This is a genomic window from Gordonia lacunae, from assembly GCF_002149015.1.
GTDB lineage: Bacteria > Actinomycetota > Actinomycetes > Mycobacteriales > Mycobacteriaceae > Gordonia > Gordonia lacunae.
In genome coordinates, this window is sequence record NZ_NGFO01000002.1 from 57,170 (window position 1) to 114,840 (window position 57,671).

Below are 57,671 nucleotides of genomic sequence, written 5' to 3' on the forward strand. Positions count from 1 at the left end.
GTCGCCGGAGTCGTGGCCATGCTGGCCTCCGACGACGGGGCCTTCATCAGCGGCACCGAGGTCCGCGTCGACGGCGGCAGCCATCTCTGAGACCAGTCCGCCCGGCGACCTGAGCCGGACATGAAGCCGGGCCGCGGTGCGCATCGTGCAGCACCACGGCCCGGAGTCTTGGTGGGCCCGGAATTCCGGTGGCCCTGGTCTCGCGGCTGTCGTCAGGCGGGTTCGGCTGCCGCATCCATCCCGGCGAGTTGCGCAGCCATGTCCGCGACGGCCCGGTACGCCATCACCATCCCGGAGCCGAGCGGTGTGCCCGGACCCGGGTACACCTCGCCCGACACCGAGGCCGTCGAGTTGCCCGCCGCATACAGTCCGGCCACCACGCCGGTCCCGCCGGATCGCAGCACCGCACCGTCGCCGGTGATCACCGCACCACCCTTCGTTCCGAGGTCACCGAGGACCATGCGGACCGCGTGGAAGCGCGATCCGTCGAGGGCGGCCAGGCACTGGGCGGCAGTCTGCGCCCCGAGGAAGAACCGACCGTACGGATCCTCGCCGCGCCGGAAGTCGTCGTCGCTGCCCTGTGCGGCCAGCTGGTTGAACCGATCCACGGTCGCAGTGAGCGCCGCCGGGTCGATCCCGATGGCGTCCGCGAGATCAGCGATCGACGATGCGGTGTGCCACAGCCCGGCCTCGGCCATCGCGGCACGGTCCGGCATCGGGGCGCAGATGGCCGGCAGGAAGTCACCTGCTCGGTCATCGAAGATGTACCAGAACCCCTCGCCTTTTCCGGCCAGCATGCGTTCGCGCATCGCGCGACCCATCTGGTCGTACGGGAGCAGTTCGTTCGCGAAACGGCTGCCCGTCTCGTCGACGATGATCCCCGCGCGCAAGCCGAGCGTGAACACCGCGTGACCGTTCGGGAAGAGGGTCGCCGGGCACCACCACGACTGGTCGAGCAGATCCAGCTCGGCGTCGACGCTCCGGAGCATCGCGAGGGCGTCGCCCGAACCTGTGTCCGGGTGCGACGAGGTCCACTCCGACGACGGCATCTGCTGGAGGCCGCGGCGCAATTCGGTGTTGCGTTCGAAACCACCGGCCGCGAGCAGGACTCCGCCCCGCGCCTGCAACCGGCGTAGGCCGTCGGCGTTGCGCACCACGACGCCGGTGACACGTCCGGAGTCGTCGACGACCAGCGACTCGGCAGCTGTTTCCTTGTGCACGTCGGCGCGCCCGGACTCGTCGAGCGCCAGAAGCATCCGCGCGATCCACGCCTGACCGCCGTCGAGCACCGTCCGGTCCATCTCGATGCCGAACTGATCGGTCGGGACCATCGGACGGATGTCGTGGACTCGAGCCCCCACCTCGTCGGCGGTGATCGGCTTGGCGAAGATGCTGCGGCCGTGGTCTTTTCGACCCGGTGCCGCGAAGTAGTCGGGGAACGGCCGGTGTTCGAGCGGGATCCCGACCTCGTTCTCGAGGAAGTCGGCGACCACCGGCCCGGTTTCGATGAACGTACGCTGCACGTCCGGATCGGTCCGGTCGCCGACCGTCTCGCGGAAGTAGGTGAGCCCGGTCTCCACCGAGTCGTCGACTCCATCGCGCGCGAGGACGTGGTTACCGGGCAACCAGACACTGCCCCCGGAGTAGGCCGAGGTTCCGCCGAACCGGTCCGTCTTCTCCACCACACACACCGTCAGCCCGCGCGTGGTCGCGGCGAGCGCGCCGGCCAGTGCGGCCCCGCCCGAACCGATGACGACCACGTCGTAACTGCTGTTCCATGTCATTGCGCGCTCCGTGTTCTGGCGCCGCGCCGGCCGTCCCGACGCGCGCGGATGTCGATCTCTCGCCGGCCGGACCCTGGTCACCACCGGCAGCGGCCACGCTAATGGTCGCGTGGTGACCCATACCGTTCCGTTCCCGCTCAGTGGTCCTTGTCACCCCGCGGCGTGCACCGGCCCGACGAACTCCAACTCATATCCGTCGGGATCGGCGATGACCCCGATCGTCATTCCGTACTCCGGGTACTCGGTGGCCGTGCTGATCACGGTGCCGCCGATCTCGCAGGCGCGGCTCATGACCGCCGCCGGATCGTCGGTGTTGAGGACGAACTTGCGCAGCATGTCACCGTGCTCGGGGGGTGCGGACGCAGTGCCGTCGACGGGCCGGATGAGTTCGAGGCCCGCCGATCCCGCGCGGACGATCGCCGCGGTGAACGAGGGCGTGGTGAACTCGCGTTCCATCTCGAAACCGCATCCACTGGTGTAGAACTCGATCGACCGATCCAGATCGTCGACCCGGATCGCGGTGAGCGAGAGGGTGACCGCGCCCTCGCTCATCGCGTCTGCGACCCGCCGTTGAAGTCGAGGGTCTGGCCGGTGATGCCGCCGGCCTCGTCGGAGGCGAGGTACGCACAGAACGCCCCGACCTCGATCGGGTCGCCGAGTCGGCCGATCGGGATGGTCCGCAGGATCGCGTCGATCATCTCCGCGGGCATCTTGTCCTCGAGGTTCTTCTGATGACCGAGGGCGACGATGTTCGCGGTGACCCCGTACTGTCCGGTCTCGGCCGCGAGGTGGCGGATGAAGCCCTCGATTCCGCTCTTGCCCGTCGCATACATGGTCTGGTTGATGTTCTGGCCGGTGCGCGCCGAACCGGACGAGATCTGGACGATCCGCCCCCACCCGGCGTCGCACATCCCATCGATCGCGGCCTTGATGCAGTTCATCGCGCCGAAGATGTTGAGGTCGATGGGGGCTCGCCATTCCGCGGGCGCCAGGTCACGGAAAGGCTTGATCATCCGGCCTTCCGCAACGCCGGCATTGTTCACCACGATGTTCACCTGCCCGCCGAGCTCGGCTTCGGCCGCACGCATGCTGTCGCGCGTCGCGTCATAATCGGTCACGTCGAAGGGTGCGGCAACAGCACGGTTGCCCTCTTCGATGATCGCCGCCGCGACCTTCTCGGCGCGGTCGGCGTGAAGATCGTTGACGATCACCGACGCCCCCTGCCTGGCAAGTACTTTCGCGATCCCTTCGCCAACGCTCTGTCCCGCGCCGCTCACGAATGCGGTCCGTCCGGTCAAATCGAACACTGCCAGCTCCTTCTGTCGCCACACGGTGACCCACCTGCGCAGAGCCACGTCGTTCGCCGCACAGTAGTGCCGTAGCCGACCTCTGCCGGCCGGTCCGTCCCATTGAGCGGGCGGACCGCACATGCCCCCACCGGGGACGATGAGCCCACCGGCAGGATTGGATACAATTTCTGATCCCATCTTGTTAGGGTCGGCGCCATGACGTCAGAAGGAAGCAGTACCCAACCCGACGCCGATGCCCCGTCGGTCCTCATCTCGGTGACCGACGGCGTGGCGCGCCTGACCCTCAACAACCCGCGCCGCAAGAACGCGATCAGTCTCGCCATGGCGGCGGCGATCGATGCATTCTGCGACCGGGTGACCGACGATCACACCATCGGCGCCGTGGTGGTCGACGCTGCAGGGCAGTACTTCTGCAGCGGCGCCGACACCCGCGATCTGGCCACGTCCTCGTCGGATCCCGCGTCCCCCGAGGCGGTCTCGCGGACCTCGGCGGTCTACGGCGCGTTCGTGCGGGTCGGCTCGCTCCCGGTGCCGACCATCTCGGTGGTCGTCGGCGGTGCCGTCGGGGCCGGCCTGAACCTCGCGCTGGCCACCGACATCCTCGTCACCACCCCCGACTCGGTTCTCGACAGCGGGTTCCTCGCGCGCAGCATCCATCCCGGTGGCGGTCACCTGTCACTGCTCGGGCGGGCGGTGGGCTGGTCGACGACGATCGCCCTGGCCGCCTGCGGACAGAGCCTCACCGGCGCCGAGGCGGTCGCGAACGGTCTCGCGCATGCGGCCGTTCCTGCCGAGGACCTGCCCGCGCTCGTCGCCGGACTGACCGGACCGGCCGCACGCGATCCCGAGCTGACCCGCCGGATCATGACCAGCGCCCGACTCGAACTCGGTCCGCCGGCGGTCAGCTGGTCCTCGGCCCTGGAGATCGAACGCGGCGTGCAGATGTGGTCGATGTCCCGAAAGGGGCAGCAGGCCTGGTCGTCGCGGGGCCCCAAACAGTGACGACCACCTCCTCGCCGCGGTCCTCGGTGACCGCCGACGAGCTCGATGATCTCCGGGCCGACGTCCGCGGATTCCTCCGCGACGAGATCGACGGTGGCCGCATCGTCCCCGATGTCGACAGCTGGATGACCGGATTCGATCCCGGTTTCAGTAGCCGTCTGGGCCGGCGTGGGTGGGTCGGCATGACCGTGCCGACCGAGTACGGCGGCCACGGCCGGACCCCGGTCGAGCGGTTCGTGGTCACCGAGGAGTTGCTCGCGCACGGGGCACCGGTGGCCGCCCACTGGATCGCCGACCGTCAGATGGCACCGGGCATCCTCGCGAACGGAACAGACGAGCAGAAGCGGCGATACCTGCCCGGGATCGCCGCCGGCACCATCTTTTTCGCCATCGGTATGAGTGAGCCCGACGCCGGTTCCGATTTGGCTGCCGTACGCACGCGCGCCGTCGACAACGGAGACACCTGGACGATCAGCGGCACCAAGGTCTGGACCACCGGTGCCCACCTCGCGCACGCGATGGTGCTGCTGGCACGCACCGACGGCGTTCCCGATGACCGCCACAAGGGGCTGTCCCAGCTGGTTGTCGACCTGCCCCACCCGGACATCGAGATCCGGCCCATCCGGAGCATCGACGGACAGGCGCATTTCAACGAGGTCATCTTCCACGACGCGGTCGTCGACAAGTCGGCGCTGCTCGGTGAGCGCGGCCGCGGCTGGGCCCAGGTCATGGGCGAACTCGCCTTCGAGCGTTCCGGACCGGAGCGGTACCTGAGCACGATGCCCCTGCTCCGCGCCTGGGCCGGCCAACTGCGTGCACATGGCGCGACACCCGAGCAACGCACGACACTCGGAACGCTCACCGCGGTGGCGTGGGCACTGCGCGGAATGTCGCTCCAGGTGGCCGACGAGCTGTCCGCGGGGGGCAAACCGGATGTCCTCGCGGCGATGGTCAAGGATCTGGGCTCCACCTTCGAGGGCGATCTGGTCAACGCGATCCGCAGCTCCTCCGGGACCATCGCCCGCCGTGACGGAGGTACTCCGATCGAGCGCCTCCTCGCGCAAAGTGTGCTGCACACACCGGCTTTCACCCTGCGGGGCGGAACAAACGAGATCTTGCGCGGAATCGTCGCGCGTGGATTGGGGATCCGATGAGCGACCTGGCCGATGAGTTGATCGCGGCGACCCGCTCGATGCTGGACCGCATCGACATCGACACCGAGACCCCCGCTCAGGGGATGTCGGACGCACTCTGGTCCGCGCTGGTCGAGGCGGGCTTCACCTCGGTGGACGTCCCGGCCGAGGCCGGCGGCCACGGATGCGACACCGCCGACGCGATCGCGGTGCTGTCCACGGTCATCGGGAGCGGCGCACTCGTCCCGTTCATCGAACACGCGATGCTCGCCGCGTGGCTGTCCGGCACAGTCGGACAGGATCTCGGCCCGGGCACTGCGACGATCGGCATGGCGGACGCCGGATTCGTCGTCGACGAATCCTTCGAGCCGTCGCGCGTGACCGGCACCGTCCGTGACGTCGTGCACGTGTCCGTGGCGTCGTCGCTCGTCATCCTCCTCCCCGAGACCGAGAACTCCGGCGCCCGCGTGGCGACCATCTCGCCGGCCCACGACGGCGTGTCTGTCACCGCGGGCACCGATCTGCTGGGCGCATCGATCGGCACCGTCACCCTGGACTCTGTCCCGGCGACCACTGCGGACTGCCCGGTCACCGCCGGCGACCTGAGGCAACGCGGTGCGCTCGTCTACGCCGCTGCGTTGGCGGCCGCCGCCGGAACGGTCCGCGACCGGAGCGTGCACTACGCCTCCGAGCGGACCCAGTTCGGCAGGCCGCTGACCAAGTTCCAGGCGATCCAGCAGCGACTCGCCTCGATGGCCGCGTCGACGACCATGATGGAGATCGCGTGCCGCCGGGCCGCGGCGGCGTCGAGTACTCCATGGGCAGCGCGGGGCGCCACTGCAGCAGCGAAAGTCGTCACGTCGCTCTACAGCCACGAGGTCGCCGCGGCGGGCCATCAGATCCACGGCGCCATCGGCTTCACCTCCGAGCATCCGCTCGGACGCTCGACCACGGCGTTGTGGGCGTGGCGCGATCGCTACGGCACCGAGCGGGAGTGGGCGGACGTGATCGCCTCGGACATCCTGGATGCCGGGTCCGATCCCTGGGACCTGATCACGGGCACCGCAACGACTTCGGGCATCGAACCCCTATCGACAGAACGGACTTCCCAGTGAGCACGACGATTTCGGTCGGCGACGACACCGCACCCGACCCGACGCCCGCGGTGAACCCGCGGGCGGCCTGGCGGGCCGCCGACTCCGCGGAGGGCAACGGCGTACTGACCGGTGTGCGCGTTCTCGATCTGAGCCGGGTGCTCGCCGGGCCCTACTGCGCACAGACCCTCGCCGACCACGGTGCCGAGGTGATCAAGGTCGAGGCCCCGAGCGGGGACGAGACCCGTGGCTGGGGACCGCCGTTCGTCGACGACGACACCAGCAGCGCGTACTACAACAGCCTGAACCACAGCAAAGAGAACATCTGCCTGGATCTGCGGACCGACGAGGGACGCGCGGTCCTCGCCGACCTTCTCGCGGGAGCCGACGTGGTGATCGAGAACTTCAAGGCGGGCACGATGGCCCGCTGGGGCTTCGATTACGAGACGGTCCTCGCCGAACGGCATCCCGGGTTGGTGTATTGCCGCATCACCGGCTTCGGTGTGGACGGACCGATGGGCGGGCTACCGGGTTACGATGCCGTACTCCAGTCGTTCGGCGGTCTGATGAGCATCAACGGCTACCCCGACGGCAGCCCGCTGCGCGTCGGAGTCCCCATCGTCGACATCGTCGCGGCGAACATGGCGGTGAGCGGCATCCTGCTGGCGCTCCTCGCGCGCGAACGCAGCGGACGCGGTCAGCTGGTCGACATGACCCTGCTCGACTCGGTCATCTCCCTTCTCCACCCCCATGCGGCGAACTGGATTGCCGGCGGCGGAATCCCGCAGCGCACCGGGGACTTCCATCCCACCGTCGTGCCCTATCAGGTCTTCCCCGCCCGCGACGGCGACTTCTTCGTCAGCGCCGCCAACGACCGCCAGTTCCGGTCACTGGTCCAGACACTCGGCGTCGCACATCTCGCCAACGATCCGCGCTTCGCCTCGAACAAGGACCGCTACGCCCACCGCGAGACCCTTGCCGCCACACTGGGAGAACGCATCGCCGAGCACGATCGTGCCGACCTCGCCGCCCGCCTCGAAGCCGCCGGGGTACCCGCCAGTTCGGTGAACACCATCGACGAAGCCCTCACCTCGGCGCAGGTCCGGCACCGCGGGTTGTTCCTCGAGACCGACACCTATCGCGGTGTCGGAGTGCCGATCTCGCTGAGCGACGCGGGGCACCGGCCACCACGTCCGGCAGCGGCCAGGGGTGCGCACACCGGTGAGGTCCTCGAAGCCATGGGATACGGCGCCGAGCGGTTGGCGTCGCTCCGCACGGCCGGCGTGTTCGGCGAGGCATGACCGGAGGTGCGATGGACGGCGGTTCGGGCAAGCCCGCGGTGTCCCGCGCGGCGACTCGCGTCGTCGCCGAACTCGAGCGGATGATCGTCACCGGCGAACTGCTGCCCGGACAGCCTATCCGGCAGGAGCTGATGGCCGAGCGCCTCGGTGTCAGCCGGCTGCCCGTCCGTGAAGGACTCCGCCAGCTCACCTCCGAAGGACTCGTCCAACACGAGCACAATGTCGGTTACACCGTTGCGCGGCTGAACCAATCGGAGTTCGACCAGATCTACCTCATGCGAGCCGCTCTCGAGCGCGAGGTCCTCGCCGTGCTACCCAGACTCGACGATGCCGCGCTCGACGAGATCAGCGAACTCCGCGACCTCGTTGCTGAAGCGGCCGAGGCCGCCGACATCCTCGAGATGCGGCTGCGGAACCAGACCTTCCACTTCGCCGTCTTCGAGCGGTCGCCGCTGCTTCTCGTGGTCGCGGAGTTGCGGCGGCTCTGGAACCTGGCCATGCCCTATCACGCCGCCTATCTGTACGACGCCGACGTGCGTCGCAAGGTGTGCGCGGAGCATGACGACATGGTCGAGGCACTCGTCGCCGGCGACAACAACCGTCTGATCGAGCTGATGAACCTCCACCGCAAGGGCGGTGAGACGAGCACCGGCGTGATGTTGAGCGCCGCGTCACCGACATCCACGGGCGAGCGACCGGAACCGTGACGCCCCCACCCGAGCCCGCGGAGTCGTCGGGCACCGCGCTGTACGACATGACCGGCTGTACGACATGACCGAGGTGACACCAGAGATGACCGCGAGTACACCGCACGACGCCGGCCCGCCCTGGGACCCGGACGTCGCCGTGATCGTCGACCGGATGATCGCGGCCGGCTCCCCCGCCTCATGGCAGCGCGGCGTCGAGAAGACCCGGGAGATGCTCGAATCGATAGTGCGGCCGTCCGGTCCGGACATGGCCTCGGTCGAGGACGCGACCGCCGACGGCCCACGCGGGCCGATTCCGTTGCGGATCTATCGCCCCCACATCGCGCCGGCCGTCGGTGCGCCCGCGCTCGTCTGGTACCACGGCGGCGGAATGATCATGGGTTCGCTCGACTCCTTCGACCGACTCGCGCGCGACGTGGCCCATGCCACCGGTGCGGTGTTGATCAACGTGGACTATCGCCTCGCTCCCGAACACCGTTATCCCGCAGGCAATGACGATGCCTATGCCGCACTCGAATGGGCGCACCGCCGCGCAGGCGACCTCGGCCTGGACGCGTCGCGCATCGGGGTCGGCGGCGACAGCGCCGGTGGCGGGCTCGCCGCGTCCACCGCGCTCCGCAGTCGGAACACCGGTGGCCCGCGCATCGCCCAGCAGGTCATGTTCTATCCCGGTGTCGCACGCCGCGACGACACCGCGTCGATGCGCGACTTCGGCGACAGCGTGTTCCTGACCGCCGAGGACATCGACTGGATGAAGAACATGTACCTGGGCGAGGACCCGTCGCAGGACGACGAGTACGGCACGCCGGCCATCGCGGCGAGCCTCGCGGGCCTGCCGTCGGCGATCATCGCGGTCGGACAGGGCGATCCGATCCGCGACAGCGTCGAGCAGTACGGCGACCGGTTACGCGATGCGGGAGTGCAGGTCGCGCAGCTGCGGTATCCCGGTGTCGGACACGGGTTTGCGATGCAGACTGCGTCGATCGCACGGGCGCGCCTGGCGATGGCCGAGGTCGGGGCGCTCGTCGCCGCGCGATTCGCCTCCCGGACGTCCTGACGTCGGGCGGCGGATCGGCGGACCGGCCGGGGGTTCCCGGCCGGCGGAGATCAGGTCCGAACCGGCGCCAGAAGCTTCTTCAGGGGTACCGACGTGTCCGCCAGGATGTCGGCGGACGGACGGTATCCGCGACCGAGGGCCGACCGGAGCGCGACGAAGTCGGCGGGCGAGTTCAGACACTCCGCCGCGACGAGTGCGTCGTCGGCGAAGTACAGCGCGACGCGGCGCCGCGGCCGTTCGGGATCGACCCGGACGAGCACCGTCGTGTGTCCGCCGATGAGTCCGACGATCTGCAGTTTCTGGTCGCCCTGATCCGACCAGAACCACGGCGCCCCGCGTGGCGGGACCTCCGCGCCGGTGATCACGCTCGCCGCGACCGTCGCCTGTTCGGTGGCGTTGTCGACCGATTCCAGACGGAATCGCCGACCGGTCTCGGAGACATGGACGGTGCAGTCGCCGATGGCGACGGTGTGTCCATCCGACGCCAGGCACTTGCCGTCGACGACCACCCCGCCATCGGTGTCGAGACCGAGCTGATCGGCGAGTTCCGTTCGGGGGCTCGCCCCGATTCCGACGAGAACCGTTGCGGCCGGGACCATTCGACCGTCCTCGAGCCGAACCCCGACGAGGCGCCCACCGTCGGCGACGATCTCTACCGGCATGGCCCCCAGTTCTACGGCAGTCGCCATCGCCCGATGGGCGGTGAGCAGGGTCTCGGCCGTCGACGGTCCGACCGCCCGTGCGAGCAGACGATCGCCCGCCTCGATCACTGTCACGTCGACGCCGAGTGCACGTGCGGTGGCGGCGACCTCGAGTCCGATGAATCCTCCGCCGATGACCGCGACCGGACCATGCGCCACCCGAGCCAGCAGCTGATGGGCATCGTCCATCTCGCGGAGCACCAGGACGTCGGGATGGTTCGCCCCCGGCAGCTCGAGGGTTCGCGCGCGAGCTCCGGTCGCCAGAACCAGTCGATCGACCGAGAGTGTCTCCCCACGGTTCTCACGAATCATCTCGAGCGTGTACCGCCCATCGGTGCGCGTGACCCCGACGACGTCGGTCCCGATGCGGAGGTCGATGCCGTTGTCGCTGTAGTACGCGGGGTCGCGCAGCAGCACCGAGTCCGCAGAGGCCTCGCCCTTGAGCATCGCCTTGGACAGCGGCGGACGCTGGTACGGGAGGTGCTTCTCGTGCGAGATCAGCGTGAGGTCACCGGTGTACCCGACCGCGCGCAGCCGGTCGGCGAGGTGGACCGCAGCGTGCGAGGCGCCGACCACCGCGACACTGCGCGGGGTCGACGCCTCCGAACCGCCGACGCGGTCGGGTCCGACGGCCACGTCAGACCTGCTCGTCCGGAATGGTGACATGGACGTCGACGCCCTCGGACAGGGTGAGCTGACAGGAGAGTCGCGAGTTGTCCGCCCGGTCGGAGGCCGTGCACTCGAGCATGTCGTCCTCGTCCTCACCCGGTGCGGCGAAGTTGCCCATCTCGGCCGGGTCGAGGTAGACGTGGCAGGTCGCGCACGACAGCGTCCCGCCGCACTGGCCGACGATCCCGGTCACGCCGTGACGGACTGCTGTTGCCATCACCGAGTCACCAACCGAGGCGTCGATGATCTTCTCGGCGCCGTCTGGTTGTGTGTAGAACACCTTGGGCACGAGGTTCTCCTACCAGGCGACGGGGAGGTTGGTGACCGGCTGGGTGAGGTTGGTGTCGTCGACGACGACCTCACCGGCAAGTCTCAACTCCGGAAAGCGCTTGAACAGCTCGGCGAGACCCACCTGCATCTCCATCCGTGCCAGCGGCGCGCCGAGGCAGTGGTGTAATCCGTAACTCAGGGTCAGATGCGGATTGTTGGGACGGGTGACGTCGAAGGGCTCAGCGTCACTCTCGATGGCGATGCCATCGTGATTCGTCGATGCGGGGTCGACCAGAACGGCCTCACCTTCGGCGATGAGATGCCCGTCGATCTCCACATCCTCGGTGGCGACGAAGGGTACCAAACCGCTTCCCCCAGCGATCTTGTCGTCGATGGCGAAGCGACCGAACCGAAGCACCTCTTCGACGGTCGTGGATGCCAGGCCGTCCGGGTCACCCAAGAAGACCTCGAGCTGATCGGGATTACGCAACAAGGTGAGTACGCCCAGGCAGATGAAATTCGCGGTGTTGTCGAATCCGGCGATCACGAGAAGCATCGCGATGGGCAGGATCTCACCGTCGGTGAGGCTGTCATCCTTGTCGCGGGCATTCGCGAGGTCGCTGATCAGATCCTCGCGCGGATCCTGCCGGCGTTTCTCGATCAGCTCGACGATGTATCCGAACAGCTCGGCCATGTTCGACATGACCTCGTCCTCGGACATGTTCGAGGTGGACAGACTCGCCGAACTCCACTTCTGGAACTTCGCCCGGTCCTCCGGAGGCACCCCGAGCAGGTTGCAGATCATCTGGATCGGCAGCGCGACAGCGTACTCGGAGACGAGATTGACGGGGTCGAGGCCCTCACCACGCACCTCGATCATCCGGTCGATCAGCTGGTTGGCGTACTCGACCGCCGAGTCCCGCATCGCCTTCACCCGCTTGGGTGAGATGGAGCGCTGCACCAGTTTCCGCAGTTTGGTGTGATGCGGCGGGTCCTCGAACTGAAGCGTCGACTTCAGAAAGTCCGGGAACTCGACGAAGTACGGGACCACCCGCTCGCCGGTACGGAACGGCTTGCGGACGAACCGTCCGTCGCCGAGCATCTCGCGGGCGGCCGCGTTGCGGTGGATGACCCAGACGTCACCGCCGTAGGGCATCGTCATCTTCGACATCGGACGATCGGCGGCGATCGCTCGATACCGCGCCGCGGCCTCGTTCGGCGGGACGGCGGCGAACGGATACTCCGTACCCGTCGTCGGGGTGGCTTCGGTTGTGCTCATGTCGGTACTCCAGAAATCGGGGCTGTTCGGACGGTCAGGAGACCGGCATCTGGGCGGGCGCGACGATCTGCGGTATCGCCTCGGGCGTGATGGTCATGATCTGTTCCCACCGCTCGGCGACGGTCTCGACCGTGAGCGAGGGATCGTGGATGCCGACGGTGTTGACCAGAGCGAGGCGGTTCACGATGCCGCCGGCGACGTTGAACACCTCGCCGGTCGCCTCGCACGACGGATGCACCAGGAACGCCGCCACCGGGGCGACATGCTCCGGGAGCAGCTGAGTTCGCATGTACTCCATGATTTCCGGCGAGAGCGTGTCGGCGGCGGCTTCGGCCATCCGGGTACCGGCGCCGGGAGCGATGGCATTCACCTTGACGCCCGCTTCGAGCCCTTCGAGCGCGAGATTGCGGGTGAGGCCGAACAGTGCCCCCTTCGATCCGCCGTAGTGCGACATGCCGGGGTTGCCCAGCATCGCCTGCGAGATCGTGTTGACCACGCGCGGGGCCGCCGACTCGAGCAGATGCGGCCACGCGGCGCGCAGCAGCCGCATCGGTCCGAGGTAGTGCACGTCGAGGTGGCGCTGGTACTCATCGTCGGGCACGTCACGGAATGGTGCCGCGCGCACGATTCCCGCGTTGTTGATCACGGCGTCGAGCCGGCCGAAGTTCGAGATCGCGGCGTCGACGAGCGCGGTTGCACCCTCGTCGGTCGTGATGTCGGAGTTCACCGCGACCGCCTTGCCGCCGGCGGCGGCGATCTCCGCCACGACGTCGGCGGCCGGGTCACCCGATTCCACCCCGGAGCCGTCGGTGGTCGAGCCGAGGTCGCCGACCACGACCGAGGCGCCACGCGAGGCCAGAAGGAGCGCATGTGCGCGGCCGATGCCGCGGCCCGCGCCGGTCACGATCACGACGCGATCGGTGAAGTCGAGTTGTGCTGTCATTTGTCGTCCTTGCAATGGGTTGAACGTTGAGGTGTGCGGTGCGAGGGGTTGAATTCCGGTACGGGCGGGTCAGGGCCGCGTCTGGCCGCCGTGGTTCTTGACGTCGGCGACGAAGATCCCGCCGAGAGCTTCACGGGCGGACTTCTCGAAGTCGAAGACCTCGTACCCGACGGTCATGTAGAGCGTGCTGCGATCGGGTCCGCCGAGCAGGCACGCGGACGCGATACCCCCCTCCAGGGGCATCGGGACCGCGTCGGTCAGACCGTCCTCGGTGAAGCGGGCGACGTATCCGCCACCCGGCATGGCTGCCCAGACACCGCCTTCCTCGTCGAGCCCGATACCATCCGGCATGAACGGACAGGTGGCGAAATCCCTTGCATTCGAGAGGGTTCCGTCGGCGTTGCGATCGATCACGGTGATCTTCTGCGCCATCACCTCGGCCACGAAGAGTTGGGTGCCGTCGGCGCTGATCGCGATACCGTTGCCGCAGTTCATCTCCGGAACACCAGCGGGCTTCGAGACGGTGCCGTCCGGCTCGACGACGATCAGCGGCGAGGTGATCGGGGTCTCCCCCTGGAAGATGTCGAAGCCGAGTTGGGTGATGTATGCCCGGCCGTCGGCGTCGACCACCATGTCGTTGACGGCCTTGATCGCGAACTCGCTGACGTCGGCGTACTCGGTGAGATCGGCCGGCCCGTCGCCGCCGTGGACGAGGACCTTCTGCTCGTGCATCGAGTTCACGATCAGACGACCGTCGGGCAGCCATCCGAATCCGCCCAGGACGATCGGGACGTCGGTGTTCGCGGACCGCCCGGTGGCGTCGACGACCACGGTCGCGTTGCCCTCGGCGTCGAGGGTCTTGAGCGTCCCGGTGTACATGTCCGAGAACCAGAAGGCACCGTCGTGCCAGCGCGGGCATTCCGGCCAGGAGTACCCGGTCGAGATCTTGCGGGCCTCGAAGGTGGGCGCGTCCGCGGCGGCAACGGCCGCCGCGACGGTATCGACGGGACTGGTCATCGGTGAACCTTCCGTGGGGTCGAACTGTTGACAACTGTTGTGCGAGAGTCACTGCGAGCGTCGCGGCGACAGCGACGCAGGACGCCACGGCGTGATCGGCTCCGCCGCCCCCGGCCGCTCGCGACATTCGATTCGCGTCGCCCGCGCCCCGCCCGGCTCGTTTTCGAACGGTGAACTGGATCACAGGGGACGCGCACGGGACGAACACTAAGTGCTCGGCGGCGAGGCGGTGGCGGGCTTCCCATTCAGTGGACGCCGACCGCCGCTCCGCGTCGTCCGAAGCCGTTCAGTCGGGGACGGTCTCGGGGTAGACCTGCGCGAACCACGCTCGCTGCTCGTCGTCGAAGGTGCCGAGTTCCATCGCGCGCCGGCCCCAGGCCTTGATCAGGTCCAGGAAGCTCGTGACGTCGTAGACATCCCGCTGCTGGGAGAACTTCCCGTCGCCCGCGTAGGTGAGGACACTGATGTGCGGGGCTCCGAATCGACCCCCGTCCCCGGGATCGCTCATCACGTTGTCGAGTCGCGCCACGATCGTCCCGTTGGTCTCGTCGATGACGTGCCAGTACTCGGGGAAGCTCTCGGTGTGCGAGCCGGGGAACGTCGCGAGGCTCGGTTCGGCCCACGCCCAGATCCCCTCCTTGCCCTTCAGTTCACCCGCCATCTGCTCGTGATAGATGACGTCGTCGGTGAACAGTTCGAGGAAGTCCCGCCAGCTCCCCTCCCCCGAACCCGCACGATTGATGGTGGCGAACCACCGCTGGTACGCCTCTTCGAGTTCCTGTCTTGTCCATGTGTTTGCCATACGTCGGACGCTATTTCCGGAGGTTCGCTCGCCGCGGCCCCTGTGTCCGGTCACCGGGAGAGAATCGAACGACGTTTTCGCAGCGCAGACTTCGGCATCGGGTCCTGTCCCGGTCAGCGGAAGTGTCGCTCGACGCCGACCGCCCCCCGCGATCGAATACAGGGACACCAGCACGATGTCATTCTCCTCATCCGACAACGCAGAGGGCCAATTCGTGTCGTCACTTCCCCACTCAGACAACGGCAACCAGATTCGACCTGCAGTCGTTGATTCCTGGCGAGCTCCGGGATGGTCGCCTCGAGTCTGCTTCGGGCTCGCCGCGATCGTTGCGCTCCTCGAGGTCTGCTCCATTTCCTACATGATGGTCTCGACGGCGCTACCCGCCATCAGTCGCAGCTTCCAGACCACGCAAACAGCGTGGATGGTGACAGCGTTCATGCTGGCCGGCGCAGTTGTCTCGCCCATCGTGGCCAAGCTCGCGGACCTCCACGGCAAACGATTGATGCTGCTTGTCTCAGTGGCGATCGCCGCGCTGGGCGCGCTGGTTTCGGCGATCGCGGCAAACTACGCGATGATGGTCGTCGGACGTACCCTCTTCGGCTTCTTCGTCCCGTGCATGTTCCTGAGCTACCTGCTCATCCGCGATGTGTTCCCGGCCCGCACCGTTCCGCTGGCCATCAGTATCGTCACCAGCGGCCTGGGACTCGTAGCGATCCCCGCACCGTTTCTCGCCGGTTGGCTGATAGACACCTTCGGTTTTCGCAGCATCTTCTGGTTCATGTTGTGTGCAATGGTGCCGTCCGCCGCCCTGGTGCGCCTTCTGGTCCCGGAATCTCCGGTGCGCGTGCACGCGCGAGTCGACACGACCGGGGCCGCCCTGCTCGGCGCCGGCATCGCGGGCGTCCTCGTCGCAGTCAGTTTCGGTCCCTCGTGGGGTTGGGCATCGGGCTCGACCCTCGCGTTCCTGCTCGGCGGAATCGCCCTTGTGTGTGGATGGTTCGTCTCCTCCCGCGTGCTGCCCGAACCGCTGATCGACACCTACGTGCTCGCGCGACGACCTGTGCTGCTGACGACGCTGATCGCCGGAGTCGTCTACGGCGTCTCCGGACTCACCGGCGTGTTGCTACCGCTGTTGATCATGACTCCGCCATCCCTCCAACTGGGCTACGGCTGGGGTTACGACACCACGACCTACGGCGTCTACAAACTTCCCGTCGTCATCGCGATCGTGGTGGGCGGTCTACTCGTCGGATGGCTGGTGACGCGCGGCCTTCGTCCGCGCCTCACTGTTGTTGTCGGGCTTGCGCTCAGCGCGTGCGGATTCGGAGTGTTGGCCGTCGACCACCACTCGTTGCTGACCATCGTCATCGGCGCCGGACTATGCGGATTCGGGCAGGGAATGGGGTACGCATCCGTCCCCAATCTCCTCATCGAATTCGTCGAACCCAGACACCAGGCGACAACGGCAAGCGTGATGTCGGTGAACCAAGGAGTGTTCACTGCCGTCATCACCGTGGTGGTATTCGCGGTACTGAACAACTCTCACATCGCCGTGGTAGCCGAGGGCGCGAGTTTCTACGACTCGTCCGGATTCACCACGGTCTACCTCTTCATCGCCGCAGTCGCGGTCGCAGGGCTGCTGCTGGCCCTGACATTGCCGCGACCGGTGGGCGCGGCCCATTCGGGACCCATTGCACAGGGCGTCTGACCGTGTCGTTTCGGACATCGCCGGCCGGAGCAATTTTCTTGGGGAATCGGCAACTCGCGTGGGCCGAGTGACACTCCAGGACAAGGTAAGGGGACCGTGATGAGCACTTCACCACACTCGGCGGCCGACTGGGTAGGCCGCGATCTGGGCTCGCGCACGGTGCAATGGGACGAGCGCGACGCGATCTTGTTCGCATTGGCCGTCGGTGCGCGCGCCGATGATCTCGACCTCGTGTACGAGCGGGAGCTCCGCGTGCTCCCGACCTTCGGGCTCACCCTCGGTCAGTGGGGCCCGGACGAGCTCGGCTCACGGGGAGCGTTTCCCGTCGGGACGTCGCTTCACGGCTCCCAGCAGCTCGTCGTCCACGACGAGCTGCCACCAGCGGGTCAGGCGACGCTCTCCGCACGGGTCGACAACGTCTGGGACAAGGGTTCGGCGGCGATCTTCGACGTCAGCGTGAGCTGTGACCACTTCACCGCCGTGTGGTCCATCTTCGCCCCGGGTTGCGGCGGCTTCGGCGGTGACCGCGGACCGGGTGTGGCTGTCGCCGAGTCGCTCTCGCCCGCAACCTCGGTGCGCACCGCATCGAACGCAGCGGCGCTCTACCGACTGTGCGGGGATCGTCACGCCATACACATCGACCCGGTGGCCGCACGGGCGATCGGCCAGGACCGTCCGATCCTGCACGGTCTGGCCACCCTCGCCACCTCGGCTGTGGCACTGGCGCGGCACCGTGGCGCTCATCCCGCCGATCTGGCCTCGCTCTCGGGACGGTTCCGGTCGGTGGTCCTCCCGGGCGACGAGCTTCGCATCGACGTCACCGACTCCCCGACAGACGGATTCGTCGTGGCCGGACCTCAGGGAGTCGTCATCGACAACGCAGTCGCCACCTTCGGGCGCTGACCAGACGGCTGGGCCGGCGATGAGAATCGCCGGCCCAGCCCATGACGACGGATCGGGTCTATCCGCCGATTGCCGAGTCCACCGGATTCTTTCGGCGTCGGTCACCTGAGTCGGAACCCCCGATCGACAGACCTTCTGCATCGATCCTCGGAAGCAACCGATCGAGTGTGGCCGGCAGCCACCACGACCGGTTGCCGAACAACGCGAGCGCTGCGGGCATGATCAGCATCCGCACGACGAACGCGTCGGTGAGTACACCAACGGTCAGCGCGAGAGCGATGGAGCCGACGAGACTGTCGCCGCTCAAGCAGAATCCCGCGAACACTGCGGCCATGATCGCCGCCGCTGCGACGACGACCGGACCCGACCGCGAGAACCCTTCGATGATTGCTTCCCTGGTGTCCAGACCACGAGAGTGCGCCTCGTGGATCCGGGAGCCGAGGAACACCTGATAGTCCATGGCCAGACCGAACAGGATGCCCACCACGATGATCGGCAGGAAGCTCAGGATCGGTGCACCTTCGTCGACCCCGAAGATCCCGCCGAGCCAGTTCCACTGGAAGACGGCCACCGAGGCGCCCATCCCGGCACCCAGCGACAACAGGAAGCCCAGGGTCGCGACGAGAGGGACGAACAGCGACCGGAACAGGAGCACCAGCAGCAGGAACGCGAGTCCGACGATGAGCACGATGTAGGTGATCAGTGCCGTGTGCAGCTTGTCGTTGACGTCGATCGACACGGCGGTCTCACCGGTCACCGCGACCGATGCATCCGGGATGTCGGTCACCGCCGAACGGATCTCGCCCACCAACTGTGAAGTCCGCTCCTCGTCGGGGCCGGACATCGATGTCACGCTGATCATCGCGGCAGAGTTGTCGGCGCTCGGCGTCGCCGGGGACACCGATGCGACGCCTGGTAGTCCGGCGATGGCCTCGGCCGTGCGTTCACCGGCGAGTCTCGCGTTGTCGCTGTCGACCAGCACGACCAGAGGGCTCTGCGATCCGGCGCCGAACTCGGCGGAGATCAGGTCGTAGGCCTCCCGCTGGGAGGAGGACGGGTCTGAGCCTCCGGGTGTACTCAGCGACGTCTGCAGGGACATGACGGGAATCGCCAGCACCGTCAATGCCAGGACCGCGGGTACGAGCACGCGCCCGGGACGCCGGGCCACGAGGGCACCCCACCGTTCGAAGAAACTCGGAGTCGTGTCCTCTGCTGCGTCGGGTTCGGGGTCATCCGCACGCTCGGCCCGCGGCAGGAGCCGGCGGCCTCCGAGTGCGAGTGCGACCGGCAACAGCGTCAGAGCGATCCCGACGGCGACGACAACGGCGAACGCAGCGGCCAGGCCCATCTCCGCCAGGAACGGCACACCCACCACGCTCAGCCCGGCCAGCGCCACGACGACCGTGGCCCCGGCGAACACCACGGCCGAGCCCGCCGTTCCGACCGCCTGCCCGATGGCGTCGGTGACACCACGCCCGGAGCGCAGCTCCGCACGGAACCTCGCGACCACGAACAACGCGTAGTCGATACCGACGGCCAATCCGAGCATGACCGCGAGAATCGGGGTCGTCGGCTGGATCGGAGAGAACGCGGAGTATCCGAGAACCCCGACGATGCCGACGGCGACACCTATCAAGGCGGTCAGCATGTTGATGCCGGCGGCGGCCAACGACCCATAGGTGATCATGAGAACGAGGAACGCGATCGCGACACCGATGATCTCACTCGGCCCGAAGAGGTGCGGACCCGCTACGGACAAGTCGCCGCCGACGACCGTACGTACGCCGTCATCGGTTGCCTGATCTGCGATGGCCTCGAGTCTGTCGTGGAGCGCGGTCTTGTCGGCATCGTCGGCGAGACGATAGCTGACCGTCGACACCGCGGTGTCCTGATCCTCCGACAGCTTCGGCGAGTCCGAACTCAATCCGTTTGTCACAGAGACGACCTCGGGGAGCTCGCCGATCTCCTCCACTGCCCGGTCGACCGTTGCCCGAAGTGCCGAATCGGTCAGAGGCAGCCCGTCCATGTGGAAGACGACGGGCAGGCTTCCGGCAGATTTGGCGTCGCTCGTGGGGAACTTGTCGTTCAGTGTCGACATGGCGTCGGACGACTCGGTGCCGGGTATCTCGAAATCGTCACCGTCGGTCTGCGGGCCCGCCATCATCCCGACGATCACCGCGACCAGGATCGCCACCCAGGCGGCGATCACCGTTTTTCTGTGTGTCGCGCTGAACGCGCCGACTCTGTACAACAACCTCGCCATGGCGATCCTCTCCCGGTACAACTCGCGTTGCCACCAGAATCGCGGGCTGCGGGGCCAGCAGCGTCGTACCGCCGCAGTAACCGCCTACTGCATCCGCAGTACGAGCGCGTCACCTCGGGGGTGCAGCCACCAATCCGCTGCGGTAGGCGATGCTCACCAGTCCCGCACGGTCGGGCACCCCCAGCTTGGCCATCGCCCGATTGACGTGGGTCTTGACCGTGAAGCGCGAGATCGTCAGTTGTTCGGCGATCTGCTCGTTGGTCATTCCGGCGGCGACCAGTTTGACGATTTCCAGCTCACGACCCGTCAACGTCGCGATACCGGGATGCCCGGCGGCGTCCCGTGTCCGATCCGGGACCGAATTCAGATACTGCACAACGCTTGTCGCTGCCGTGGTGGACAGCCAGCTGGCCCCCGATGCCACCGTCCGGATCGCCTCGACGAAGAGTTCGGTCGGAGCTGTCTTGCCGACGAATCCGTTGGCACCCTCCCGCAGCGCGGTCACCACATTCTCGTCGTTCTCGAACGTGGTGAGGACCAGAATGCGAGTGTCGGCCAACAATTCGTCGCCGCGGATGGCGCGGATGGTCCACAACCCGTCCCGGCGGGGCATCCGAAGGTCCACGACCATGACAGTCGGTGTCAGCGCTCGCGCCATCACCAGGGCTTCGTCGCCGTTGGCCGCCTCCCCCACCACGACGATGTCTCCTTCGACCTCGATCAGCTCGCGAAGGCTGGAGCGAACGACTTCCTGGTCGTCGACGAGAAGTACGCGGATGTCCATCACGTCGCGTCGCCCCCGGTCGCTCGGTCAGGGCCGATGTCATGGCGACGCCTGAACTCCGCTCGCACACAGAACTGTTCGTCGGATTCCTCGATCGCGAAGGTGCCGCCGGCCGACCGGACCCGCTCCCGCATACCGACCAGGCCGAATCCACCCCCGGGTGCGGGCTGTCCCGCTGACCCGGTTGTCACGACAGCGGGATCGAGGGGATTGCAGATGCTCACCGTCGCGTCGGCACCCGGACCGCACTGCACTCGCACGTCGGCACCTCCCGCGCCGTGTTTGTAGGCATTGGTCAGCGACTCCTGCACCACCCGGTAGACGGCCAGACCCACCGCCGGCGTCAACTCGCCATCGAATGCACCGGTGACTGTGAGCGTGGGCGGCCGACTCAACGATTCGAAAGGCCTCAGCAGGTCGGCCAATTCATCGTTCAGACGCCCCGTCACCACCGGTGGGTCCGCGTCGTCGGTGTTGTTCTCGCGCAGGATGAGCACGATGTCGTGCAGTTCCGAGATCACCGAGCGCGCCGACAGTTGAGCTTGATCCAGGACGGCGTCCGCCTCGGGGACGGCGTTGTGCAGACGAGACCGGGCGACACCGATCTGCATGCTGACGGCGGTGATGTGGTGGGCGACCACATCGTGGAGTTCTCTGGCGATACGCATCCGCTCCTCGGCGACGTGCCGCAGCACCGCCTCTTCCTTGGTGCGCTCAGCCCGAGCAGCCCGATCCTCGACACTCGCCACGTAGAGCCGGTGTGCCTGGATCGCCGACCCGACAGCGGTGACGACGGCCACCCACAATGCGTTGACGACGAGCGTCAACGCTGCGGGGACCAGCCGTTCGGACACCGCCTGCGCGGTACACAACGCCCCGCCTATCGCCACGGCAGTCCAGATCGCCTCGCGCTGGGGACGATTCACGGCGACCTCGAAGAGCCACACGTACGCCAGGACCACGACCGCCACCATGGTGGGTGAGACGAGAACCTCGTTGATCGCGATCGTCACGATGAACAACCCAGCGACCACGGAAACGCGCCCGCGCCGCCCGCTCGCGAGCACCAGTGCGGCCAGCGTCACGCCGACAGCCGACCACGTGAGCGCTCCGCGCCAGCCGACTACCACGCTTTCCACCACAGCCGAGGCGTAACCGATGGTCAGGGGTAGGACGCCCACCCAGGTGAAGCGCAATGTCCCGATCCGGCTCCGACGGTTGTTCCCCGTCACCGTGGATCACCTGCCAGACCTGTCCGGCCGCGGGTCGTCGGTCGTGAGGTCGCGGGGTGCATACCGTCCATCGTGACACCCTCCGACACAGGCGCTCATCCCGTTGACGCGCGTAACCGTCGAGCGAAGAGATGTTGACGCGGGCTCCGCCCGCATGGAGCAGTCGCGATGTCGCCGCCTATCTGGCCTCCTGGCGTATCCGCGTCAGGCGCATCGCGTCGACCCGCCACGCGCCGTGGACCTTTCGATACTCGTCGTGATAGTGGCCGAATCCGTGCAGACTCTTCATCGCCGAACCCTCCGGCCACCACAGCATGTCCTCCATGGCCCAGACTCCCGACGCCGACGATTCCGACTCGACCACGACTTCCGGAGTGTGACCGTGATGTACGGTCGCGACGCCGTCCAGCGTCGACCGCAAGAGTTCGACGTAGGCGCCCTTGGAGGTGGTGACCTCACCCCCGGCCTGGGTCATGTCCACCACGACACCCTCGGTGAACAGCTCCGCCAGGGCCGTCCAGTCCTTCGTGTCCATGAACCGGAAGTACTTGGCCTTGAGCAGATGAATCTCGGCTGTCGCGGCCGACTCCTGCTCGGCGGTCAACGATCGTCCGCGGGCAGAGGGCGGCTTCAGGACTTCGATGTTTCCCTGGAAACCGCTCATCATCTTCGTGCGGTGGGACATCCGCCAACCGCGGTCGGTGAGCGTCCACCGGTCGTGGTAGTCCCCGAGAGTGGAGAACGGTTGCCCCTCCAGGGAACCCGTGCCGAGATGGAGGTCGGAGACATAGGCGGCGCTCGTGGCCGTCCCCGCCTCGAGGTCGACGTCGACGAGTACGTTCCCGAGGAGGTGTTGGGTCGCTCCGCAGTGATCGAGGAACGAACGGATCAGGTCGACCACCGCATCCGGCCCGTGGAGGGTTCCGGTCCCGAGCTCGGCGGTCACATCGGACACCATGATCGATCTGAGCGCATCCCAGTCCCGGTCGTCCATGGCTCGCGCGAAGCGAACCACCTGCCGGGTGATCTCGCGCTCGGCGAGAATACTCTCCATGTTCATGGCCTGGTCTGCGTTCCAACGGGACTGGACATCAGAACTGCCTTCCGGGTGATGTGGCGTCGGCACTGGCGGCGTACGGCAACGGACCGGCGAGGATCGTCACCGCTGGCCGGCGATGACATCCTCGGGCGCCCAGACCGCGCGCATGCTCGTGATCGTGAGATCGTCATCGAAGGTCATGACATCGATGGGCTCGACCACAACCGTCTGGTCGGGCAGGTGCGAGGTGACGCGGAAGTGGAAGGCCGCGGTCGACCCGCCGGACCGGACGGTCAGCAACTCCGCAGTCGAATCGATGGAGTCCAGCGCGCTGTAGAACTTCTCGATCTGCGCTCGACCGACCTTGATCTCGGAACCGACCGGATCCTCGAGCGTCGCATCCTCGGCATACAACGCGGCGATCTCGGCCGACGTACCGCTGCTGACTGTTGCGATGTACCCGGCAACAGCATCACGGATCTGCTTGGTTGAGGGAGACATGAAACTCCTGTCGAATCGTTTCGCGCATCCATCACGGCCTCTGCGCGGCCCCGTGGAAGGGCTCACGTCATCGAATCAGCGGGTTCGGCCCGACGACATACCGTCGTCCGCTGAACGGGACATCACCGCCGGCCCTCCGAACGCACACTGGATGATCTACGGCGCACAGTCGACGAAAACGGACGCACAGTCGACGGAGTCGGGTGCACAGTCGACGGGAACGGGAGCACCCCTGGCGTGGCATTTCTGTAACGTGTTCTAATTCAGGTAGAACACGTTCCAGCTGCGCGCACGAAGGGGACCCCATGGCCGGCTCGACCGAACCAGAACAGACCAGTACCGAACCCGAGACCTTCGACGTCGTCGTCGTCGGGGCCGGCGCTGCGGGCCTGAGCGCGGCGATCACCGCAGCTCAGAAGGGCTTGTCGACGGTCCTGATCGAAAAATCGCCGTACTGGGGCGGCTCGACGTCGCGGTCGGGGGGCGGGGTCTGGATCCCGAACAACTCGGTGCTCCGCCGCGACGGCGTCACCGACACCCCGGACAAGGCTCGCGAGTACGTCCACGCGATCATCGGCGACCATGCCCCGGCCGACCGCATCGACGCCTACATCGACCGTGGTCCCGAGGCGCTGGACTTCCTGATGGCGCACGCCCCCCTCGACCTCGAGTGGGTCAAGAACTACTCGGACTACTACCCGGAGGCGCCCGGCGGCCGGCTCGCCGGACGGTCGATCGAACCGCGCCCGTTCGACGCGCGCCGGCTCGGGGACGACCTGAAGACCCTGCACCCGCAGTACACCAAGGCGCCGCTGAACATGGTCGTCCTGCAGTCGGACTACCGCTGGCTCAACACCGGCCTACGTCACTGGCGCGGTCCGCTGCGGATGGCGAAGGTCGGCAGCCGGTTCTTCTGGGCGCGCAGCCGCGGCAAGAAGCTGATCGCCATGGGTGCAGCCCTCGCGGCCGAGCTCCTCCTCGGTGTCCGCGAGGCGGGCGTCCCGGTGCGGTTGAACACCGGCCTGGCCGACCTCATCACCGAAGACGGTCGCGTGGTCGGCGTGATCGCCGAATCCGATGGCAAGCGGGTCGAGATCCGGGCCCGCCACGGCGTGATCCTCGCCTGCGGCGGGTTCGAGCACAACGACGAGATGCGCAAGAAGTACCAGCGCGACCCGATCGGTTCCGAGTGGACCACCGGCGCCCCCAGCAACACCGGCGACGGCATCAACGCCGGCCTCAAGATCGGCGCCGCGGTGTCGCTCATGGACGACGCCTGGTGGGGGCCGACGATCCCGCTGCCCCGCGGTCCGTGGTTCGCGCTGTCGGAGCGGGCGGTGCCGGGCACCTTCATGGTGAACACGCGCGGGCAGCGCTACATGAACGAGTCCCTGCCGTATGTCGAAGCGGTACACCAGATGTACGGCGGCGAGTTCGGGCAGGGCGAGGGCCCCGGCGAGAACGTGCCGTCGTGGCTCATCTTCGACCAGCGCTGTCGCAACCGCTACCTCTTCGCCGGCATCAACGCCCGACAGCCGTTGCCCAAGAGGTGGTTCGAGTCGGGCGTCGTCGTCAAGGCCGACAGCATCGCGGCCCTCGCCGAGAAGATCGGCGTGCCCGTCGACGCACTCACCGCGACCACCGAGCGGTTCAACGGCTTCGCCCGTAAGGGTGTCGACGAGGACTTCGGTCGTGGCACAAGCGGTTACGACCACTACTACGGCGACATCACCAACAAGCCCAATCCGAGCCTCGGCGAGGTCAGCAAGGGCCCGTTCTACGCGGTCAAGATGGTCCCGGGCGATCTCGGCACCAAGGGCGGGATCAACGCGGATGCCTCGGGTCGCGCCCTGCGGGCCGACGGTTCGGTCATCGACGGTCTCTACGCGGCGGGCAACACCAGCGCCCCGGTCATGGGACACACCTACGCCGGCCCCGGCGCGACGATCGGTCCGGCCATGGTCTTCGGCTACCTGGCCGCCGCCGACATCGCCGCCAAGGCCGCCACCCCGACATCCGCAGGAGCCTGATCACGATGCCCATCGACCTCTCCGTCGCCCTGGGGGCCGAGCTGCCCGAGGTGAGCTTCGAATGGTCGGCGTCCGACGCCGCCCTCTACAACCTCGCGGTGGGAGCCGCAGCGGACCCGATGGACACCACCGGGCTCGAGTACATCCACGACGCCACGCCGAAAGTGCTGCCCACCTTTGCCACCGTGGCCGCCGGGTTCCACACCACCGAACCCCCGAAGGTCTCGTTCCCCGGCATCGACATCGACCTCGCGAAGGTCGTCCACGGCAGCCAGCAGGTGACCGCCTACCGGCCGCTGCCGGCCGCCGGCAAGGCGACCACCCGCACCCGCATCGCCGAGATCCAGGACAAGGGCTCGGCCGCGGTGGTCGTGCAGGAGTCGGTGACCACGGACGACGAGGGCCACACCCTCTGGACCTCCCGGTCCTCGATCTTCGCCAAGGGCGAGGGCGGCTTCGGCGGCGAACGCGGTTCCTCGGCCAAGGTCGACTATCCCGGCCGCGCTCCGGATCATCGGCTGACCGTTGCGACGCTTCCGCAGCAGGCACTGCTCTATCGGTTGTGCGGAGACCGCAATCCGCTGCACTCGGACCCCGAATTCGCCTCCCGGGCGGGCTTTCCCCGGCCGATCCTGCACGGACTGTGCACCTACGGCACGGTCTGTCGCGTGATCGTCGACGAGGTCCTCGGCGGCGACGTGACCGCGGTCGCCGACTACTCGGCATCGTTCGCGGGCGTGGTCTTCCCGGGCGAGACCCTCGCGGTCGAGGTGTGGGAGGACGACTCCCGGCTGCTGGCCACCGCAACCGTCGTCGAACGCGACGGCGCGAAGGCCCTCGGCAATGTGGTCTGCGAACGTCGCCGATAGAACCGTCGTCGCGACGGCTCGGCCGCAGCCCGGAGACGCTGTCTCGTGGGGCCAGTACGCTACACACGCGGACCGCGAGGCGGCCCGCAGGTTCCACGTCGCATATCCCCGAGGAGACGCCCATGAGCGATTCGCTGACGCCCCTACTCGCCGACAACCGCAGTGCATTGGTGACCGACCTCGTCGGTGTCATCGACGCCGAGGTGGCCGACCAGTCGGGCCTGAGCGGCGCTGCTGTGAAGACCGCCTACTCCGCGGTGCAGAAGGTGAAGCCCGGTGTCGTGCGCAGCGCCACCGACCAGATGGCCGAGGACTTCCTGAAGGCGCTGGCGCCCTTCTGGGATTCCAAGCCTGCCGGTGTCGCCTTCGGCGACCACCTCTCGGCCAACAGCGACGCCGCAGCCGAGGCCCTGCTCTCGGTCACCGACGAGCAGGCGGAGACGGCCAAGCCCGCGCTGGCCAAGGCGTACAACTCGCTGCGCGGCAAGGGGAAGAAGTACGTGATCGCGGCACTGCCGCGGCTGGGTGCCGCCATCGAGCGGCACGCCGCCTAGGGTTCGGCGCGCGCGTCGTCGGCGGTCGGACGGCCACTCCGACGAAGTCGGATCAGGCGGTTACTCCGACGAAGTCGGATCAGGCGGTTACTCCGACGAAGTCGGATCAGACGCTTACTCCGACGGAGTCGGGTCAGACCGCTGACGACGCGATGGCCACGAGGGCCACGACGACGCCGATGAGTGCGGCGAGCATCGACAGCACACGCCACACATGGACGCGGGCGGGCGAGATCTCGGTCCCATTCGGGGCGACGTCGGGCGATGCGACCGGGGCCGCGGCAGCGGGAGTAGCAGCGGCGGGGGTTCGTGCGATTCGGGGTGAGGCCATGACCTGTCACCACTTTCGGTTGTCCGGGGCCAACGGGGACCGGCGCGGTCTCGCGTGTGCCCGGTATCGATACTGCAGTGATAAATGTGTCACAAGTTACTGGTGTAGCGTCGGCGCCCACAGAGCGTGTCGCGATAACGAAACCGCAACACAGTGTCGTCGTCGACCGACCGCGTGTCGCCGCATGCAGACCCCGAAAGCGCAGGACGCCGAATGAGATTACCGTCCGCCATCCGCCTCGACGCTCGATCTGCCTGGCTCGTCCTCGTCGCCTGTCTGTCGGTCAGCATGGTCGTGGCCGCGATGGCGGCCCTCAACACGGCCCTGCCCGACATCGCGATCGACACCGGTGCCGACGCCGGGCAGATGACCTGGATCGTCGACGGTTACACCCTGGCGCTGGCGGCGCTGCTGCTCCCGGCGGGCGCGATCGGCGATCGGCTCGGACGTCGCGAGGTACTGATCGTCGGCCTTCTCCTGTTCGGCCTCGCCTCGCTGGTGGCGATCTGGGTGGACGGCCCGACCCAGCTGATCCTGGCCCGGTGCTTCGCCGGTGCCGCCGCGGCGCTGATCATGCCGACCACCCTGTCCCTCATCACCTCCGGGATGCCGGAAGGTCAACGCGCAGTCGGGATCAGCATCTGGTCGGCCATCGCCGGCGGCGGGGCGATCGCCGGCTTCCTCGTGACCGGCGTTCTCCTCGAGTTCTTCACCTGGCACTCGATCTTCATCACCTTCGCCGCATCCTCGGGAATCGCGGCGGCGCTCTGCCTGACCATCGGTACGTCGAAGGACAGCGACCCCGGTCGCTTCGACATCCTGGGCACCGTGTGTTCGATCCTCGCCATCACCGGCGTCGTCCTCGGACTGCTCGAAGCCCCGCACCGGGGCTGGGCCGATCCCCTCGTTCTGATCTGCATCGTGGGCGGCGTACTGCTCGCCGGCGCGTTCGTCGTCGTGGAACTGCGCTCGGCCTCTCCGCTGTTCGACGTCCGATTGCTGGCGAACCGGGCGTTCGGTTCCGGTGCCCTGTCGGTCGCCGTCCAGTTCCTCGCATCGTTCGGCATGTTCTACCTCCTGCTGCAGCTCCTCCAACTGGTCTTCGGGTACACGCCGCTGCAATCGGCACTCGCACTGATGCCGTTTGTCGTGGGTGTCGGGATCACGACCCTGATCGCCAATTGGCTGGCGGTACGGCTCCACTCACTGAAGTTCGTGATCGCAGGCGGCGCACTCCTGTCGGGGATCGGCCTGCTGCTCCTGGGCCTGTTCCGATACGAGTCGTACTGGGGGCTCGCGGGCGTGGTCGCGGTCATCGCGGTCGGCATCGGCCTGGCCTCCGCACCGGCGACCACGGCCATCATGTCCAACACCCCGCTCGACAACCAGGGTGTCGGCTCGGCGGTGAACGACACCGCGCGCGAGATCGGCGCGGCGATCGGTATCGCGATCGCCGGCAGCATCGTCGCCGCGGGGTACCAGTCGCGGATCGGCGAGACCGCGCAACTCGCCCGCGATCAGCTCGCCGCGGCCGGCCAGCAGCGGGTGGCGGCCGGCGACACCGCCGGAGGCGAGGCCATGATCGCCGAGGCCGACCAGGCCGGGACCCTCATCGAACGCTCCCTGGCCGAGGCCAGTGTGGTGGTCGACAAGCTGTCGGGACAGGCCGCGTCGCTCGCGGAGAAGATCGCCGACGGCAGCCAGGAGGCGTTCTACGTGCCGTTCGAGTACGCGTGCCTCGTCCTCGGCGGGATCATGGTCGCCAGCTCGGTGGCCCTGCTGTGGTTGACACCTCGCCGCGTCGTCGAGGTGGCCGCCACCGACGACGGCGAGGTGCGCGACCCCGACCACGACGACACCTACGCCCGCGACTGAGTGACGTAGCCTGTCCCGGTGGTACTCACCGCGGACAGCGTCGCCGGCACCGTTGTCGGCGTCACCGCCCTGCTCGTCGTGATCGTCGCGACCGTTGTCGCCCAGCGTGTTCCGGCCGTGGCGGTGGCCGCACCGGTCGCGGCGCTGCTCATCGCGCTCGGTCTCGCCGACCTCCACGACGCCGCCGACGAGATCACCACGATGGCGCCGACGATCGGTTTCCTGGCCGCGATGCTGGTGGTCGCCGACGCCTGTGCCCGCGCGGGCGTCTTCACCTGGATCGGGTCGCTCCTGGCCCGATGGAGCAGGGCCTCGCCACATCGATTGCTGCGCATCGTCTTCCTCGCGGCCGCGGCGACCACCGCGGTCCTCAGCCTCGACACCACGATCGTCCTGCTGACGCCGGTCGCCGTGGCCACCGCACGGCGGATCGGCGCGCGGGTGACCCCGGTCGCGTTCGCGAACGCCCACCTGGCCAATACCGCATCGACCCTGATGCCGGTGTCCAACCTGACCAATCTGCTCGCGTTCTCCGCAACCGGGCTGAGCTTCCTCGGCTTCACCGGCGTGATGCTGGCGCCCTGGGTCGCCGCGATCGTCGTCGAGTACCTGATCTTCCGCCTGTACTTCGCCGACTCGCTCGCGCGCACTGCCCCGGCAGCCGATTCGACCGCCGGCGAGTCGGCGCCGGTGGATGCCCCGCCCCGCCCCACCCTGATGCTGGCGATGCTCGGTCTGCTGCTGATCGCCTTCGTCGTGACCGAACCGCTGGGCATCCCGCTGGCCGCGGTGGCCGGCGTGGGCGCGGTCGCCTTCACGGTGCCGCGGCTGCTCGACGCCCCGCTGCCCACCCTGCGGGACACGCTGCACGCCGTGAACATCCCGTTTCTCGGGTTCGTCGCCGTCCTCGGTGTCGTCATCCTGCCGGTGCGAACCGGCCCGATCGGTGACTGGATCGGCGGCCTGATCCCGGACGAGTCCGCATTCCTCGCACTGCTCGGGGTCGCCGCGCTGGCCGCGGTCCTCGCCAACCTGGTCAACAACCTGCCGGCGACCCTGCTGCTCATTCCGCTCGTCGCCCACGATCCCGGCCTGGTCCTGGCGATGCTCCTCGGCGTCAACCTCGGACCCAACCTCGCCTACTTCGGGTCGCTGGCCAACCTGCTGTGGCGCGACATCATGCATCGCGACGGTTCCGGCGGGGGCACGGGCGCCCCGACCTCCCGCGAGTACCTACGCCTCGGAGCACTCACCGTGCCGGCGACACTCGTCGTCGCCGTCGTCGCGCTGTGGGCGGTGCTGCGGCTGACGTAGCGGTCGCGCCGGACAGGGCGGTCCGGTCGTCGTCATCCCGGCGGTGTGCTCGTGCCGAGGATCGGCCAGCAGATCTCGGTGGTGGTGAACGCGGTCGGATCGGCGAGCGATCCACCGAGGTAGTGCTCGCGGATCGGCCCCTGGCGGCTGATCAGGTGTTCGTTCGCGAAGGTGCCCAGGGCGCCGTAACTGCGGTCGATGCCGTCGTGACCGCCGGAGTGTCTGAGCACCGCGTATTCGGCCGCCGGGAAGACCTCCGCACGGACGCCGGCCGGCGGGGTGGCAGATGGCGGCGCGGGGACGAACATGGTTGCTTCACCCTGTGATTCGAGAAACAGTGCGCGATCGTAGAGCCCGCCGGGCACGACCGCCACCGGTGCGCCGGCCGCCGTAGCGACCGCGTCCCGCAGCGTGCTCAGCGTCACCGCGAACCAGTCGTCGATCTCCGAGGTCTCGATCGTGGCGCCGACGGACCACACGGCGAGCGCCGGTTCGTGGCGCACCGCGATCAACGCGGGGGTGCGCACCGGCGAGAGTAGTTCGCGCAGCGCGCCGACGCTGTCACGAGTCTGCTGTAGCTGCACCTCCATCTGCTCGAGATGGGTCGTGATGATCTCGGTGCGAGTCGCGGCATCGTCTGCGCTCAGCAGGGCCTTGATGTCGGGGATGGACATGCCGAGAGATCGGAACCTGCGGATGATGTGCGCGTGGTCGACCTGGCCGGTGTCATAGAAGCGGTAGCCGGTGTCGGAATCGACCTCGGCCGGTTCGAGGATGCCGATGTCGTGGTAGTGCCGTAACGCCTTCCTGCTCAGGCCGGTCATCACCGCGAAGTCACCGATCGAGACCCGTGCCCCCATTGCGTCCTCCTCGGTGATCGGCGTGCCAGGTGAGGACATCGTGCAGTCTGCCCCTGGGGCAAGGTCAACAGCGCGGCATGCGGGTTGACTCTCCCCTTGGGGGAAGCCCCACCGTGGGGTCATGAACACAGAATGGGACGCACTCCCCGACACGATCAAGACATTCATGACCGCACTCGACGCGAGAAAGGACGATCGAGCCCTCGCCACGTTCACCGCCGATGCCGTGGTGACCGACGAGGGCCGCGACCACACGGGACGCGACGAGATCAGGGCCTGGCTGTCTGCCTCGGTCAGCGGCAGCGAGTACACCTATACGACCGAGTTCACCGGCGCGACCACGACCGCGACCGGCGTCGACGTCGGGCAGCACCTGGAGGGCGACTTCCCCGGCGGGGTCGTCGACCTGCACTACCGCTTCGTGCTGGACGGCGAGCTGATCAGCCGGCTGGTGATCGAGCCGTGACACGACGATGGTTCATCACCGGGGGGACACCGGGCGGCTTCGGGGTGGCATTCGCCGAAGCGGCTCTGGAGACCGGCGACCGAGTGGTTCTCACGTCACGACGGCCGCACGAGATGGCAGCGTGGGCCGGGCGGTACGGGGACCGCGTTCTCGTGGTGGCGCTCGATGTCACCGATCCCGCGCAGGTGCTGCGCGCGGTGCGAGCAGCCGAGGAGCACTTCGGCGGAATCGACGTACTGGTCAACAACGCCGGCCGCGGCTGGTTCGGATCGATCGAAGGAATGGACGAGTCCGCGGTGCGGGCGATGTTCGAGCTGAACTTCTTCGCGGTGCTGTCGGTGACGCGTGCGGTGCTGCCGGGGATGCGCGCCCGCGGCGACGGATGGGTCGTCAACGTGTCCTCCGTGGCCGGGCTGGTGGCGGCGCCCGGTTTCGGCTACTACAGCGCGACGAAGTTCGCCGTCGAAGCCGTCACCGAGACGCTTCGCGACGAAGTCGCCGCGCAGGGCATCTCGGTGCTGGCGGTCGAGCCGGGAGCCACGCGCACGAACGCCTACGCCGGCTTCGTCGACGAGCCGGTGTCAGAGCCGATCCCGGAGTACCACGAGATGCTCGACGAGGTTCGCACGGCGTTCGTGGACATGGACGGCGTGCAGCCCGGAGACCCGCACCGCGGTGCGCGCGCGGTGATCACGGCCATGGCCCAGGAGCCGCCGCCCCGCCGGCTGATCCTGGGCAACAGTGGTTTCGATGCCGTGAGCGATTCCCTGGAGAAGGCGTTGGCGGACATCCGATCAAACGAGGACCTCTCTCGGAGAGCGGATTTCCCTGCCGACGGTTAGCCGGGTGAGCATCACGGCGCCGGCGGGGGCCCGCCACCCGCGCGGGGTCCTACCATGACCACATGCTCGCAGCGCTGTTGTCCTTCGTCGTCACCGCGACGCTGATCGTGCTGCTGCCGGGCCCGGACACCCTGGTGGTCCTGCGCGCAGTGGTACGCGGTGGACGCGGCGAAGCCCTGCGGACCGCCGCCGGGATCGTGTGCGGCCTGATGGTCTGGGTCACCGCCGCCGTCCTGGGCCTGTCGGCATTGCTGCAGGCCAGCGAAACCGGTTACGAGATCCTGAAGATCGTCGGGGCCTGCTACCTCGTGTGGATGGGCATCAGCTCGGTCCGCGCGCTGTTGCGCGCCGCACCCGATCTCGCGGCATCACAAGACGCGGTCGCGCCGCCCGCGGGCCGGAAGGCGGGTCTGCTGTTCGCCGGCTTCACCGCCGGGTTGCTCACCAACATCCTCAACCCGAAGATCGGCATCCTGTTCATCAGTCTCCTGCCCGGCTTCGTGCCGGACGGGTACTCCACGGGATGGACGACCCTCGGCTTGGGGGCGATCTACATCGCGCTGACCGCGGCGTACTTCACCGTGCTGGTGGGCGCCGCCGGCCGTATCGCGGGATGGCTCCAGAGCGCACGAATCCGCCGTCGCGTCGAAGCGATCGGCGGAGTCGCGTTGATCGGGCTCGGAGTGCGTCTCGCACTCGAGGGTTGATCAGACCGGGGCGGTCTCGTGGGCCGCGGCCGCAGCCTTGGCCCACCGGTAGTCGGCCTTGCCGGCCGGGGTGCGCTTGACCTCGTCGACGAAGACGACGGTGCGCGGCACCTTGTACCGGGCGAGGCTCTCGCGGCAGTGGTCCTGGATCTCCTCGAGCGACGGCTCGTCGGCCCCGTCGGCGACCTTGATCACCGCGGCGACGCGTTGCCCGTATTTCTCGTCGGGGACCGGGACGACCAGCGCGTCGGCGATCGCGGGATGCCCATGGAGGGTCGCCTCGACCTCTTCGGCGTAGACCTTTTCGCCGCCGGTGTTGATGCACTGCGAACCGCGTCCGAGGAACACGATCGACCCGTCGGCCTCGACCGTGCCCATGTCCCCCAGGATCGAGATCCGGGTTCCGTCGGCCAGCGTCGGGAAGGTCTTGGCCGTCTTCTCCTCGTCCTTGTAGTAGCCGAGCGGGACGTTGCCGATCCGCGCGATGTAGCCGACCTCCCCGGAGCCGGGTTCGATCTTGTTGTGCCGCTCGTCCACCACCATCATCCGGTCGGTCGGCGGGACCTTCAGATTCCCGTTCTCGTCCATCATGATCTCACCGTCGTTCCCGGACTCCGACGCGCCGAAGTTGTCGCGCAGCACCAGATCCGGCTTCACCGCCAGCATCCGGTCACGCACGTGCTGCGACCAGATCGCGCCCCCGGAGGTGATCGAGAACATCGACGACAGATCGACGGCGTCCTTGCGCTTCTCGAGTTCCTCGACGAGCGGCATGCCCATGGCGTCGCCGACGATCAGGACGATGTTCACCTTCTCCTTCTCGATCTCGGTGACGATTGCCTCGGGATCGAAATCCCGCTGGATGACCAGGCGTCCGCCGAGAGTGAAGAACGTGAAGAGCGAGTACGACGCCGCGCCGTGCATGAGCGGCGCCGCGAGCAGGAATGCGATGGGCGGGAAATCCTTGACCGCCGTGCCGATCTCCTCGAGATCCTGGCGGGCCTCGCCGTACGGGTTGCCACCGGACAGCGGCTTGCGGAAGAAGTCGTCGTGCTGCCACATGACACCCTTCGGGTACCCGGTGGTGCCACCGGTGTAGAGCAGGTACAGCTCCTCGCCGGTGCGCGGCTCGAAGTCCCGGCCGTCCGGTTTGGACTCCGCATCGGCGAAGGACACGATCTCGACGACGCGACCGTCGGGCAGGCCGGCGACTGCCGCATACAGCTCCTCGGCGACGTCACCGATGACGAAGATCGTACGGACGGTGGGTGTCTCGGCGAGAAGGGCCGCCACGCTGCGCTGATGCTCGGGCAGTTCGACGATGATCGCGCGGGAGTCTGAGTTGTCGAAGATGTACTGCAGTTCGGCGTTGGTGTAGCGGTAATTCACGTTGACCGGGACGGCGCGCACCTTGAGCAGCCCCAGCAGGCTCGTGACGTGTTCGACGCTGTTCTTCAGGAACAGCGCGACGTTGTCGAACGCGCCGATCCCCGCCCCGGCGAACAGATGTGCCACCTGGTTGGAGAGGGTGTCGAGTTCGGCGTAGCTGATCTGGCGACCCTGATAGCTGAGCGCGATCCGCTCGGGCACCGAGTCGGCCACGGTCTCGAAGACATCGGCGAGGTTGAACTTCATCGTGCGCGCTCCTTGGTCATACGGAGTGAATTGGTGGGGGTTCGGGATGCGCTCCCTGGGGTGCGAGGAGCGATAGCGGTCGACCATCCGCTCCCTGAGGTGCGAGGAGCGATAGCGACGAGCCTCGAAGGGTCGTCTGGAATCCTCGGATCGGCAGCTGTCATGCGGTCAGCACCAATCCGCTTGTGGGAACGCCGGTCCCGGCGGTCACGACGACCTTCTCGGCCGCCTCGACCTGGTTGACCGAGGTCCCGCGGATCTGCCGGACCCCTTCGGCGATCCCGTTCATGCCGTGGATGTAGGCCTCGCCCAGCTGGCCGCCGTGGGTGTTCAGCGGCAGTCGGCCGCCGACCTCGAGGGCGCCGGGTTCCCGGACGAAGTCCTTGGCCTCGCCCCGCCCGCAGAATCCGAGCTCCTCGAGCTGCAGGAGCGTGTACGGCGTGAAGTGGTCGTAGAGGATCGCCATGTCCATGTCGTCGGGGCGTAGTCCCGACTGCGACCACAGCTGGCGGCCGACGAGCCCCATCTCGGGCAGGCCGGCGAGCTCGTCCCGGTAGTAACTGGTCATGATGTACTGGTCGGCAGCACTACCGGCCGCGGCGGCTGCGATCACGGCAGGCTTGTGCGGCAGGTCTTTCGCCCGTTCCGGGGACATGATGACCAGCGCGACACCGCCGTCGGACTCCTGGCAACAGTCCAGCAGATGCAGGGGTTCGGCGATGTACCGCGAGTTCTGGTGGTCCTCGAGGGTGATCGGCTTGTCGTAGAAGAACGCGTCCGGGTTCACCGCTGCGTGCTTACGGTCGACGACCGCGACGCGTCCGAAATCCTCACTGGTCGCCCCGAAGTCGTGCATGTACCGCTGGGCGATCATCGCGACGAACGCGGCCGGGGTGGACAGACCGTGCGGGTAGGTGAAGGCGTTCTCGGTCCCCGAGGAGTTCTCCTGGTTCGCCACCGCCGAATTCACCTGTCCGAAGCGCAGACCGGATCGCTCGTTGAAGGCACGATAGGCCACCACGACGTCGGCGACGCCGGTGGCCACCGCCATCGCGGCCTGCTGGACCGTGGCACACGCCGCGCCACCGCCGTAGTGGATCCGCGAGAAGTACGTCAGGTCTCCGATACCCACTGCTCGTGCGACGGAGATCTCGCTGTTGGTGTCCATCGTGAAGGTGACGAGACCGTCGACGTCGGCGGGCGTCAGACCGGCGTCGGCGATCGCCGCCGACACCGCCTCCGCGGCGAGCCGCAGCTCACTGCGCCCGGAATCCTTCGAGAACTCGGTCGCGCCGATGCCGGCGATCACCGCCTGACCGGACAGTGATCCCATCAGAGGTCCTCCCCTCGACCGGTCGGCCCCCGGCGCTCCGGCTCCGAGCCCACAGGGGCGGGCTCGGCCGCACCGATCGTGAGCGTGACCGTCGAGATGACATGTTTGCCGAGCGAATTCGTGCCGGTCACGGCGACCGTGATCACCCCGTCGTCGACGGCGGTGACCTCGCCGGTGAAGGTGACGGTGTCGTAGGCATACCAGGGGACACCGAGTTTGAGTGCGATCGAACCGATCCGGGCGGACGGGCCTGCCCAGTCGGTGACGAACCGTTCCACCAGCCCGGTGTCGGTGAGGATGTTGACGAAGATGTCCTTGGACCCCTTCGCCTGCGCGAGATCGCGATCGTGGTGCACGTCCTGGAAGTCGCGCGTGGCCAGCGCGGTCGCCACCACGAACGTGGGTGTCGCCTCGATCGTCAACGGTGGCAGTGTCGTTCCGACGGCCGCGGGATAGGCGGCAACGGTCGTCATTCGGAGTCCTCTTCCGTGGTCGGTTCCCACGCGTGCAGGGTCCACGCCGCGGTCCCGGCCGCCTCGTCGGCCGGGAAGTCCAGATAGGTTGCGCGAACGCGCATGCCGATCGACACCGCGCCCGGTTCGACGCCCCGGAGTTCGCCGAGCATGCGAACCCCCTCGTCGAGTTCGACGAGCGCGACCACGAACGGCAGCTGCCGTCCAGGGACCTTCGGCGCGCGGTGGACGACGTAGCTGTAGACGGTGCCGGTGCCGGCCGCGACCACGTACTCCGTCGGCGGGACCGTTCCGTCGGCCGCACGCGGTTTCCAGGTGGCCGGGACCGGTGGATGGCGCAGTGCACCGTCACCGTCACGTTGGATTCGCAGCTGGTGCGCGGCCACCCCCTCCCAGAAGAAGGCGGTGTCCCGGGACGCGCTGGGCTTGAGCAGCCGCGCCGGGTCCAGATCGGCGGGCACGTCGGACGGTGCCTGCTCCGCTCCTGGATTCCGGGCTGCCGGACGGAATTTGAGGATCCGGAACCGCATCTCGGCGACGACCTCGCGCGTCCCGTCGTCCCCGCCGACCGACCAGACGTTCCTGGTCGTGAAGAACCACCCCTCGCCCAGGGCGGTGTTCTTCGGTCCCACCACCTCCACGAGCTCGGCCGACAACGCGACCTCCTCACCCGGGCGGGTGTAGCGGTGGTAGACGGTGTCGCAGTTGGTCGCCACCACCGAGGTGAAGCCGGCCTCGTCGAAGAGTTCGCTCGCGCGGCCCAACGGATCATCCGCCGTCCGCACGCCGTGGAGGCCGCGCATCGTCCACACCTGTGCCATCGCGGGCGGCGCGACGATGCCGGGATGTCCGGCGTCCCGGGCGGCGCCGGCGTCGGTGTAGACGGGGTTCGTGTCCCCCATCGCCTCGACCCAGTTGTTGATCATGGGCTGGTTGATCGGGTCCCGACCGGCGACCGGCGCGCTCGGACCGGCGTCGATGATCTCCTGCGCGGCGGCTCGGATCGCCTCGTCGCCGACGACGCCGTCGCGGGTGACTTGGGGCGCGCTCATCGCTTGGCTCGCGGTAGACCGAGACCGGCGGTCGCGATCATGTCGCGCATGACCTCGTTGACCCCACCACCGAAGGTGATGACCACGTGGCGCTTCTGCTGGACGTCGAGCCAGTTCACCAGCGCCGCGGTCTCGGGATCGGTGAAATCGCCGTAGCGTCCGACGATCTCGTCGACCATCCGGCAGACGGTCTGGATGCGTTCGGTCGAGAACACCTTGGTGGCCGCCGCGTCGGCCATCGAGATGGCCTCTCCCGTCGCGGCCACCTGCCAGTTGAGCAACTCGTTGATGCGGCCGTACGCGTCGATCGTGGCGAGCGCGCGGCGGACGTCCGGATGCTTCGCGATGACGGTCCCATCGGGACCGGGCCGCTGCGCCCAGGCGCGCACCCGCGCCGCGAGTCCGTCGATCCGGCCGGCCGGGCCCAGCATGACGCGTTCGTGATTGAGCTGGGTGGTGATCAGCTTCCAGCCGCCACCCTCCTCGCCGACCCGCATCGACACCGGAACCCGGACATCTTGGTAGTAGGTGGCATTGACGTGGTGGGCACCGTCGGCGGTGATGATCGGCGTCCAGGTGAATCCGGGGTCGGACGTGTCGACGATGAGGATCGAGATCCCCTTGTGCTTGGGTGCATCCCGGTCGGTCCGGACGGCGAGCCAGATGTAGTCGGCGTCGTGCCCGCCCGTGGTGAAGATCTTCTGCCCGTTGACCACGTAGTGGTCGCCGTCGCGGACCGCGGTGGTGGTCAGCGACGCCAGGTCGGTGCCGGCCTCGGGTTCGGTGTACCCGATCGCGAAGTGCACGTCACCGGCCAGGATCGCGGGCAGGAACTTCTGCTTCTGCTCGTCGGTGCCGTGCACCTGCAGCGTCGGCCCGACGGTCTGCAGCGTCACCGACGGCAGCGGGACGTCGGCGCGCACGGCCTCGTTGGTGAAGATCTGCTGTTCGATCTCACCGAAGCCCTTGCCGCCGAACTCCTTCGGCCAGCCGACGCCCAGCCAGCCGTCGTCGCCCATCCGCTTGATGACCTTGCGGTAGGTCGGTCCGTGGCGTTCGGTGAGCATCACCGCCGCCTCGTCGGGAGTGACCAGATCGGCGAAGTACTCGCGCAGTTCCGCGCGCAGGGCGCGCTGTTCGGGGGTCAGATCAATGAACATCGGGCACCTCTGCGATACGGGTGTCGTCGGCGGGGACGTCGGTGATGTCGGCGAGTTCGTCGAGCCGCACGTGCGCTCCACCCACCAGGCGCGCCAGGTCCTTGGTGAGGGAGAAGTAGCGATGCAACGGATAGGTGATGTCGACTCCGATGCCGCCGTGCAGGTGGGTCATCGTCCGCGTGGTCGGCGGGATCTCCTCGGCCAGCCAGTAGGCGGCGACGGCGAGATCGGTTGCGGCGTCCAGTCCTTCGGACAGTCGCCAGGCCGCCGCGGTGGTCGCCAGTTCCATCGACCGGCCGACGACATAGATGTCGGCGAGCTGCTGGCCCACCGCCTGGAACAGGGCGATCGGCTTGCCGAACTGTTCGCGCGTCGAGACGTGGTCGGCGGTCAGGCGGGTGGCGCCGGCGACCAGGCCGTCCGCGTAGGCGCACAGGGCGAGGCGATACCGGTCGCGGAGAACCGCGAGATCGCGGACCACGATGTCGGTGTCGTCGACGGGTACGTCGTCGAAGGTCACCGTGTACTCGCCCCAGCCGCTCGAGGTCGGCGTACGCGCGATGGCGACCCCCTCGGCGTCCGGCGACACGGCCACGACGCCCGCGTCGGCGGCCACGAGGAACAGCGAGGCGCCGTCGGCATGCAGCACACCGACCTTCGTCCCGGTGAGCCGACCGTCGCGGACGGATGTCCGCGGGGTGGCGGTCAGGGCGTCGCCGTGTTCGCCGATCGCGACCGAGACCCAGCTGCCGCCGGTGAGCGAGCTCCCGAACCGCGACCACACCGATCCCTCGCCCGCCTGGGCGTCCGCCTTGGCGAACACGAGCGCCGCGGTGAGCGAGCCGAGCGCGGGCGTCACGGCCGCGGCGCGACCCATCCGGCGGAACAGCGGGAGCAGACCCGACTCGTCGACGTCGTCGCCGTCGAGTGCGGCCGGCAGCGGCAGCGCGAGCAGTCCGGCGTCGACGAGTGCCTGCCAGCCGTCGGCCTCGAACCCGCCGCGGGTCGCCTCCCGCCCCGCGTCCGTGCCGCCGGGATCGCGCCCACCGAACGCCGACTCCCAGTCGGACTGTCGTCGTGCGAACACGTCCTCGGCGACGTCGCGAACCGCGATCGCCGTGCCGTCCAGGGCAAAGTCCACCCTGCGCCTCCCTCACCATGAACCCGTCAAGAACTAGAACCTGTTCTAGTTGTATCAGAGTCCGCGCGCAAGGGTGTCGGAATCGGCGCTTATCTGCGGTTTCAGCACTTTCCGGGACGGTCAGGACCGAGGCAAACCGAGAATGCGTTCCGCGGCGGCGGTGCGGAGGATCTGGGTCGTCCCGCCCGCGATGGACAGGCAGCGGTTCTGCAGCACCGCGTCGGACGCCTCGGACGCCGCCAGGCCGGCGACCCCGAGAAGGCGCAACGCGAGGTCGGGCACCGACTGGCGGTGTTCGACGCCGATCAGTTTGCGGACACTCGACAGCGCGCCGGGGTCGAGCCCGGCCAGTTGCCTCGTCGCCGCCCGCGCGTCGAGTACCCGGCCGACATGCGCGTCGGCGAGCTGGGTGCCGAGTGCCGACAGTTCCTCGGCGGTCAGCTCCCGATCCATCGACCGCACCTGCGAGAGCAGCGCCTCCATCTCCTTGCCGAGACCGGTCCCGCCCATCGCCACCCGCTCGTTCGCGAGCGTGGTGCGGGCCAGCCGCCAGCCACCGTTCACGTCGCCGACGACGCAGTCATCGGGCACGACGACACCGTCGAGGAAGACCTCGTTGAAGTTGGCCCGCCCGGAGAGCTCGCGCAGCGGCCGGATGTCGATGCCGGGCGAACCCATGTCGACGAGGAAGTAGGTGATGCCCTTGTTCTTCGGCGCGTCCGGATCGGTGCGCGCCAGACAGATCGCCCACTGTGCGTTGTGGGCCTGCGAGGTCCAGATCTTCTGGCCGTCCAGCCGCCAGCCGCCGTCGACCCGCTGGGCTCGGGTTCGCAACGCGGCCAGGTCCGAGCCCGCCTCGGGCTCGGAGAACAGCTGACACCACACGATGTCGCCGGCGAGCGTCGGCGCCACGAACCGTTCGCGCTGCGCGTCTGTGCCGTGCTCGAGGATCGTCGGGATCGCCCACGCGCCGATCACCAGGTCCGGGCGCTCGATGCCGGCCGACTCGAGTTCGATGTCGATCAGCAACTGCAGCGCGGCATCGGCGCCCAGGCCGTGCGGTGCCGGCCAGTGCGGGGTCAGATAGCCGGTCTCGGCGAGGAGTCTGCGCCGGTCGTCCGGAGCGGCGTCGGCGATGGTCGCGACGGTGGTCCGGACCTCCTCGCGCCGGTCTTCGACCTGCGACAGGTCGAGCCGGAAACGTCGCCGCGCGCCCGACAGCCCGAGTCCGGCGAGTGCGGCGGCATGCGCCGATGCGTTCGCCAGCGCCGCCTGCGCGGCGAGGGCCGCACGGAGATAGAGATGCGCGTCGTGCTCGAAGGTGAACCCGATCCCGCCGAGAACCTGGACGCAGTCCTTGGTGTTGGCGACCGGATCGCGGCCCACGACGACGTCGGCGGCCAGCCTGCTGATCTCGAGTTGCTCACGCGCGGTGACGAGGTCGTCCGAGGACCCGTCCGCCCCGGCGGCCGCGAGCACGTCGTCGACCGCGCGGGCGACGTCCCACGCGACCGCGGTGACCCGCTCGCTGCGGCACAGCATCTCCGCACAGATGTGCTTGATCGCCTGGAAGGAGCCGATCGGCACCCCGAACTGGGTGCGGACCTTCGCATACTCCACGGCAGTGTCGAGGGCCCATCGGGTGACGCCGCTCTGGTACGCGGCGAGGGTCGCCGACAGCAGGCCGGCGACGACCGTCGGGTCCCCGAGTTCGATCAGGTCGTCGAGCTCGACCTCGGACACGCGGACGCGGCTGACCGACGCGGTGCCGTCGAGGGGGGTCTGCGGCGCGACGTCGGCGACACCGACCCCCGGGGGGACGATCCACCACGACCGTGCGCTGCCGACGGTCCCGAACTCGACCAGCACGGCGCACCCCTCGACGTACCCGCCGACGAGTCCGAGGTCGAGGTCGCCGCCGGACAGTTCGAGGGCCACCCCGGCGTAACTCGACGCGGGCGTCACCACCGGTACCGATCCGGCGAGCAGCTCCGGCAACAGCGCGGCGCCCCGGTCGGCGTCACCCTCGTGCACATCGCCCCGGAGAACCGCCAGCGCGATCGCCGCGGTCACCGTCGGCCCGAGCGGGCCGGGGACGAGGTCGGCCCCGCACTGCTCGAGCATGGCCGCCACGTCGAGGAAGCTCGCACCGAGGCCGTCGGATGCCTCGGGGACCGCTGCGGCGAACACGCCCAGGTCGGCGATCTGGGACAGTAGCTGCGTCCACTGGTCGCGCGGCTTGTCGATGTCGGAACGGACGATGTCGGTCACACTGGTGGAGCGCGCCCAGGACGCGATGCTGTCGCGCACCGCGATCTGCTCGGAAGACGTGGCGATTGTCACTGGCAATCCCTGTATGTCGAGTTGTGACGAATAATTAGAACCTGTTCTAATATGCCATGGGTGTACTCGGATCGGGTAGCCACCCGCGATCCACCCGACAGACCGTTTGACACGTGAGGATGTTCGAGAGCACATGGCCCGTTCTGCACCCGGCAACGCCGCGGTCGACGCTCCCACCGGGGCTGCGGCGTCTGCCGCCTCGTCCGAAGCCGGCTCCACCGCGCAGCGCGAACGCCGCCGCCGCATCCTCGACGCCACCCTCGCCCTGGCGTCCAAGGGCGGATACGACGCCGTGCAGATGCGCACCGTCGCCGACAAGGCCGACGTGGCCGTCGGCACGCTGTACCGCTACTTTCCCTCGAAGGTCCATCTCCTCGTCACCGCGCTCGCCCGCGAGTTCGAGCGCGTCGAGTCGAAGGTGGACCGTTCACTGCTCCGGGGCGACACCGCCATCGACCGCCTCCGCCATGTGCTGGACATGATCACCTTCGCCATGCAGCGCGATCCGCTCCTCACCGAGGCGATGACCCGCGCGTTCATGTTCGCCGACGCGTCGGCGACCGCCGAGGTCGATCAGGTCGCCGGCATCATCGACCGACTCCTCGCGGGGGCCATCGTCGACGACGGCGAACCGACCGAGGAGGATCTCGCGATCGCGCGCGTCCTCTCCGACGTGTGGATGTCGAACCTGGTGCAGTGGCTCACCCGTCGTGCGTCGGCCACCGATGTCACCAACCGACTCGAGTTGACCGTCCGACTTCTGCTCAAAGACCGCGTCAAGTAGTAGGCACCGCCCCCCTCGAACGAGACGTCACAACTGGGTGACGAGGACCTTCTCGACTTGGGAGCCCTCGAAGTTCTCCGCTACCTTTGTTACGTCTGAGAATTTTGTTAACAGAAGGGGCTAGAGGTGCGATCCTCCTGGTTGCGACGACTGTGCGTCGCCGGATGTGCCGTTGCGGTCGCGACCGCCGGATGGGCTCCGGCCGCGTTGGCCGAACCCACGCCCGACCCCGATCGCGCCCGCGTCGACACCGTGGTCCACGACTCGGCCCAGCAGTCGACACTCATCGTCTACTCGGCGGCGATGCGCAAACTCATCCCCGTCAACGTGTTGCGGCCCAAGGACACGACCAAGCCGCGCCCCACCCTCTACCTGCTCAACGGCGCGGGCGGCGGCGAGGACTCGGCGACCTGGGCGGCCAAGACCCAGTACGCGAAGTTCTTCGCCGACAAAGAGGTCAACGTCGTCACGCCGATCGGAGGCGCGTTCTCCTATTACACCGACTGGCAGCACGACGATCCGGTGCTCGGCCGCAACAAGTGGACGACGTTCCTCACCAAGGAGCTCCCGCCGCTGGTGGACAAGGAATTCGACACCACCAAGGTCAACGCGATCGCCGGCATCTCGATGGCCGGCACGTCGGTCCTCAATCTCGCGATCGCCGCACCGAAGCTGTACCGGTCGGCCGCCGCCTACAGCGGATGCGCCCGAACCAGCGATCCGGTCGGACAGGCCTACATCCGGATGGTCGTCGCCGACCGCGGGCAGGGCAATCTGAACAACATGTGGGGACCGGTCAATTCGGCCGGCTGGCGGGACAACGACCCGTACATCAACGCGGCCAAGTTGCGCGGCACCAAGGTCTACATGACCAGCGGGACCGGCCTGCCCGGTCAGTTCGACCGGCTCGAGGCACCGCTGGTCGCCGGCGATCCGCTGACTCTGGCCAACCAGATGGTCATCGGCGGCATCATCGAGGCCGCGGTCAACGAGTGCACCAAGCAGATGGTCTCGCGCATGCGGGCTCTCAAGGTGCCGCACGAGGTCACCTTCCGGCCGAGCGGCACCCACTCGTGGGGTTACTGGGAACACGACCTAGAGACCACGTGGCCGAAGATCGCGGCAGACCTGAGGTGAGCGACGCATCGGACCGCTTGTGGGCCGATGACCTGTCCGTCGGCCAGATCTTCGAGTTCGGAGAGCATTTCGTCAGTGCGGACGAACTCGTCGACTTCGCTCGCGCGTGGGATCCGCAGGACTTCCACGTGGATCCCGACGTTGCCGAGCGCGGGCCCTACGGAGGCCTGATCGCCAGTGGGCTGCACACGATGTCGATCTATCAGAAGCTCAATGTCACCGGCGTGCTGACCAATTGGCGGGTGATCGCCGGCAAGCGACTCGGTGACGTGGAGTTCCTGCGTCCGGTCCGACCCGGCGACACCCTCACCGGGTCGACCGTCATCGACGCGATCGAGTTCGACGACCGCGACCGCGCGCTGGTCACCTCGTCCGCAGAACTCCGCAACACCGAGGGCAAGCCGGTCCTCCGCACAGTCGTCGAAGCCTATGTGCACGCCCGGCCGGACCGCCCGCGCGACTGACTCTGTACGGCTGCGCCGCAGCGGTCTCACATCCCGTCGACCGTGCGTCCGATCCCGTCGACCGTGCGTCCGATCCCGTCGACCGTGCGCCCGATCCCGTCGACCGTGCGTCTGATCTCCGATCGTGCCGAGCTCAGCCGACGCCGGGCACCGGGATCTGCGCTCCGGTGATCGCGCTCGACGCGTCGGAGACCAGGAACGAGATCGTCTCCGCGATCGACTCCGGCGACACCCAGCCCGCACGGGACGAGTCGGGTTGACTCGCCCGGTTGCCCGGGGTGTCGATCATCGACGGCAGGATCGCATTGGCCCGGATGCCGTCGGACTTGTATTCGGCGGCGAGTGCACTGATGAACGCCCACACCGCCGCCTTCGAGGTGATGTACCCGGCCGCACCGGAGAAGGGCGCGAACGCCGCCTTCGCCGACACCCCGACGATCGACCCGCCACCGGCTTCCACGAGCGTCGGAATCGCTGCCGCGGACAGCAGATACAGCGGTCGCAGGTTGAGCCGGAGGAGTCGCTCGAACTCGTCGACCGGCGTCGCGTCGACCCGGTCCCCCATCGCGAACCCGCCCACCAGGTTCACCACCGCGGTCACCGGCGCGGACGGGTCACCGGCCGCGACCGCCACGACCTCGGCCACCGACGCCTCGTCGAAGAGGTCGGCATGAACACCGATCACGCGGTCCGATTCGGGCAGCCGCGACAACTCGGACTCGGTGATCCAGGGGACCACCACGCGCCGACCGTCGTCGAGAAGCTTGCGGGTGACCGCCGCCCCGAGGCCGCCCGTCCCGCCCGACACGATCACCGTCTGCGTCATCCTGCCGACCCTACTGGAGGTGCGTCGCCGGGCCGCTCAGGCCGCGCGCCTACGATGGTCGTCGATGACCGACGAGCGTGTTCCCGAGATCGGAGACGAACCGCGGGACCGTGAACCGGGCGATCATCGCCCCGACGAATCGGGCCGGACCAGCATGTTCGCGTCGTTGCGCATCCCCAACTACCGCCTGTTCTACGCGGGGATGGCGGTCTCCATGACGGGTTCGTGGATGCAGGCGACGGCGCAGGCGTGGCTCGTCCTGACGCTGAGCGGGTCGGCATCCGTGCTGGGACTCATCGTCGCCCTCCAGGCGTTGCCCGTCCTGCTCATCGGTCCGTACGCCGGGGTGATCGCCGATCGCGTGGACCGTCGCCGGCTGCTGATCGTCCTGCAGTCGATGATGGGGCTGCTGGCGGCGGCGCTCGCCGTCATCACCCTCACCGGAGTGGTGGAGGTGTGGCACGTGGGCGTGCTGGCGGTGATGCTCGGGCTGGGGCACGCCTTCGAACAGCCGGCGCGCCAGGCGTTCATCCATCAGATCGTCGGCAAGGATCTGATCCGCAATGCGGTGACGCTCAACTCCGTGATGGTCAATGCCGCCCGCGCGGTGGGCCCGGCAGTCGCCGGTGTGGTCCTCGGCCTCGTCGGATCCGGCTTGTGCTTCGCCGTCAACGCGGTCAGTTTCGTCGCCGTCGTCGCCTCACTCCTCGCGCTCGACTCGTCGCAGATCACTGCGGAGACACCGATCCCACGCGCGAAAGGCCAGCTGCGGGAGGGCCTCCGGTATGTGCGCGGCAGCCCCGCCCTCTGGATCCCACTGGCCACGATGGCACTCGTCGGGACACTCACATACAACTTCCCGGTCACGCTGCCGGCCGCCGCGGACTTCGTGTTCGACGGCGGGCCCGAAGCACTGGGGTTCATGACGTCGGCGATGGGGGTGGGCGCGGTCGTCGGCGGCCTCGTCGTCGCGGCCCGCGGGAACACCGGATTGCGCCCACTCACGCTGGCCGCCTTCGGCTTCGGAATCGCCGTCGGGGCGACCGCGCTCGCTCCGAATCTGCCGACCGCGATCTGTGCGCTCTTCGGGGTCGGCTGGTTGAGCGTCACGTTCATGTCGACCGGCAACGCCACGTTGCAGCTCAACTCCGAACCGCGGATGCGGGGCCGGGTGATGGCGTTGTGGTCGGTGGCGTTCATGGGCTCCACGCCGATCGGCGGGCCGATCGTCGGCGCGATCATCGAGACGTCCACTGCTCGAGTCGGTCTCGCGGTCGGAGCCGTCGCATGTCTGCTCGCCGGCGCACTCGCCTACGTCGCCGCGCGCCGCAGCGGCGCCGCCCTTCCCTAGACGAGCGGTCGTCCCATCCTGACCCGAAGCCGGACATCGGCCAGCAGGAGACGGAAACTCAACCGGGACAGCCACAGCGGTGTGCGACGTTCCTTCTCGACCAGTCGGCCCACGTAGCCGTCGAACCACTCCTGGTCCTCGTCGGTCCACTCGACCCGGAGCGCCTCACGGAACGGCTGCGGCAGATACCCGATGGTCCGGCGGAGTTTGACCGGACCGTATCTCTCCTGGATACGGGTGGGCGCGTAGCCGAAGTTGGCGATGTCGAGCAGGAAGTCGCGGATCTCGTCACTGATCTCGATGCGCGAGACCTGGTCCTCCCAGTAGGCCGTGAACTCCTCGCGCGTGGCCGGCCAGGCCTCGGCGGGCATCTGCAGGGTCGTCCCGCAGACCTTGCCCTGGTGGTAGAACCTCTCGCGATCCTCGCCCTGGAGCGGCCCGTGGACACGCTCGTAGATGTCCTCCCACCCGACATAGAGGCAGGCCGCGACCCAGAGCTGCAGATCGGTGTTCATCGCGTTGTACTCCACCGGACTGTCGGCGTCCGACCGCACCTGCGCGTGCTGCCGGTTGACGGCGTGCCGGTACCGGCGCCGGTCGTCGGCGTTGCCGAGTATGGCGACCGCGAGGTACGACGCGGTGGTCCGGGCGCGTTTGACCGGATGACGATCGAGCCGCCCGTTCTCGACCTTGCTGTGTGCGACTCCGTACCCGACCGCCGGGTTCGCCAGCTGCATGATCACGTTCGTCGTGCTCATCGTCTGCCCCATCGACAGCAGCGAGCGCGCGAAGAAGCTGCTGTCGATGTTGTCCATCTCTACCCGCGACATGCGCTGATCGCCCTGCGTCATGGCCCCGCCCATTCTGATAACAAGTGTTTCCTGATTGTCTCGTCGTCAGCTTAGCGTCTGTCGACCCGCCGGTCGACAGCCCGACGCGACCGACCACCCCGAACGCGCCGAACCCCGGCTCACCCGAAGGTGAGCCGGGGTTCGGCGTCGATCCACCGGCGGATCAGTAGGTGTAGAACCCGCGACCGGTCTTCCGTCCGAGGCGGCCGGCGTCGACCATGCGGCGCAGCAGTGCCGGCGGCGCGTAATGGGGTTCGGCGAACTCCGCGTACAGCGACTCCGCGGCGGACAGCGTGACGTCGAGGCCGATGGTGTCGAGCAGTGTCAGGGGGCCCATCGGGTAGCCGCAGCCGCCCTTCATCGCGAGGTCGATGTCCTCGGCCGAGGCATAACCCGAATCGAACATCCGGATCGCCTGACACAGGTACGGGATGAGCAGGGCGTTGACGATGAAACCGGATCGGTCACCCGCCCGCACCGCCGTCTTGCCGAGCGTGTCGGTGACATATGCGCTCACGGCGTCGGCCGTCTCGGGGGCGGTGGTCAGCGTGGAGATGATCTCGACGAGCGGCATCACCGGCACCGGATTGAAGAAGTGCACGCCGACGACCCGTTCGGGCGTCTTCGTCGCCGTCGCGACCTTGATGATCGGGATCGACGACGTGTTGGTGGCGAGGATGGTGTTCGCGCCGGTCGCTTCTTCGAGGTTGGCGAAGATCTCCCGCTTGAGCTCCTCGATCTCGGGAGCCGCCTCGATCACGAGCTCGCGATCGGCGAGGTCGGCGTAGTCGGTCGTCACCCGCAGCCGCCCGAGCGCGGCGTCGGCGTCGTCCTGGGCGAGCTTGTTCCGGCTGACCGCCTTGGCCAGCGACTTCTCGACCCGCGCACGCGCGGCGTCGGCGAACTCCTGCTTGACCTCCACGATCACGACATCGCTGCCCGCCTTGGCGCACACCTCCGCGATGCCCGCACCCATGGTGCCTCCGCCGATGACGCCGATCTGCTGCACAGTGAACCTCCGAAGTCGAGTGGTACGACAAACGGTAGTCGGTCGACCACACGGCACGAATCCGGTGTCCTCATCGCGCAGCGGACCCGGCCGGCGGCGTGGAGGTTGATTCGACGATTCCGACGTGTCGTCTCACCTCGCCCGCTAGCGTGGCTCAGATCACGATCGGGGGATGCGATGATGCCAGCTCGGTTCGACGCGCACGGTGCGACCCGCCCGGGAACGCGGTGGCGCCGGCGACTCCGTGCCGCCACCTGCCTCGCCGCGGGCGCGACACTCGTCTCGACGCTCCTGGTGGCCACTCCCGCCGACGCGGCCAATCACCTCTTCCCCGACATCTCCGAGGTCTCGGTTCCGCAGGCGGACTGTGGACCCGGCTCGCTCCCCGAACCGGGTCTGCAGGGTGACGTCAGCGCCGAGGACCGGCTCTCCGGACGCAGTATGCGCGGCTACCGCTGCAACATCACGCGGCTCGGTGGTGTCCGGGGCGCGGGCGGCGGGATCGTCTCGGCGAACTTCGAGCACTGCAGCTACACCGGCAGCCTGTTCCCCGGGAACAACTGGGTGAACCCGCCGGGTGTCCAGGTCATCGACGCCTCCGATCCGACCGCGCCGCGGGTCGTCGGCTCGCTCACGGACCCCGCCATGCGCGGCGGCACCTGGGAGACCCTGAAGGTCAACAAGCAACGCAAGCTGCTCGCCGCGACATCGGTGCCGCTGCTGTGGGGCGGCGGGTTCTTCGCGGTGTACGACATCTCCGACTGCGCCCACCCCAAGCTCCTCAACACGGGCCCGGGCACGTCGACGCCCCTGCCGTTCACCTCACACGAGGGCGGCTTCTCCCCCGACGGCCGCACCTACTGGGCCTCCGGGGTGTTCCCCGGTCACCTCAGCGCCATCGACATCGCCGATCCACGGTCGCCCCGCGTGATCTGGCAGGGACTCCACTCGTTCCTCGGACACGGCTTCGGCGTCTCCCCCGACGGAAATCGGATGTTCCTGTCCAACATGGCCGGGGTGACCGTGCTCGACATCAGCGACGTCCAGCGCAGACGGCCGCACCCGCAGGTCCCCCACGTCGCCGCGTATCTGTGGCCCGACGGCCAGCTCAACCAGCACTCGATCCCGATCACCTACCGCGGCCGGCCGCACATCGTCACCGCGGACGAGGCCGGCTCCGGCGGGGTCAAGATCTTCGACGTGACGAGGGTGAACACGCCCCGGTACACCGCGCAGATCAAGCTCGAGATCAATCTCCCGGAGCACCTCGACACCAACCTGCGGTCGTCGACCGGCGGTTCGCTGTTCAGCAGCAACCCGCACTACTGCGCGGTCGACCGGCCGAACGATCCCACCGCCCTGGCCTGCGGCTGGGAGTCATCGGGCATCCGGGTCTTCGACATCCGCGACCTCGACCGTATTCGCGAGATCGCCTACTACAACCCGCCGGCCCGCACGGGCACCACCCTGCTCGAGACCCCCAACTCGCCGCACGTCGTGGGCTCGCTGCTGGGTGTGCCCGCCGTCGAATTCCTCAGTCTCGGGATGTCGATCGCGAACGGCAAGGTCCGGTTGAACGAGATGGTCGGTCCGCGTAGCGGGATGGTCGTCGGGGGCGACATGTCCACGGACTGGTGCATGTCGCCGCCGGAGTTCCGGGGCAACGAACTGCGCGTCACCTGTTCCGACGGCGGTTTCCAGGTGTTGCGGTTGAGTCCCGCGGTGTACACCCCGCCGCCGGACCAGGACTCCTCGATCGGATGAGTACCACTCGCCCCGGCGGTCCGCTGGTGCGGGCGGCGGTCCTCGGTGTGACGGCGGCCCTGCTCGTCACCATGGGCGTCGTCGTCGGCGCGGTGTGGCCGCGAGGCGACCACGACTCGTCCGCGATGAGCTTGTCGGACATCGGATTCGCCCAGGACATGTCGACGCATCACGACCAGGCCATCCTGATGTCGAGGACGATCAGCGCCGTCCCCGGGGTCGCACCGCAGATCCGCGGTGTCGCCGACCGGATCGTCCACACGCAGACCGCCGAGACCGCGACGATGCGGGGCTGGCTGCAGTGGTTCGACCAGCCGATGACAACGACGGAGCCGATGTCCTGGATGTCCGGGATGTCCGGCGGGGAGGCCCACCACGAGGGCACCCACCGCCAGGGCACCGACGACGAAGCCGGGCCGCCGATGCCGGGGATCGCGAGCATCGACGAGGTCGGCCGGCTCTCCACGCTGCCGGTAGGCGAGGCGGAGATCCTGTTCCTGCAGTTGATGGTCCGACACCACCGGGGCGGGATGTCGATGGCCCAGGCCGCCTACAACGACGCACGTACCAGCTCCGCCACGAAAGATCTGGCGCTCACGATGATCGGCGACCAGGGCGACGAGATCGGCGTGATGACGATGTTGCTCAAGGAGCGCGGCGCCGACCCGCTGCCGACCTGATCACCCGGGGTTGGTCGCCAACGGATCGGCGTCGAACTCAATCGGTCTTCGGATGCAGGATGAACATCTCCCACACCTCTTTCTGATCCGCCGCCCACGGGTCGTAGACGAACGGTGCGTGCCGCAGGGCCATCCCCGCCTTGCGCGGCGTCCGATTGGCCTTGAAACCGTTGCAGGACTTACACGCCGCCACCTGATTGCCGAATGTACTCGGGCCGCCCTGGGACACCGGGACGATGTGGTCGACGGTGTCGGCGGGGCCGTCGCAGTAGGCACAGATCCACTGATCACGCCGCAGGATGGTGGCATTCGATGCATACGAGTCCATCGTCTTACCCGCGAACGGACGGTAGGCATCCCGCTTGATCGCCACCACCTTGTGGATGGGCAGCGACAGCGTCGGGGAGTGGACGACGCGAACCAGCGGGGTGCCCTCGACGTTCCGCGCGACCTCGGTGGTCAACAGGACGGCGGCACGGCGCCAGGTGACGCGCGCCAGGATCTGCAGTCCGGCATTGGTGACGAAGATGGTCATGACAGCTCCTCGATGCGTGGGCGAGTGAGTGCGCCGACCACCGAGGTTCATGACCTCAGGAACTGGTGACGCGTGATGTGATCGGTCCGGGCCTACCGTCGGATCTCAGTCCGCACGGATGGTCGGATGAGGCCGTCCGCCACTCGCCGGCGAAAGCCTTGTCACCCATCGACATCTGCGTCACCTCCTCTCGTTGGTCTGGCCTGCTCTGTCGCCACGATAACCGCGGTCGGTGGCCACTGCCACCGTTTATGTCCGGCGTGTTCGGATGTTCACCCAGTTCACACGGGCTGTTTGCAGGACTATTCCACCCCGCGCCTGCTGCGATGCCGACGGTCAGAAGATCTCGGGCAGATCCGCCGACACCGTGTTGGGGTAGGTTGCCGAGCGCTTCTCCAAGAACGACATGACGCCCTCGTAGACGTCACCGGACTGGCCGCGGTAGAAGATCGCCTTGGAATCCGCGACATGGGCGTCGAGCGGGCTCGGCGCACCGGCCATCCGCCAGAGCAGCTGCCGGGTCAGCGCCGCCGAGACGGGTGCGCTGTTCGCGGTCATCTCGCGGGCGACGGCGATCGCGGTGTCGAGGACCTGGTCTTTCGGCACGACCTGTTGGATCAGCCCACGCTCGTGGGCTTCGGCGACCGGCACCATCTTGGCGCCGATCGTCCACTGCAGCGCGGTCGGCAGTCCGACGAGCCGGGGCAGGAACCAGCTCGATGCGGCTTCGGGCACGAGCCCCCGCGCGGCGAAGACGAAGCCGAACTTCGCATCCTCCGAGGCGATGCGGACGTCGGCGGGGAGAGTCATGGTGACCCCCACGCCGGCCGACGGCCCGTTGACGGCCACCACGATCGGCTTCAGCGAGGCGAACATCCGCAGCGTCAGCTTGCCGCCCTCGTCGGCCGGGACCTCGTCTGAGTCCACCACCGAGTCATCCTGGCCCGCTCGCTTCGCTCCCGGCGCCGACGACGCGTCGAATGTCGAACCGCCCGCCTCGAGGTCGGCGCCGGCGCAGAACGCGCGTCCGTTGCCGGTCAGCACGACCGCGCGGACGGAGTCGTCGGCGTCGGTGTCGTCGAAGGCAGCGCGCAACTCCTCCCCCATCTGCATGGTGAAGGCGTTGAGCCGGTCGGGCCGGTTGAGCCGGAAGATCGCGATCTCCCCGTCCCGTTCGACGGTGATGGTGGGCTGGTCCTGTCGGGACTTGCGCCCGACCTCTGATGTATCGCTCGTCACACGTCGATGCTATCGGGCAGTGGGACACGTCAAGTCGGCTGTGTCAATCCGTCCCCGGATACACCACGACGGCGGCGCCACCCTCTCGGGTGACGCCGCCGTCAACGGTGTCAGAACAGCTCAGCCGGGCCCGGTGTCAGCTGGCGTCGGCGTCGCCGGCCTTGGTGAGCTCGACCGGTGCGTCGGGAACCATGCGCGGCTTCTCCGAGCCGGTGAAGACGAACCGGGCGTCTTCGCCGTCGCCCTCGCCGTCCCAATTCTCGACGTCGACCAGGACGATCTGTCCGGGAGCGATGTCGCCGAACAGGATCTTCTCCGAGAGCTGATCCTCGATCTCGCGCTGGATGGTGCGACGCAGCGGGCGCGCACCCAGCACCGGATCGAATCCACGCTTGGCCAGCAGCGACTTCGCGCGGTCGGTGACCTCGAGTGCCATGTCCTTGTTCTTCAGCGCGCCCTCCACGCGAGTCAGCATGAGGTCGACCATCTGGATGATCTCGTCACGCGTGAGCTGGTGGAACACGACGATGTCGTCGATACGGTTGAGGAACTCGGGACGGAAGTGCTTCTTGAGTTCGTCGTTGACCTTCTGCTTCATCCGGTCGTAGTTCGACTGGGTACCGTCGCTCGACGAGAAGCCCATGCCCACGGCCTTGGAGATGTCCGAGGTTCCGAGGTTCGAGGTGAAGATCAGCACGGTGTTCTTGAAGTCGACCGTGCGACCCTGACCGTCGGTCAGGCGACCGTCCTCGAGAACCTGCAACAGGGTGTTGTAGATCTCCGAGTGGGCCTTCTCGATCTCGTCGAACAGCACCACCGAGAACGGCTTGCGGCGCACCTTCTCGGTGAGCTGGCCGCCCTCTTCGTAGCCGACGTACCCGGGCGGGGCACCGAACAGACGCGACGCGGTGAAGCGGTCGTGGAACTCACCCATGTCGATCTGGATGAGCGCATCGTCCTCGCCGAACAGGAAGTTCGCCAGCGCCTTGGAGAGCTCGGTCTTACCGACGCCGGACGGACCGGCGAAGATGAACGAGCCCGACGGACGCTTCGGATCCTTCAGGCCTGCGCGCGTACGACGGATGGCCTTCGACACCGCCTTGACGGCGTCTTCCTGGCCGATGATCCGCTTGTGCAGCTCGTCCTCCATGCGGAGCAGACGGGTGGTCTCCTCCTCGGTGAGCTTGAACACCGGGATCCCGGTCCAGTTGCCGAGGACCTCGGCGATCTGCTCGTCGTCGACCTCGGCCACGACGTCCATGTCGCCGCTGCGCCATTGCTTCTCGCGCTCGGCGCGCTCGGCGACCAGCTGCTTCTCCTTGTCGCGGAGGCTGGCGGCCTTCTCGAAGTCCTGCGCGTCGATCGCGCTTTCCTTCTCCTTGCGCGCATCGGCGATGCGGTCGTCGAACTCGCGCAGGTCCGGCGGCGCGGTCATCCGGCGGATGCGCATCCGCGCACCGGCCTCGTCGATGAGGTCGATCGCCTTGTCCGGCAGGAACCGGTCGTTGATGTAGCGATCGGCCAGCGTCGCGGCCGCGACCAGCGCACCGTCGGTGATGGAGACGCGGTGGTGCGACTCGTACCGGTCGCGCAGACCCTTGAGGATCTCGATGGTGTGCTCGACCGACGGCTCGCCCACCTGCACGGGCTGGAAGCGACGCTCGAGGGCGGCGTCCTTCTCGATGTACTTGCGGTACTCGTCGAGGGTCGTCGCACCGATGGTCTGCAGCTCGCCACGGGCCAGCTTCGGCTTGAGGATGCTGGCGGCGTCGATCGCGCCCTCGGCGGCACCCGCGCCGACGAGCGTGTGCAGCTCATCGATGAACAGGATGATGTCGCCGCGGGTGTTGATCTCCTTGAGCACCTTCTTGAGGCGTTCCTCGAAGTCACCGCGGTAGCGGCTGCCCGCGACCAGCGAACCGAGGTCGAGGGTGTAGAGCTGCTTGTCCTTGAGGGTCTCGGGGACCTTGCCGTTGACGATGGCCTGCGCGAGGCCCTCGACGACGGCGGTCTTGCCGACGCCGGGCTCACCGATCAGCACCGGGTTGTTCTTGGTGCGGCGGCTGAGCACCTGCATGACCCGCTCGATTTCCTTCTCCCGGCCGATGACCGGGTCGAGCTTGCCCTCGGAGGCCGCGGCGGTCAGGTTACGACCGAACTGGTCGAGGACCAGCGAGGTCGACGGGGTGCCGGACTCGCTGCTGCGACCGCCGGTGCCCGCCTCCTGTGGTTCCTTGCCCTGGTATCCGCTGAGGAGCTGGATGACCTGCTGGCGGACCCGGTTGAGGTCGGCGCCGAGCTTCACCAGCACCTGGGCGGCGACGCCCTCGCCCTCGCGGATCAGGCCGAGCAGGATGTGCTCGGTACCGATGTAGTTGTGGCCGAGCTGCAGGGCCTCGCGCAGCGAGAGCTCCAGCACCTTCTTGGCACGCGGGGTGAACGGGATGTGTCCCGACGGCGCCTGCTGGCCCTGGCCGATGATCTCTTCGACCTGGCTGCGGACCCCTTCCAGGGAGATCCCGAGCGACTCGAGCGCCTTGGCGGCCACGCCCTCGCCCTCGTGGATGAGGCCGAGGAGGATGTGCTCGGTACCGATGTAGTTGTGGTTGAGCATGCGCGCTTCTTCTTGGGCCAGGACCACAACCCGACGCGCGCGGTCGGTGAACCGTTCGAACATTGTTCTCCCTCACATTGCTAGCGCCCCGGCCGCCGCGGAGACCACCTCGGAGGTCCCGGAGGACAACCGGTGCGGATAGACGACGACCAGCCTGCTTCCACTCTAGAGGTCGTCTCGGGTGCACCTGCAGTTAACGCCTGCGCAGAGTGCATGGATCCACCGATGCGGCGGGGATGTGCACAGTACAACTGCGCTGGCCGGGGCTGTGTTCCCCGGCCGCTACGCCGAGAGCGAACGCGCGGCCCACGCCCCGCGCCTCCTCGCCCGGACCCATCCGGAGACCTAGACTGCGTGCGTGTCCCGGGGAGAGTCGATCGACGTCCACGCATCCGACGAGGCGGCCGGACCCCGGGACTCGGACCTGTCCGCGGCCGGAGCGCGGGTCCGGCGGGCGCGAGAGGCCGCGGGGACGAGTCTGCGGTCGTTGGCCTCCTCGATCGGCGTGAGTCCCGCGACGCTGAGTCAGATCGAGAACGGGAAAACGGGTCTGCGCGTCGATCGGCTCGAGGCGATCGCGACCGCCCTCGGGGTCGGCGTCACGCAGATCATCGAGGGCACGGTGCCCCGGCGCGGGCCGGCCGGCCCACCGGACCCGGACGCCGTGCAGCAGGATTGGCGGCACTACGGCCCGCTCGACTTCTCCCCCATCCTGCTGGCAGCCGTCGACGAGTTCCTCGCGGTCGGCTATCACGGGACGACGATGCGACGGATCTCCACACGGTGCGGGATGTCGGTGCCCGGGATCTACAACTACTACCCGAGCAAGCAGCTCATCCTGGTCGACATCCTCGACCGCACGATGGCGGACCTCGAATGGCGGGCGGCGGCCGCGGCGGCGAGCGAGCACGACGCCGTCGGCAAGTTCTGCGCGCTCGTGGAGAACCTCGCGCTCTACCACACCCACCGCCGCCGGCTCGGTTTCCTCGGCTCCAGCGAGGTGCGAGCACTCGAGCCGTCCAACCAGCGCGACGTCAGCCGACGACGAAACCGTCAGCAGGCGCTGGTCGACGAGCAGGTGCACGCCGCGCGGATGCTGGGACACTTCCGCCCGCCGCATCCCGATGACGCCGCGCGTGCTGTCGTCACGATGTGCACGGCACTCCCGACCTGGTGGCAACCGGACGGGCGGCTCACGCCCGAGCAGCTGGCGGCCGAGTACGTCGACTACGCGCTCGGGATCATGCGATATCAACCGCCGACCTCATGAACAAGTCAATGCTGACTTGTATATTGGCATGGTGAGTTCACCCGAGGCGCCGGCCGGCACGGCAGCACCCGCCGAGACGGCACCCACTCGCCGCGAACAACGGACCATCACCAGCCAGCGACGCATTCTCGAGGCAGCCGTCGACTGCCTGATCGAGCACGGCTTCGCCGGGGCGACGACGTCGGCGATCCAGGCACGCGCAGGCGTCTCGCGTGGACGGTTACTGCATCACTTCCCCTCCCGGGAGGACCTGCTCGTGGCCGCCGCCCGTCACCTCGCCGCCGAACGGGTGGCGGCGACCACCGCGCGCGCGGTGGCCGAGATCGACGACCGCGTCACGGGTTCGACCAGGGTCACGAACGTCGTCGAGATGATGTGGATGTCGTTCCACGAGCCGCATTTCTGGGCCGCGGTCGAACTCTGGACCGCTTCCCGGACCAACGAGTGGATCGCCGGCGCGCTGCTTCCCGTGGAGCGGCACCTCGGGGGCGTGATCCGATCGAGCATCGACCGGATGTGGGGCCCGGAGCTGGTCGGCCACCCGCGCTACGCGCAGCTACGGGAGATCCTCTTCACCAGCATGCGCGGAGTCGCCCTCGCCTACGCCTTCGATCACCGGGACCCGCGGCGCGATCCCCATCTGCCCCAGTGGACGGACACCGC

At 68.0% G+C, this 57,671-nt stretch carries 54 protein-coding genes (2 of these 54 running past the window's edge); 25 read left to right on the forward strand and 29 right to left on the reverse strand.

What is annotated here, in order from left to right:
- A protein-coding gene (locus CA982_RS02060; RefSeq protein WP_086533688.1) for an SDR family NAD(P)-dependent oxidoreductase crosses the window boundary here: on the forward strand, positions 1–90 show its final stretch. 708 nt of this gene lie to the left of the window's left edge; 90 of the gene's 798 nt are visible here — the last part of the coding sequence; its start codon lies beyond the left edge, outside the window; its stop codon occupies positions 88–90.
- Between the two features lie 122 nt (positions 91–212).
- On the opposite strand, the gene CA982_RS02065 is transcribed toward CA982_RS02060, so the two are convergent.
- From CA982_RS02065 to CA982_RS02075, 3 genes are all read right to left on the reverse strand, one after another.
- A complete protein-coding gene (locus CA982_RS02065) occupies positions 213–1,784 on the reverse strand; it encodes an FAD-dependent oxidoreductase (protein WP_086533689.1) in 1,572 nt (523 codons plus the stop codon).
- 150 nt (positions 1,785–1,934) lie between these two features.
- Positions 1,935–2,336, reverse strand: a complete 402-nt coding sequence (locus CA982_RS02070; RefSeq protein WP_086533690.1) for a VOC family protein — start codon at positions 2,334–2,336, stop codon at positions 1,935–1,937.
- Entirely contained in the window at positions 2,333–3,091 is a 759-nt protein-coding gene (locus tag CA982_RS02075) for an SDR family NAD(P)-dependent oxidoreductase (RefSeq protein WP_086533892.1), read from the reverse strand. The genes CA982_RS02070 and CA982_RS02075 overlap by 4 nt, the downstream gene beginning before the upstream one ends.
- A gap of 198 nt (positions 3,092–3,289) precedes the next feature.
- Here CA982_RS02075 and CA982_RS02080 point away from each other — a divergent pair, with 198 nt between their 5' ends.
- The 6 genes from CA982_RS02080 (at position 3,290) to CA982_RS02105 (ending at position 9,388) form a co-directional block, all read left to right on the forward strand.
- Positions 3,290–4,096, forward strand: coding sequence for an enoyl-CoA hydratase-related protein (locus CA982_RS02080; protein ID WP_086533691.1), 807 nt, complete (start codon positions 3,290–3,292; stop codon positions 4,094–4,096).
- Positions 4,093–5,250, forward strand: coding sequence for an acyl-CoA dehydrogenase family protein (locus CA982_RS02085; RefSeq protein ID WP_086533692.1), 1,158 nt, complete (start codon positions 4,093–4,095; stop codon positions 5,248–5,250). Before CA982_RS02080 ends, CA982_RS02085 begins: the two co-directional genes overlap by 4 nt.
- Entirely contained in the window at positions 5,247–6,344 is a 1,098-nt protein-coding gene (locus tag CA982_RS02090) for an acyl-CoA dehydrogenase family protein (RefSeq protein ID WP_086533693.1), read from the forward strand. The genes CA982_RS02085 and CA982_RS02090 overlap by 4 nt, the downstream gene beginning before the upstream one ends.
- A gap of 50 nt (positions 6,345–6,394) precedes the next feature.
- The gene (locus tag CA982_RS02095) at positions 6,395–7,624 is read left to right on the forward strand and encodes a CaiB/BaiF CoA transferase family protein (protein ID WP_086533893.1); all 1,230 of its coding nucleotides are present in this window, start codon (positions 6,395–6,397) and stop codon (positions 7,622–7,624) included.
- Positions 7,621–8,331 (forward strand): GntR family transcriptional regulator, encoded by a 711-nt coding sequence (locus tag CA982_RS02100; RefSeq protein ID WP_244176095.1) that lies wholly within the window; start codon positions 7,621–7,623, stop codon positions 8,329–8,331. Before CA982_RS02095 ends, CA982_RS02100 begins: the two co-directional genes overlap by 4 nt.
- Before the next feature lie 85 nt (positions 8,332–8,416).
- A complete protein-coding gene (locus CA982_RS02105) occupies positions 8,417–9,388 on the forward strand; it encodes an alpha/beta hydrolase (protein WP_086533894.1) in 972 nt (323 codons plus the stop codon).
- Positions 9,389–9,438: 50 nt separating this feature from the next.
- Here the strand turns inward: CA982_RS02105 and CA982_RS02110 are convergent, their stop codons facing one another.
- The 6 genes from CA982_RS02110 to CA982_RS02135 form a co-directional block, all read right to left on the reverse strand.
- Positions 9,439–10,725, reverse strand: a complete 1,287-nt coding sequence (locus tag CA982_RS02110; RefSeq protein WP_244176096.1) for an NAD(P)/FAD-dependent oxidoreductase — start codon at positions 10,723–10,725, stop codon at positions 9,439–9,441.
- 1 nt (position 10,726) lies between these two features.
- The gene (locus CA982_RS02115; protein ID WP_086533696.1) at positions 10,727–11,047 is read right to left on the reverse strand and encodes a 2Fe-2S iron-sulfur cluster-binding protein; all 321 of its coding nucleotides are present in this window, start codon (positions 11,045–11,047) and stop codon (positions 10,727–10,729) included.
- A gap of 9 nt (positions 11,048–11,056) precedes the next feature.
- Positions 11,057–12,307 (reverse strand): cytochrome P450, encoded by a 1,251-nt coding sequence (locus CA982_RS02120; protein WP_086533697.1) that lies wholly within the window; start codon positions 12,305–12,307, stop codon positions 11,057–11,059.
- 34 nt (positions 12,308–12,341) lie between these two features.
- Positions 12,342–13,250: an SDR family NAD(P)-dependent oxidoreductase gene (locus CA982_RS02125; RefSeq protein WP_086533698.1), complete on the reverse strand. Its 909-nt coding sequence runs from the start codon at positions 13,248–13,250 to the stop codon at positions 12,342–12,344.
- Positions 13,251–13,319: 69 nt separating this feature from the next.
- Positions 13,320–14,267 (reverse strand): SMP-30/gluconolactonase/LRE family protein, encoded by a 948-nt coding sequence (locus CA982_RS02130; protein WP_086533699.1) that lies wholly within the window; start codon positions 14,265–14,267, stop codon positions 13,320–13,322.
- 286 nt (positions 14,268–14,553) lie between these two features.
- Positions 14,554–15,069: a nuclear transport factor 2 family protein gene (locus CA982_RS02135; RefSeq protein WP_086533700.1), complete on the reverse strand. Its 516-nt coding sequence runs from the start codon at positions 15,067–15,069 to the stop codon at positions 14,554–14,556.
- 358 nt (positions 15,070–15,427) lie between these two features.
- Here CA982_RS02135 and CA982_RS02140 point away from each other — a divergent pair, with 358 nt between their 5' ends.
- Positions 15,428–16,777: an MFS transporter gene (locus CA982_RS02140; RefSeq protein ID WP_244176097.1), complete on the forward strand. Its 1,350-nt coding sequence runs from the start codon at positions 15,428–15,430 to the stop codon at positions 16,775–16,777.
- Between the two features lie 99 nt (positions 16,778–16,876).
- Positions 16,877–17,680, forward strand: a complete 804-nt coding sequence (locus CA982_RS02145) for a MaoC/PaaZ C-terminal domain-containing protein (protein WP_086533702.1) — start codon at positions 16,877–16,879, stop codon at positions 17,678–17,680.
- Positions 17,681–17,738: 58 nt separating this feature from the next.
- Here CA982_RS02145 and CA982_RS02150 read toward each other — a convergent pair whose 3' ends face one another.
- The 5 genes from CA982_RS02150 to CA982_RS02170 all read right to left on the reverse strand — a co-directional run bounded on the left by CA982_RS02150 (position 17,739) and on the right by CA982_RS02170 (position 23,499).
- Complete coding sequence (locus CA982_RS02150) at positions 17,739–19,889, reverse strand: MMPL family transporter (RefSeq protein WP_208617859.1); 2,151 nt, start codon at positions 19,887–19,889, stop codon at positions 17,739–17,741.
- Between the two features lie 163 nt (positions 19,890–20,052).
- A complete protein-coding gene (locus CA982_RS02155; protein ID WP_086533704.1) occupies positions 20,053–20,727 on the reverse strand; it encodes a response regulator in 675 nt (224 codons plus the stop codon).
- On the reverse strand, positions 20,727–21,959 hold the full coding sequence (locus tag CA982_RS02160) for a sensor histidine kinase (protein ID WP_086533705.1): 1,233 nt from the start codon (positions 21,957–21,959) through the stop codon (positions 20,727–20,729). Before CA982_RS02160 ends, CA982_RS02155 begins: the two co-directional genes overlap by 1 nt.
- 178 nt (positions 21,960–22,137) lie before the next feature.
- Entirely contained in the window at positions 22,138–23,019 is an 882-nt protein-coding gene (locus CA982_RS02165; RefSeq protein WP_086533706.1) for a nuclear transport factor 2 family protein, read from the reverse strand.
- A 99-nt stretch (positions 23,020–23,118) separates the two neighbouring features.
- Positions 23,119–23,499: a nuclear transport factor 2 family protein gene (locus tag CA982_RS02170; protein WP_086533707.1), complete on the reverse strand. Its 381-nt coding sequence runs from the start codon at positions 23,497–23,499 to the stop codon at positions 23,119–23,121.
- 305 nt (positions 23,500–23,804) lie between these two features.
- Between CA982_RS02170 and kstD the strand changes: the two genes are divergently transcribed.
- The 3 genes from kstD to CA982_RS02190 all read left to right on the forward strand — a co-directional run bounded on the left by kstD (position 23,805) and on the right by CA982_RS02190 (position 26,952).
- Complete coding sequence (kstD, locus tag CA982_RS02180) at positions 23,805–25,529, forward strand: 3-oxosteroid 1-dehydrogenase (RefSeq protein WP_086533709.1); 1,725 nt, start codon at positions 23,805–23,807, stop codon at positions 25,527–25,529.
- A gap of 5 nt (positions 25,530–25,534) precedes the next feature.
- A complete protein-coding gene (locus CA982_RS02185; RefSeq protein ID WP_086533710.1) occupies positions 25,535–26,398 on the forward strand; it encodes a MaoC/PaaZ C-terminal domain-containing protein in 864 nt (287 codons plus the stop codon).
- Positions 26,399–26,520: 122 nt separating this feature from the next.
- Positions 26,521–26,952 carry a DUF6918 family protein gene (locus tag CA982_RS02190; protein ID WP_086533711.1) on the forward strand — a complete coding sequence of 144 codons (432 nt, stop codon included), beginning with the start codon at positions 26,521–26,523 and terminating at the stop codon, positions 26,950–26,952.
- Positions 26,953–27,085: 133 nt separating this feature from the next.
- On the opposite strand, the gene CA982_RS02195 is transcribed toward CA982_RS02190, so the two are convergent.
- Complete coding sequence (locus tag CA982_RS02195) at positions 27,086–27,283, reverse strand: hypothetical protein (RefSeq protein WP_086533712.1); 198 nt, start codon at positions 27,281–27,283, stop codon at positions 27,086–27,088.
- A 213-nt stretch (positions 27,284–27,496) separates the two neighbouring features.
- On the opposite strand from CA982_RS02195, the gene CA982_RS02200 reads away from it, so the two are divergent.
- A complete protein-coding gene (locus tag CA982_RS02200; protein ID WP_086533713.1) occupies positions 27,497–29,158 on the forward strand; it encodes an MFS transporter in 1,662 nt (553 codons plus the stop codon).
- Positions 29,159–29,176: 18 nt separating this feature from the next.
- A complete protein-coding gene (locus tag CA982_RS02205) occupies positions 29,177–30,472 on the forward strand; it encodes an SLC13 family permease (RefSeq protein WP_086533714.1) in 1,296 nt (431 codons plus the stop codon).
- A gap of 32 nt (positions 30,473–30,504) precedes the next feature.
- Here the strand turns inward: CA982_RS02205 and CA982_RS02210 are convergent, their stop codons facing one another.
- Positions 30,505–31,332, reverse strand: a complete 828-nt coding sequence (locus CA982_RS02210; RefSeq protein ID WP_086533895.1) for a MerR family transcriptional regulator — start codon at positions 31,330–31,332, stop codon at positions 30,505–30,507.
- Between the two features lie 121 nt (positions 31,333–31,453).
- Between CA982_RS02210 and CA982_RS02215 the strand changes: the two genes are divergently transcribed.
- The 3 genes from CA982_RS02215 (at position 31,454) to CA982_RS02225 (ending at position 33,347) form a co-directional block, all read left to right on the forward strand.
- A complete protein-coding gene (locus CA982_RS02215) occupies positions 31,454–31,798 on the forward strand; it encodes a nuclear transport factor 2 family protein (RefSeq protein WP_086533715.1) in 345 nt (114 codons plus the stop codon).
- Positions 31,795–32,640, forward strand: a complete 846-nt coding sequence (locus CA982_RS02220; RefSeq protein WP_086533716.1) for an SDR family NAD(P)-dependent oxidoreductase — start codon at positions 31,795–31,797, stop codon at positions 32,638–32,640. Before CA982_RS02215 ends, CA982_RS02220 begins: the two co-directional genes overlap by 4 nt.
- 62 nt (positions 32,641–32,702) lie before the next feature.
- Positions 32,703–33,347 carry a LysE family translocator gene (locus CA982_RS02225; RefSeq protein WP_086533717.1) on the forward strand — a complete coding sequence of 215 codons (645 nt, stop codon included), beginning with the start codon at positions 32,703–32,705 and terminating at the stop codon, positions 33,345–33,347.
- On the opposite strand, the gene CA982_RS02230 is transcribed toward CA982_RS02225, so the two are convergent.
- The 7 genes from CA982_RS02230 to CA982_RS02260 all read right to left on the reverse strand — a co-directional run bounded on the left by CA982_RS02230 (position 33,348) and on the right by CA982_RS02260 (position 42,484).
- Positions 33,348–34,982: an acyl-CoA synthetase gene (locus CA982_RS02230; RefSeq protein ID WP_086533718.1), complete on the reverse strand. Its 1,635-nt coding sequence runs from the start codon at positions 34,980–34,982 to the stop codon at positions 33,348–33,350.
- A 160-nt stretch (positions 34,983–35,142) separates the two neighbouring features.
- Positions 35,143–36,315, reverse strand: coding sequence for a lipid-transfer protein (locus tag CA982_RS02235; RefSeq protein WP_086533719.1), 1,173 nt, complete (start codon positions 36,313–36,315; stop codon positions 35,143–35,145).
- A complete protein-coding gene (locus CA982_RS02240; RefSeq protein WP_086533720.1) occupies positions 36,315–36,788 on the reverse strand; it encodes a MaoC family dehydratase in 474 nt (157 codons plus the stop codon). Before CA982_RS02240 ends, CA982_RS02235 begins: the two co-directional genes overlap by 1 nt.
- Positions 36,785–37,840 (reverse strand): bifunctional MaoC family dehydratase N-terminal/OB-fold nucleic acid binding domain-containing protein, encoded by a 1,056-nt coding sequence (locus CA982_RS02245; RefSeq protein WP_086533721.1) that lies wholly within the window; start codon positions 37,838–37,840, stop codon positions 36,785–36,787. The genes CA982_RS02240 and CA982_RS02245 overlap by 4 nt, the downstream gene beginning before the upstream one ends.
- Positions 37,837–39,000, reverse strand: coding sequence for an acyl-CoA dehydrogenase family protein (locus CA982_RS02250; RefSeq protein WP_086533722.1), 1,164 nt, complete (start codon positions 38,998–39,000; stop codon positions 37,837–37,839). Before CA982_RS02250 ends, CA982_RS02245 begins: the two co-directional genes overlap by 4 nt.
- Positions 38,990–40,141 carry an acyl-CoA dehydrogenase family protein gene (locus tag CA982_RS02255; protein ID WP_086533723.1) on the reverse strand — a complete coding sequence of 384 codons (1,152 nt, stop codon included), beginning with the start codon at positions 40,139–40,141 and terminating at the stop codon, positions 38,990–38,992. Before CA982_RS02255 ends, CA982_RS02250 begins: the two co-directional genes overlap by 11 nt.
- Positions 40,142–40,261: 120 nt before the next feature.
- Positions 40,262–42,484 carry an acyl-CoA dehydrogenase family protein gene (locus CA982_RS02260; protein ID WP_086533724.1) on the reverse strand — a complete coding sequence of 741 codons (2,223 nt, stop codon included), beginning with the start codon at positions 42,482–42,484 and terminating at the stop codon, positions 40,262–40,264.
- Between the two features lie 133 nt (positions 42,485–42,617).
- On the opposite strand from CA982_RS02260, the gene kstR reads away from it, so the two are divergent.
- The 3 genes from kstR to CA982_RS02275 all read left to right on the forward strand — a co-directional run bounded on the left by kstR (position 42,618) and on the right by CA982_RS02275 (position 44,869).
- Entirely contained in the window at positions 42,618–43,268 is a 651-nt protein-coding gene (kstR, locus tag CA982_RS02265; RefSeq protein WP_086533725.1) for a cholesterol catabolism transcriptional regulator KstR, read from the forward strand.
- Positions 43,269–43,394: 126 nt separating this feature from the next.
- Positions 43,395–44,405, forward strand: a complete 1,011-nt coding sequence (locus tag CA982_RS02270) for an alpha/beta hydrolase (RefSeq protein WP_086533726.1) — start codon at positions 43,395–43,397, stop codon at positions 44,403–44,405.
- Positions 44,402–44,869 (forward strand): MaoC/PaaZ C-terminal domain-containing protein, encoded by a 468-nt coding sequence (locus CA982_RS02275; RefSeq protein WP_086533727.1) that lies wholly within the window; start codon positions 44,402–44,404, stop codon positions 44,867–44,869. The genes CA982_RS02270 and CA982_RS02275 overlap by 4 nt, the downstream gene beginning before the upstream one ends.
- 133 nt (positions 44,870–45,002) lie before the next feature.
- On the opposite strand, the gene CA982_RS02280 is transcribed toward CA982_RS02275, so the two are convergent.
- The gene (locus CA982_RS02280; protein WP_086533728.1) at positions 45,003–45,695 is read right to left on the reverse strand and encodes an SDR family NAD(P)-dependent oxidoreductase; all 693 of its coding nucleotides are present in this window, start codon (positions 45,693–45,695) and stop codon (positions 45,003–45,005) included.
- 64 nt (positions 45,696–45,759) lie between these two features.
- On the opposite strand from CA982_RS02280, the gene CA982_RS02285 reads away from it, so the two are divergent.
- On the forward strand, positions 45,760–47,046 hold the full coding sequence (locus CA982_RS02285) for an MFS transporter (protein WP_143412514.1): 1,287 nt from the start codon (positions 45,760–45,762) through the stop codon (positions 47,044–47,046).
- Here the strand turns inward: CA982_RS02285 and CA982_RS02290 are convergent.
- Positions 47,043–47,909 carry an oxygenase MpaB family protein gene (locus tag CA982_RS02290; protein WP_086533729.1) on the reverse strand — a complete coding sequence of 289 codons (867 nt, stop codon included), beginning with the start codon at positions 47,907–47,909 and terminating at the stop codon, positions 47,043–47,045. The two genes, CA982_RS02285 and CA982_RS02290, sit on opposite strands and share 4 nt — an antisense overlap.
- 151 nt (positions 47,910–48,060) lie before the next feature.
- Entirely contained in the window at positions 48,061–48,906 is an 846-nt protein-coding gene (locus CA982_RS02295) for a 3-hydroxybutyryl-CoA dehydrogenase (RefSeq protein ID WP_086533730.1), read from the reverse strand.
- A 177-nt stretch (positions 48,907–49,083) separates the two neighbouring features.
- Here CA982_RS02295 and CA982_RS02300 point away from each other — a divergent pair, with 177 nt between their 5' ends.
- Entirely contained in the window at positions 49,084–50,670 is a 1,587-nt protein-coding gene (locus tag CA982_RS02300; protein ID WP_086533731.1) for an LVIVD repeat-containing protein, read from the forward strand.
- Positions 50,667–51,350, forward strand: coding sequence for a DUF305 domain-containing protein (locus CA982_RS02305; RefSeq protein ID WP_086533732.1), 684 nt, complete (start codon positions 50,667–50,669; stop codon positions 51,348–51,350). Before CA982_RS02300 ends, CA982_RS02305 begins: the two co-directional genes overlap by 4 nt.
- 37 nt (positions 51,351–51,387) lie before the next feature.
- Here CA982_RS02305 and CA982_RS02310 read toward each other — a convergent pair whose 3' ends face one another.
- The 3 genes from CA982_RS02310 to CA982_RS02320 form a co-directional block, all read right to left on the reverse strand.
- A complete protein-coding gene (locus CA982_RS02310; protein ID WP_058251202.1) occupies positions 51,388–51,885 on the reverse strand; it encodes an HNH endonuclease in 498 nt (165 codons plus the stop codon).
- A gap of 336 nt (positions 51,886–52,221) precedes the next feature.
- Positions 52,222–53,124: an enoyl-CoA hydratase-related protein gene (locus CA982_RS02315; RefSeq protein WP_086533733.1), complete on the reverse strand. Its 903-nt coding sequence runs from the start codon at positions 53,122–53,124 to the stop codon at positions 52,222–52,224.
- A gap of 136 nt (positions 53,125–53,260) precedes the next feature.
- The gene (locus CA982_RS02320) at positions 53,261–55,801 is read right to left on the reverse strand and encodes an ATP-dependent Clp protease ATP-binding subunit (protein ID WP_086533734.1); all 2,541 of its coding nucleotides are present in this window, start codon (positions 55,799–55,801) and stop codon (positions 53,261–53,263) included.
- Between the two features lie 295 nt (positions 55,802–56,096).
- On the opposite strand from CA982_RS02320, the gene CA982_RS02325 reads away from it, so the two are divergent.
- Positions 56,097–57,008 carry a TetR-type transcription factor C-terminal domain-containing protein gene (locus CA982_RS02325; protein WP_244176100.1) on the forward strand — a complete coding sequence of 304 codons (912 nt, stop codon included), beginning with the start codon at positions 56,097–56,099 and terminating at the stop codon, positions 57,006–57,008.
- A 28-nt stretch (positions 57,009–57,036) separates the two neighbouring features.
- A protein-coding gene (locus CA982_RS02330) for a TetR/AcrR family transcriptional regulator (RefSeq protein WP_244176101.1) crosses the window boundary here: on the forward strand, positions 57,037–57,671 show its 5' portion. Its footprint extends 22 nt past the window's final position; only the first 635 of its 657 coding nucleotides appear in the window; the start codon lies at positions 57,037–57,039; the stop codon falls past the right edge of the window.

Excerpts from the sequence above, each read along its gene's own strand:
- CA982_RS02310 (WP_058251202.1), bottom strand. The coding sequence starts at position 51,885 with ATGACCATCTTCGTCACCAATGCCGGACTGCAGATCCTGGCGCGCGTC.
- CA982_RS02185 (WP_086533710.1), top strand. The coding sequence starts at position 25,535 with ATGCCCATCGACCTCTCCGTCGCCCTGGGGGCCGAGCTGCCCGAGGTG.
- CA982_RS02190 (WP_086533711.1), top strand. The coding sequence starts at position 26,521 with ATGAGCGATTCGCTGACGCCCCTACTCGCCGACAACCGCAGTGCATTG.
- CA982_RS02250 (WP_086533722.1), bottom strand. The coding sequence starts at position 39,000 with ATGTTCATTGATCTGACCCCCGAACAGCGCGCCCTGCGCGCGGAACTG.
- CA982_RS02165 (WP_086533706.1), bottom strand. The coding sequence starts at position 23,019 with ATGAACATGGAGAGTATTCTCGCCGAGCGCGAGATCACCCGGCAGGTG.
- CA982_RS02130 (WP_086533699.1), bottom strand. The coding sequence starts at position 14,267 with ATGACCAGTCCCGTCGATACCGTCGCGGCGGCCGTTGCCGCCGCGGAC.
- CA982_RS02240 (WP_086533720.1), bottom strand. The coding sequence starts at position 36,788 with ATGACGACCGTTGCCGCCTATCCCGCGGCCGTCGGAACGACACTGCCA.
- CA982_RS02320 (WP_086533734.1), bottom strand. The coding sequence starts at position 55,801 with ATGTTCGAACGGTTCACCGACCGCGCGCGTCGGGTTGTGGTCCTGGCC.
- CA982_RS02070 (WP_086533690.1), bottom strand. The coding sequence starts at position 2,336 with ATGAGCGAGGGCGCGGTCACCCTCTCGCTCACCGCGATCCGGGTCGAC.
- CA982_RS02090 (WP_086533693.1), top strand. The coding sequence starts at position 5,247 with ATGAGCGACCTGGCCGATGAGTTGATCGCGGCGACCCGCTCGATGCTG.
- CA982_RS02280 (WP_086533728.1), bottom strand. The coding sequence starts at position 45,695 with ATGACGCAGACGGTGATCGTGTCGGGCGGGACGGGCGGCCTCGGGGCG.
- CA982_RS02245 (WP_086533721.1), bottom strand. The coding sequence starts at position 37,840 with ATGAGCGCGCCCCAAGTCACCCGCGACGGCGTCGTCGGCGACGAGGCG.
- CA982_RS02155 (WP_086533704.1), bottom strand. The coding sequence starts at position 20,727 with ATGGACATCCGCGTACTTCTCGTCGACGACCAGGAAGTCGTTCGCTCC.
- CA982_RS02305 (WP_086533732.1), top strand. The coding sequence starts at position 50,667 with ATGAGTACCACTCGCCCCGGCGGTCCGCTGGTGCGGGCGGCGGTCCTC.
- CA982_RS02200 (WP_086533713.1), top strand. The coding sequence starts at position 27,497 with ATGAGATTACCGTCCGCCATCCGCCTCGACGCTCGATCTGCCTGGCTC.
- CA982_RS02215 (WP_086533715.1), top strand. The coding sequence starts at position 31,454 with ATGAACACAGAATGGGACGCACTCCCCGACACGATCAAGACATTCATG.
- kstR (WP_086533725.1), top strand. The coding sequence starts at position 42,618 with ATGGCCCGTTCTGCACCCGGCAACGCCGCGGTCGACGCTCCCACCGGG.
- kstD (WP_086533709.1), top strand. The coding sequence starts at position 23,805 with ATGGCCGGCTCGACCGAACCAGAACAGACCAGTACCGAACCCGAGACC.
- CA982_RS02195 (WP_086533712.1), bottom strand. The coding sequence starts at position 27,283 with ATGGCCTCACCCCGAATCGCACGAACCCCCGCCGCTGCTACTCCCGCT.
- CA982_RS02105 (WP_086533894.1), top strand. The coding sequence starts at position 8,417 with ATGACCGCGAGTACACCGCACGACGCCGGCCCGCCCTGGGACCCGGAC.
- CA982_RS02210 (WP_086533895.1), bottom strand. The coding sequence starts at position 31,332 with ATGGGGGCACGGGTCTCGATCGGTGACTTCGCGGTGATGACCGGCCTG.
- CA982_RS02135 (WP_086533700.1), bottom strand. The coding sequence starts at position 15,069 with ATGGCAAACACATGGACAAGACAGGAACTCGAAGAGGCGTACCAGCGG.
- CA982_RS02120 (WP_086533697.1), bottom strand. The coding sequence starts at position 12,307 with ATGAGCACAACCGAAGCCACCCCGACGACGGGTACGGAGTATCCGTTC.
- CA982_RS02235 (WP_086533719.1), bottom strand. The coding sequence starts at position 36,315 with ATGGGATCACTGTCCGGTCAGGCGGTGATCGCCGGCATCGGCGCGACC.
- CA982_RS02170 (WP_086533707.1), bottom strand. The coding sequence starts at position 23,499 with ATGTCTCCCTCAACCAAGCAGATCCGTGATGCTGTTGCCGGGTACATC.
- CA982_RS02080 (WP_086533691.1), top strand. The coding sequence starts at position 3,290 with ATGACGTCAGAAGGAAGCAGTACCCAACCCGACGCCGATGCCCCGTCG.
- CA982_RS02065 (WP_086533689.1), bottom strand. The coding sequence starts at position 1,784 with ATGACATGGAACAGCAGTTACGACGTGGTCGTCATCGGTTCGGGCGGG.
- CA982_RS02230 (WP_086533718.1), bottom strand. The coding sequence starts at position 34,982 with ATGAAGTTCAACCTCGCCGATGTCTTCGAGACCGTGGCCGACTCGGTG.
- CA982_RS02225 (WP_086533717.1), top strand. The coding sequence starts at position 32,703 with ATGCTCGCAGCGCTGTTGTCCTTCGTCGTCACCGCGACGCTGATCGTG.
- CA982_RS02300 (WP_086533731.1), top strand. The coding sequence starts at position 49,084 with ATGATGCCAGCTCGGTTCGACGCGCACGGTGCGACCCGCCCGGGAACG.
- CA982_RS02125 (WP_086533698.1), bottom strand. The coding sequence starts at position 13,250 with ATGACAGCACAACTCGACTTCACCGATCGCGTCGTGATCGTGACCGGC.
- CA982_RS02290 (WP_086533729.1), bottom strand. The coding sequence starts at position 47,909 with ATGGGCGGGGCCATGACGCAGGGCGATCAGCGCATGTCGCGGGTAGAG.
- CA982_RS02140 (WP_244176097.1), top strand. The coding sequence starts at position 15,428 with ATGATGGTCTCGACGGCGCTACCCGCCATCAGTCGCAGCTTCCAGACC.
- CA982_RS02285 (WP_143412514.1), top strand. The coding sequence starts at position 45,760 with ATGACCGACGAGCGTGTTCCCGAGATCGGAGACGAACCGCGGGACCGT.
- CA982_RS02100 (WP_244176095.1), top strand. The coding sequence starts at position 7,621 with ATGACCGGAGGTGCGATGGACGGCGGTTCGGGCAAGCCCGCGGTGTCC.
- CA982_RS02145 (WP_086533702.1), top strand. The coding sequence starts at position 16,877 with ATGAGCACTTCACCACACTCGGCGGCCGACTGGGTAGGCCGCGATCTG.